This is a genomic window from Candidatus Jettenia sp. AMX1, assembly GCF_030263775.1.
Classification (GTDB): Bacteria; Planctomycetota; Brocadiia; order Brocadiales; family Brocadiaceae; genus Jettenia; species Jettenia caeni.
In genome coordinates, this window is record NZ_SZPP01000014.1 from 1 (window position 1) to 57,671 (window position 57,671).

Sequence of the window (57,671 nt, forward strand, 5' to 3'; positions counted from 1 at the left end):
CCAAGTATCTGAGCAACTTTTGTTTGATTACCGCTATATTTATTCAGGGCTTCAATAATGGCATTTTTTTCTTGCTCTGCAAGGGTTGTTACAATGAATGACTTTCTCTTTTCATTCTCCAGAGGGTTTATGGCAATACTATCGAATTCTTTTTGTGGCAGTAAAAGCTCATGGATATGTATTGTTTCATCTTTCGATAATGCAACTGCCCTTTCCAGCATATTCTGAAGTTCCCTGATATTACCAGGCCAATCATAATTCGCTAACGCATACATCGCCTCTTTCGATAACTCCCTTTTTCCCTTTTTCTGTTTTTCTAAAATTTTTTCTAAAAAATACTCCACCAGAAGCGGAATATCTTCCCTTCGTTCCCTCAGAGGTGGAAGATGAATGCGTATCACATTAATTCTATAAAACAGATCTTTTCTAAACCTTCCCGATTCGACAGCTTGCTCCAAATTCTCATTCGTGGCCGCAATGATCCGGGCATCCACATACATCGATTTATTTCCGCCAACAAGGCGAATCTCCCCGTCTTGAAGGAACCGCAAGAGCTTAACTTGGGTAGAAGGGGAAGTCTCGCCAACCTCATCCAGCAGAATCGTCCCTTTTTGGGCTTGCTGAAACAATCCTATTTTATCCCGAATAGCTCCGGTAAAAGCACCCTTCACGTGTCCAAATAACTCACTTTCCTGCAGATTCTCAGGTAATGCACCACAATTTATCACTACAAATGGACCTTCTTTTCGTGAACTATTATAATGAATTGCCTTTGCAATCAACTCTTTTCCCGTCCCGCTCTCGCCGGTCACCAGAACCGTACTCTCGGTACGGCATATATGTGAGGTTATTTTTAACACCTCCAGCATTGCAGGGGAATTACCTACAATACCCTCAAATTTATATTTCTCCCGAATTTCCCCTTCAAGGTACCTCACTCTGTCCTTCAGGCTTTTTTTCTCAATTGCCTTTTTTGCAACCCTGAGGATCTCCTGATGACGAAAAGGTTTCGTCACATAGTCGTATGCACCGTCCCGAATCGCTTGCACCGCAGTACTAATGGTGCCATAAGCAGTAATAAGCACTACTTCTGTGGAAGGATTTGCAGTCTTCACCGTCTTGAGCACTTCCAGGCCATCTACTTTTTTCATCTTCAGATCGGTGATAACAAGGTCATACACAGTATGGCCACATAATTTTTGAATAGCCTCTTCTCCGCTCGAAGCGCCTTCAACCTGATACCCCTCGTCTCTGAATGCTATTATAAGGGATTCTCTCATGGCATCCTGATCTTCAACTACAAGGATTTTACCATCTTCCATAATTTTTTTTCATCCCATTAAAAGATTGTTTTTAATTTTCTCTTTTCCGTTCCCCATAGGGCCAACAGGCAGCTTAATAGAAAAGGTCGTCCCCTTGCTTTCTTTGCTTTTCACATCTATCGTTCCGCCATGATCATCAATAATACGTTGAACGACAGAAAGACCCAACCCTGTTCCTTCCGATTTTGTAGTATAGAAAGGCTCAAATATTTTATCCAATTCATGAGATGGTATGCCTCCTCCCGTATCTGATATGATAATTTCCACTGCATCCCGCAAAAATAAGGTTGTTTTTCTCACCATTATCCTGATCTGCCCGCCTTGTGGCATAGCATCTAAGGAATTGATCAATAAATTCCAAAATACCTGATGAATCAGATCGGTATCAAGATAAACTTTCGGTAATACGCTCTCATAAATCTCCTTTATTTCTACCTGATCTGTATACCGGCTATCCTGCTCTAACAGAAAAATAGTATTCTTAATTACTTCCCGAATATTTTGCAGGGAAAAGGAAGGCTCCCGGGGATGGGCAAAGGTTAAAAAATCACTGATAATCCTGTCCAGCCTCTCTGATTGTTCCACAATCATCTCCAGGAGATCCTTATCCTGACCTGTCACTCTTAAGTGAGCATCCAAAATTCCTACAGAATTGCATATCGCACCCAGCGGATTCCGAATCTCATGCGCAATTGCCGCAGCCAGTTCGCCCATTGAGGCAAGTTTTTCTGACCGGCGCACCTGTTCCTCCATATTTTTCCTTTCGGTAATATCCCGTACAAACGCCCGTGTGCAAATATATTCTTTCGTCTTGTTATTATAAAGACCTGTCCCATTAATCTCGACGTTAATTTCTTTCCCTGTTTTCGTTAAAAACACCGTCTCCAATTCACCACTTCCGGTTTCAACCATCCGTTTCATATATCTTTTTATTTCTTCTTTCTGTTCATTTGGGACAATATCCTCAAGCGTCATCTGCATCATTTCCTGAAGGGAGTATCCTAATTTGTTTAATTCTGTTTTATTTACATTAATAAATTTCCCTTCGGGACCAATCTCATGGATCATTTCCGGCGCATTCTCCACAAGATCTCTGTATTTCTTCTCTGATTCCTTTATGAATATGAACAGCCTGGCATTTTCTATGGCAATAGCTAATTGTGGAGTAATTTGATGTAATAAACTCAAGTGTATTTCCGTAAAAGCGCCTTTCTTTCTGCTTCCCAACGTAATGGTTCCGATAGTAATTCCCTTTGATTTTAAAGGAACACATACGTAAGAGCGGATACCCTTTTGGGATAATTCCTGATCGATCAGATACGTACTCCCAATCGTATCCGGAACAAAAACAGGCATACCTGTCTTCACAGCAATACCTTGCGCCGTTGTATCGAACGGATATGGATTCCTGTTTAACCAGTCTACAGGAGATAGCACTCCATGAACAATATGAGAATCCTCCGTAACTTCTGCCCCATCGTTAGAACACGTCACCCCTAACCAGGTAAAATCAATGATACGTTTTAGCTCATGATAAACGTTTGTATAAATTCCTTTAATATGTAAACCAGAAGCAATCGTCTTATTGATGTTATTGATAATCTCCTTTTCCAGTGCCACCAGTTTTTCTTTCGTAATATCCTTCGATATTACGACAAATCCGATAGGATGCCCCATCTCATCACGCCGTAAGGTAAAAGTTACATGAACGGGAAAGACATCGCCATTCTTTCTCTTTCTCATCACTTCCCCCTCATATCTACCCGTTTTACGTGCTGCCTCTAAGATATAGTCTACTTTTCCCGATTTCACGTCCTCATCCGTATGAAGGATTCTTACATTGGCTATCCCAATCATTTCCTCCGGTTTATAGCCATAAATAAGACTCGCCCCTTCATTGAATGCAAGAATATTACCCTGTAAATCTTCAGCAATAATCGAATATTCCGTAGAGCCAGCCAGAATGCTATTCAAAAAGTTTGTTGTCTCCTGAAGTTCAAGGGTTCTCTCTTTTACGGTATTTTCAAGATCAGTTGTGTAATTCCTTAATTTTATCGTTTTTTCTTCAAGCGAGCCTGCCATCGCATTAAATGCCTTTGCCAGTTCATTAATCTCATCCTTTTTGCTGCTGACTTTTACCCGCTGTCCCAGATCGCCACTCGCAATCTTTTTCGTTACTTCTGTTATATTGAAAATAGGGGCTGAAATCCTTTTACCAAAGTAAAATGAAATCAGTATCAGGGGAAGCGCTAATACCAAAAGGGTTGAAAGAACAAATTTCTTTAAATTGTAAGCCGCTCCGTATCCTTCGTGAATATCAATTTGCGCAAGTAAGCCACAATCATATTCCGGAATCCAGCACCACGCGCCCAAAACCTTCTTACCATCGTAATTTATATAACCTTCTGCATCATATCCGTCGTTACAACTCAGGCATTTCTGAGCTCCATCGGTAAGCATCCCTGTATGGGGATTCGCTATTCTTAACTCCAATGAAGTTCTTCGCTGAATCAGATCTGTCTTTTTTAACTCGTCTGCAAATCTTGATTCTGTCAGCATGTATCCTTCTCTGTTGATAAGAAAAGTTTCCCCTGTTTTCCCCAATTCTGCACTTCTCATGATGTCACTGAGAGATGCTGTATCCATCCGGAGAATGACCGCTCCTATGGTAACGCTATTGGAATCTGCAAGCGGAGCAGAGATAAATATCGTTGGGACGCCACTATTACTATCCTTATTCTTACTTCCCGGCTGAGCAAAAAGCTGAATCCTGGATATAAAAACAGTTCCGTTCAGGGCTTCTCTGCAATAATCATACCTTACAATATTGGAACCAACCCATTCCTTTTCCGTAGCTGCGAGTATGATTCCGTCCCGCAAGGTAATAGATATGCCTTTGTATCCATACTCTGCTCTCAGCATCTCCATATAATCGTAGAGTTTCCGGAAATCATCCCCCTTATCGTTACTATTCTTTCCCAGCATGGCAGAAATGTTCCTGCTGATGATCTTTGCATCGTGTCTTCGCTCATGAAACCACATTTTTAAAATTTCTGCCTGCTTTTGTTTCACCCCTTCCAGGTTTCTTATTAAAGCCTCTTCCAAATCTTTCTGTGCCTTGGGAAATGCCATAAAACGCAGCAACAATAATGGCATAAACGAACACAATAAAAAGATCAGTATTAATTTGTACTTAATCGATTTTAACAAGAATATTTTCCTATGATAACAATTCGGCACAGTGGCTTATGAAATTACATGAGCCAGAAAATAGCCTTTTTATTTCAAACTTTTCCATCCTTGGTACACTATCAAGATGATTCATGATACTGAGGCTGCCTCAATTGTCCACGATTGAATCGGGACGTTGAGCATTTCTCCAGAAGCTATCCCAAAACCTATTTCTGTACGGGAACCTCTCTATCTTCAAATGATTCTAAATACTAACAATGAGGTTTCTAGATAACTCCCCAGACCGGGTGGCACGGACAAACTTCGTTTGTCCGTGCTTATTTACCTGCGTACATGGATATGGATTACAAAACACTGACAAACAAAGTTTGTCAGTGCCACCCCAGGAATCGGCTTACAGAGTATGAAAAATTCTCTCCTTATACCTACTATGTCTCACATGATTCCAGATACTAAATTGAGGTTTTGGGATAACCTCTCAGGTATTATCTTGTCATTGCGAGGGGTTTTTTCCCGAAGCAATCTCTTTTCTGAACTATTCAAGAGATTGTTTCGGACACTACCCTCGCAATGACAAGATACTATCTGAGAGAAATACTCAACGTCCCGATTCAATCGTGGAAGATTGAGCCAGCCGTAGTATCATAAATTATCTTGACACTGTACTAGATATGTCCCCGACTCAGTATATGATACCTTGAATCAATCAAATCCCTGCTTTATGGGTAAGATAGAGCAGCCCATCGGGTAAAGAATAGTTATAGGGAAATGGACATAACTTTTCGCTCAACTGACGTATCACATAATGGTACATTCTTTCGGCCTCTTCCGGAGACATCCCCTGATCTACTTCATAAAAATAGCCCAATCCCAAATCCTCACTCCCGGGAGCCATCAAGCTCCTCAGTCCATATTTCTCAGGATTATGAGTAACAGGAGAATCCTTCTCCATTCCAAAAAGAGATGGCAAGCAGGAAAAACCTGTTGAAGCCAGATATTCTTTGGTGAGCACAAAATCAAGCGTCTCTTGCGCCTCTTTCCCGGTTTCTGTCGGAAATCCGATGATAATATAGAGATGAAATGATATGCCCGCTTCTAAACAGGCATTCAATATGTTTTTCACCACATCGGTCTTAATCCCCTTTTTCATCAAATCCAGTACCCTCTGATTATACGATTCCAGACCAAACACCAGCTTTTGACATCCTGACTTCGCCATCTTCCCCAATAAATCACTATCGAGGGCATTCTCAAACCTTACCCCTGCCATCCACTTGATGTTCTGCCGGCTCTCCAGAAGATTTTGTGATATCTCCCGCAATTGATTCATAGGAACGGACTCATCCGTAAAGAAGAAATACGGCGTATGATACTTATGTGAAAGTGTACGGATATCTTCCATCAGCAATTCAGTCCGACGCAACCGGAAATTCCTGTGGTCCAGATGTAAATTGCAAAAGGCACATTTCCGGTAGTAACACCCCCTCGATGTTTGTACCGGTAAAACAGACTCAGGGGCATGATACAGTTTTAAGGGAAGACCATCAAAGTCAGGCGTAGGCAACGCATTCAAATCTTCTGCATAAAATGGCTCATTGATCCTCGTAATGTTGTTTTCCCGATACACCAGATTAGGCACTTTCCGGAAATCCCGCTTGCCGTCCACTTGTTCTACAAGCCTCAGCAAGGCATGCTCACCCTCAAAAACAATAAAGCTGTCTACAACCGAGAACATGCTATCTATCTTTTTCAGGTTTTCAATGAGCTTGGTAAAAACACTCCCCCCTATCGTAATGTAGATTTCTTTATTCCGATCCCTGAGTAATTTTGCAAGGGTTAATCCAGGTATGATCTGTGAAGTGCTGGTAATGGAAATACCCAGCAGATCGGGAGGAAAATCGATGATGGAAGAAAGAATGTGATCCTTATACAGATTGAGGAATATATTTTCCTCTTCATCACCCAGCGCCCGAAAAATTTCTTGTGAAGAATATACCGAATACCGCATATCATTGCTGAGCGCAGTCAGTGAAGAGGGATAGTACAAGGCAGACATGAGACTGAGGGATTCATTGATAATGTGAACACTTTCCATATACCGCTCAAGATTATAAAAACCTTCGGATCTCAACGTATTTTTCGCAGGCTCTATCTTATCAATTATCGCAGGAATAACTTCCGATGCATGAGCCAATGCCTGATATTTTTCTTGCCAATTCGCAGAGGCGCTCCGCCGGGGCGTCCCCCATGAATTATCCATACGCCGTAAGGCGCCGATAATCTTTTGATAAAATTCACTACAGGTTTTTTTGGTGAGGAGTATATCCAGCAACTCGATATTCAAATCCCGCTGGACAACATCGTGAACGCCCTGTTGCCTTAAAAAGGCAGTTAGTGACGGTAAACTCAGATACGGCTGAGAAGGATGCCAGGATGGGGGAAATAGTAACAACACTCTCATTATTTCACGTTTATTCGCCTCCGGACTTATGTATCGATTTCACCTTCGGCGGCATAATCGAATCCAGATGTAACGCCTCTCTGCCTGCAAGGATATCCATTTGCTTTTGTGCCTGTATCTTCACAGGCAACCCGTATATCTTGATAAATCCAAGAGATGCACTATGATCAAAGGTGTCTTCTTTCTGATAAGTAGCTAACTTTTCATTATACAGGGATAGCGGTGATTTACGCCCCACTACCGTGCAGGTCCCTTTTGATAACCTCATACGGATCGTCCCGTTCATCAGGCGTTGATTACTCAGCACATAAGCCACGAGATCCTGATGAAAGGCAGAAAACCACAACCCGTTATAAATTAAATCCGCGTACTGGGCAGATATTATATCCTTAAATCTCAGGGCATCTTTTGTCATAATCATACCTTCCAGCGCCTTATGTGCCGTATGCAATATCATAGCAGCAGGAGATTCGTAAATCTCTCTGGACTTGATGCCTACAAGCCGGTTCTCCAAATGATCAATGCGGCCAACGCCGTGCTTCCCTCCCCATGCATTTAACGTATTAATCAGGGCAACACCGTCCATCTCCTCATCGTTAATTGCTATGGGAATACCCCTTGCAAACTCAATCTCAATATACTCGGATTCGTCAGGAGCGTCTTTTGCATTCTTCGTCCATTTGTAAACCTCCTCTGGCGGTTCTACCCATGGATCTTCCAGGACACCACACTCGATACTTCTTCCCCAAAGATTCTCATCCGTACTATAGGGGCTTTTAATCTTTGCTTCCACGGGGATATTATGTTCCTCGGCATATCGGATCTCCTCATCACGGGTCATCTTCCACTCCCTTACCGGTGCAATAATCTGTAACCGGGGATTCAAGACCTGTAAAGATACATCTAATCGCACCTGGTCGTTTCCCTTCCCGGTGCAACCGTGAGCCACAGCATCTGCATTTTCTTCAAGTGCTACATCTGCCAATAATTTCGCAATAAGCGGCCTGCCGAGAGCCGTTGCCAGAGGATAAACCCCTTCATATAATGCCCCTGCCTGCAGAGCGGGAAATATGAAATATTTAACAAAGGTATCCTTTGCGTCAATCACAATCGCCTTTTTAGCCCCGATTTTTAGCGCCTTTTCCCGAATGGCATCCAGATCCTTTACCGCGCCCAGATCAATAGTTACCGTAATAACATCCATATGGTATTTTTCGGGAATCCATTTAATTGCCACAGAGGTATCAAGACCACCTGAATAGGCCAATACCACCTTTTTTCGTTGCTCAGACATGGGTATAAATCTCCAGAACGTTTATTAAGTATTCTTAGATTTGAAAACGACCATTTCAAAATGAAATTATATCAGACAGGAAGTAATAATCAAATGATTTTCATTATGAAATGATTCGCCACAAGACTCTTTTTCTTGATACATCTCTCAGATAGTTTTATCTTGTGCAATCCAGGATGTCTTTTGTAAACTCTCACCAGAGTAATCCCCCTTGATTCCCCTTTACAAAAATATAATTTCAATTGACAACACTATCGGATCAAGATATCATATATCGATATCTATGAACAATATTAATTCTGCCATGTTACGAGACATTCATCTCGCATTCATAAAAATGCATATCCTATACCATGCCTCAAAAGAAGATATCTTTGGTATTGGTTTGATCGAGGAATTGGGAAGACATGGATACAAGCTTAGTCCGGGTACGCTTTACCCAACATTGGCAAAAATGCAGCAGGCAGGTCTTTTGACTTGCGAGTGCAGGACTGTTCAGCACAAGCAGCGGAAATATTACAAGATTACCCGTAACGGGATAAGACTGCTTAACGAGGCGAAGGTCAAGTTGAGGGAATTATATAAAGAAGTTGTGGAAGGAACATGAGAAACAGTTTTGATTATCAAGGATTTAATATATTAAAAATACGGCCAATTCGGGCAATGATCTTATGGCCTGGATTTCCCTATATTTTTCAGTTCGTTATGCTTGCGGTATTTATATCCCTTGCAATTATTGGTTGGGGATGTTTTGCTCCGAAAGGGGTAAATGATAAACTCTACGCCAAGGCTCATATTACTAATCTGATGGTTTGGGGATTATGGTGGCCTTCTATGGTATGGGGAGCAGTGCTCTTTGGCCGTATCTGGTGCATGGTATGTCCGCCTGAGCTTGTTGCTCAGGGAACCGAACGACTTGCGCGAATACTCGGCGTAAGGCAATTTGTTCTGGGTAAATGGTTGAGATCAGGTGTGTTAATTCTGGGTATCTACGCCCTTATCCAGCTTTTTATTGCTGGTGTGCACTTGCATCGTGTCCCGGCTTATACATCGTTATTTTTGTGGAGCTTGCTGGTAATAGCTGGAATCGTTGGCTTCTTTTTCAAAGATCGCTCATTTTGCCGCGGCTTCTGTCCGATTGGGCTCTTATTGAGCACCTATGGGCGGGGTGGAATGCTGGCGGTACGTGCCGGGTCGGACCAGATTTGCACTGCCTGTACAGGTAAAGATTGCATCATGGCGTGCAACCGGAACAAATTTTATGGACGAAGCTGTCCAAGTCTGTTAAATCCACCGAAACTAAACAGCAACCGTGATTGTCTTGTCTGCGGTCAGTGTATAAAATCATGCAAGCCTGACAATATGCAGTTGGTTCTGCGTCGTCCATTTCATCCGGCTGACGCCCGTGAGCCGTTAGCATCATGGCCGGTCACTATTTTTATTATGATGATTTCCGGATTTGTAACGGGCGAGTTATGCAGTGAATGGAGTACTGCACAATCCGTTTTTCTCTGGCTTCCCAGACATTTTACAGAACACCTCAAGCTCTTCTCAATCGAAGGTTGGATAGAAGGGCTTTGGATGTTAGGTATCTATCCATTAGCATTATGGCTTGTCCTTGGTATACTAACTTTGCCGAATAGTAATACTGCATCTTTATCTATAATAAAATCCTGGCGCCTTTTAGCACTCCCGCTTATAGTCATTGTCTCAACGGGACATATGGCCAAAGGATTGGCAAAGTTTACATCATGGCTAGGGTTCCTTCCCTATGCATTAAAAGACCCCTTTGGCATCAAGACTGTTTCAGGAATAACCTCGAAAACCATTTCACAGCCTCTACCCATGCTATCCATGCCTTTTGTTTCCGTTATTGGGATAGTACTTATTATTACAGGAGTATATTTTAGCATACGCGAAGCGTACCTTGCTAATCCAGAAACATATCATCAGCGTCTCGTATCAAAATGTGCGTTAGCTAGCCTCTTTATTTTTCTTGTCACAGGATGGGGATTCTTTCAGTAGAAAGGGATATACATGGCCTATTTCATCATTTGCACGGTAGCACTTATCGTTTCTGCTTTAACACTTTTTTCTGGCTTTGGATTAGGTACCCTTCTGATGCCGGCCTTTGCGATTTTTTTCCCTATAGAAATTGCCATTGCAACAACTGCCATCGTTCATCTGGCGAATAATTTCTTCAAATTAGCACTCGTTGGTAACATGGCAGATTTTAAAACAGTGCTGAAGTTTGCTCTCCCCGCCTCAATTATGGCCATTATAGGGGCATTCCTGTTAAACTATTTTGCGAATATTCAACCCATTGCAGAATACAAGCTTGCGGGAAAAACCTTCACCATTACAGCCGTAAAACTGGTGATTGCCACTCTTTTGGCAATTTTTGCAATCTTAGAACTCAGTCCACATTTTGAAAAACTTGGATTTCATCCGAGGTATATTCCCCTCGGCGGGGCACTTTCCGGATTCTTTGGTGGACTGTCAGGCCAACAAGGTGCCCTGCGTTCCGCTTTTTTGATCAGAGCAGGATTGAAAAAAGAGTCTTTTATTGGAACATCAGTTGTTTCTGCTGTGATAGTGGATATAGCCCGTCTCATGGTCTATGGAGTTACCTTCTTCTCAAAAAATCTTGCTGTACTTCAGGACCAGATAGGGATTGGATTAGTTACGGCTGCTACCTTAACAGCATTTTTAGGATCGTTTATTGGCTCGCGCCTGATCAAAAAAATTACCATGCGTACCATCCAAATCATCGTTGGACTACTCTTGCTTCTCGTATCGTTAGCGATGGCAGTTGGATTGATATGATCTATGATTATTGATAGAACAAGAGCGAAAGGAGCGTTTCAGTGAAACAGACACGAACAGGAATTTGGACGAAAAAGAGTTACGGGAAGATTGTATCGCTTCATCACAGATTTCTTATTTGTATATGCACGCTATTCTGCTATATCCTTTTCGCCATTTTACTTTTTACTCTCCTCCAGGCTGAAGAATTTTCTGAGAAAAAACCGGATCTCACCCTTTCAAACTTCTTTTCCGAAGGTTGGAAATTTGGTCAATGGGAAGAACCCAAACAGGCGCCAGACCAGGCCCCTCGTTTCAGACTCCTTAAGATTCCTGCCACGGTCTTTGAGCGTGAGGTGCGTATGAACTACTCGTTCACGAATAACGGTGACAGAGGTAAGATTGATGAGCACGAATGGGAGTTTGAGTTTGAAATGCCAATCAGCCGAAGGCTTTTACTGGAAATTGAGCCAACCATAGTATCACTATCCCCCAACAACGGTAACGATCATAGTGGCATTGGCGATACCTCACTTATAACCAGAGTAATGCTTCTTGAGACACGGAACACGACATTTCTATCTATATTGGATGTAAAATTTCCGACCGGAGATGAGGATCTTGGATTAGGAAGTGGTATGACTACCATCAGTCCCGGTGTTGGTATGTGGAGAGATCTTGGCAGACGTTTTGCCTTTCATGGATTCTTCGGGCTTGATATTCCGGCAGGGGGGAAAACAGACGATGACCCGGATACCACAGTTGTCTATGGTACTGCCTTGACCAAAACCATTACACCAAAAGATGCGCCATTCTTTGGCAATCTTACCTTATTTGTCGAACTGAACGGAAGTTCGGATGTGGGAACTGACGATGATACTACGGTAGTAAGCATTCTTCCCGGTGTTCGATGGAACCTCGGGCACGAATTCTGGCTCATGCCAGGAATAGAATTTCCCGTAATTGGGCAGGATGAATTTGACAGCAGAATTTGGTTTAGCGTGTTAAAGGACTTCTGAGAAAAAGTATTTAAGGTAGTTACTCAAAATACTGTTGGATTATAAGGGTTATCCAAAAAGGGAACATCATATCATTACGAAGGAGGAGTGACTGAAGAATCGTAATCCCCCTTGATCCCCCTTTAGAAAAGGGGGAGGCATGCGAGTAGTTGAGAAAAGAGGGAAATATATGAGTGTTTTAGAAAAGGGAACTTGGGAAGTATTACCAAAGGGGAAGCAGGGGATTGTTCATCCCCTTTCCTCCTTCCTAAACAAAAAAAATACCCTCATTTTCCTCTTTTCTCAACACTTATACATTTTTCCCCCTTTTCTAAAGGGGAACTAAGGGGGATTACGTCTCTTTTCCTTTGCTTCGGGCTTCGGCTTGTTCTCAATGACCGTAAAAGATAATCTTTTCGGACAGCCTCCGGATCGGATTTGCATCTTATGGTGAGTAATTACGAAAATGGTTCTTAATCCCGATTATTTCTGAATACCAGGGAGAACTACAATAACCTTAGTAAATTCTCCTTCAATACTTTCAATCAAAATTTTACCACCATGATCTCTGATAATGCTGTGACTAATGCTTAAACCTAGCCCGGTTGCTTTGTGTCTGGGTTTTGTAGTAAAAAAGGGATCTAAAACTTTATGAATTATATTGGCAGGTATACCAGTACCGTGATCACAAAACGTAATTTTCACATAGGGGTGATTATCTATAAGTATCTCTTCACCCAGGATTTCAAGGATTTTATCATCGTGTGCTTCCGGATATTTTTCATTCAGGGCATATCGTGCATTGCTTATGATATTCAAAAAAACCTGTTGGATCTGCCGTAGATATGCAGATATTCTCGATAGGTTTGGGGATATATCCGATTTTACCTTGATACCCTCTTTTCGTAATTGTGCCTCTATCAAAATAAGGGTGTCTGATAGCACTTCTTGAATCCTGACAATACTTTTTTCCTCTTTTCCATCTCCGGAGCTATCAAGAGAAAGGAGACTATGGACTATGTTAACGACACGATCACCCTCTTTGATAATCCGATGAGCAATATCTCTTTCCTTGCTTCCCTCTTTACTTTTATTAAACAATATTTGGGCGCAATTAATAATACCCGTCATAGGGTTGTTAATTTCATGACCTACACCGGTTGCTAACACTCCCAATGCCACCAGGTGTCTATTGCGTATAGCCTCCATTTGTAAAGCTACTTTTTCCGTAACATCCCAGAAAATACCCAAGACACCGATGATCGTACCTTTTTCATCTCTGATAGGAGTTTTAACGATATGAATAATCATTTCCTGTCCATCTTTGATATATTCCTCTTCTCTATCCTTCGTTTGCCCTGATTCAATAACCCTCTTATCACTTGCCCGGTATTTTTCAGCAAGCTCTTTAGGGTAAAAGTCATAATCCGTCTTCCCGGTGATTTCATCTGGTTTGATACGTAAATCCCTGGCTAAATTTTCATTACAGGACATATATATTGAATTCTTATCTTTATAAAATATCCTTTGGGGAAGATTCTCAAGAAGCAATCGATATTTATGCTCACTCATCCGCAATGTCTCTTCTGCCTGTTTACGTTCTGTAATATCATGGACCGTCCCATTCATCTGAATTGCCCTGCCAGTATCATCAAAAATTACTTCTGCCTCTTCGTGTACGATACGCATAGAGCCGCCTGGTAAAATGATACGATGATCAATACGGTATGGCTTTTTCTGATATAAAGCCTCGTTAACAGATCTTTTTACCAATTCCCGGTCGTCGGGATGAACAGAATCCAAAAATGCTTCGTATGTCACACCGAATGTCTGTGGAATCAAACCGAAGATACGGTATATCTCGTCAGACCACCATAATTCGTTTTTCACGATATTCCATTCCCAATTTCCTAAATGGGCAATTCGTTGAGCGTTAGCAAGTCTGGCTTCGCTTTTCCGCAAAGAGCTTTCTGCTTGTTTACGTTCCAAAACTTCTAAGTGTAACTTATGACATGCTTTCTTTAGCCCTGCCGTTCGTTCGGCTACGCGTTGCTCCAGGGATCTGTTCAGTATCCTTAATTCTTCTTCCATCCGTTTCCGTTCGGTAATATCTTCCTTAACAGCAACGAAATGGGTAATGATACCTTTCGAGTTTTTAACGGGAGAAATGGATGCAAGTTCACAATAGAGTTCACCATTCTTTCCCTTGTTCATAAATTCTCCCCGCCATTCACCACCGGAGGTAATCGTGGTCCATAACCGTTTGTATTCTCCAGGAAGCGTTTTGCCGGATTTTAAAATACGTGGGTTCTTTCCCATGACTTCCTTAAGGGCATAACCTGTCATTTGAGTAAATTTAGGGTTTACATACTCGATGTTGCCCTTGTTATCGGTAATTACAATAAGACTTGCACTTTGTTCAACGGCATTTGATATCTTGCGAAGTTCTTCCTCTAACCGCTTGAGCTCTGTAATGTCTTGCGCTGTTCCATTTATTTGGATCGCTTTTCCCGTAGTATCAAAAATAACCTCGGCCTGTACATGAACAATACGCTCAGTATCACTTTCCAAAATGATACGGAAGTCAATATTGAAAGGCTTTTTCTCATGCAAAGCTTCATAAACAGTCTTTTCCACAAATTCTTTATCATCGGGATGAACAAAATTTATGAATGATTCATATGTTCCGGCAAATTCTTGTAGTGTCTGAGGTGTCAAGCCACAGATGCGATAGAATTCATCAGATCCAAACACTTTGTTTTTTACAACATCCCATTCAAAATTTCCCAGATGTGCAATTCTTTGTGCATTGGCAAGACTGGCATTGCTTTTCTGTAACATTTCCTCAGCCCGCTTATGCTCAGTAATTTCTCTTTGCAATTCTTCATTTACCTTTTTTAGCGCCGATGTCCTTTCTGCTACATGCTGTTCAAGAATCTTATTAAATTCCTTTAATTCATCCTCTATACGTTTGCGCTCAGTAATATCTCTAAAAATCCCTATGAGATATGCTTTTCCACCAAGGATTATATTAGCGGAACTAATGTCAGCATAAAAAACGCTGCCATCCTTTCTTTTTACGGGGATATCCTCGGCTAATACAATCTCCCCTTTTATTTGTTTTTCAAACTTTTCTATAACAGAAGGGAGGTCCTTCCCGGGATGGATGTCTATAACTTTTAAATCCCTGATCTCGTCATGACTGTAACCCAATATGTGACAAATCGCTTTATTACCAAGAAAGAATTGTCTTGTCTCAATATCTGCTAAAAGTATCCCATCTGTCGCATTATCAAAAATGGCCCTAAATTTTTGCTCTGACTCCTTCAGCGCTTCCTCTGCACTCTTATGCCCTGCAATTTCCCTTGCAAGCCCCTCAGCCATAATATTAAAGCTATTGGCTAACTCGCCAACTTCATCCTTGCCAATTACCTCTACCCGATAATCCAAATCACCTCTTGCAAATCTTTTTGTAACATAGATTAATTTATTGATAGGCTTTACTATTGAGACGACAAAGATAATGCCCATACTCGTTATTACACAAAAACTACTTATGCCTAATATTAATGCAATAGATCCTAATCCCCTTAATGGCCCAAAGATTTCAGCTTTATCTATCTCTGAGAAAAGTATCCAATCATAATCAGGTATACTCATTAAGGCACCAACAACAAACCTACCTCTATAATCTTTATACACACCAACCACTTCTTTACCATCCTCGATAATCCTGCGAACTGGCTCTGTATCCACTACCTGTTTCAATGGTGCATTATCGATAAATCTTGACTCTGTAAGCATAATTTTATCTTTGTTAATTAAATACACTTCGCCCGTCTTTCCCATTCCGGTACGGTCGGCTGTAATCTCATTGAGGGCTGAAAGAGAATAGACATTAATAATAACACCAAGTGAATGGGCGTCATGGATAGAAATAACTGAAGCAGAAACAGATATGCAATTCGCATTAAGATAAGGATAGTATCGTGGCTGGGAAACATATACCTCACCAAAATCCTTACCCGCTACTTTTAAATATATGCCATCATGAGAAATAGTATCTCCAACCAAATTTTCCTGAGTAGATGAGATAACCTTTCCATACGTATCAGTAATAATTATCGCTTTCAGATGTTGATATATTGGTATTTTATGTTTTAAAAGATAGCGGTTTAATCTTTTTATTTCTCCATCCTGTTGAGAATCTTCAATCCTGATAATTGTCTCACAAGTATTTCTTATAAACCCATCAGAACTGAAATCCACGGTACGTATCTTTAATTTCTCCATTAAAGATACTACATTGAGTCTTTTTGCCTCTGCAATCGTTCTCAATTCCTCTAAAGTTTTATATTTCAGGATATTTCTTGCATGAAGGTAATATAGGGTTGTGACTATGATAAAAGGTATGAGGGAAATACAGAGCACGAAGGTAAGGAATTTTCCTTTAATAGATTGGAATACACTCATTTTCAAAAATTCTCTGGCATTGAATCGTTTAGATTTTATGACTAAAGTTAAATATTTCAACAATCAATTCATAAATGACAATGAATCTAAAGTGTAACAAATTTATAGAGAAATATAAATAAGACAATTTCAAGCTAAGAGTATTATTCTCTAAGAAAAGAGGCTGTGTGTCCATTTTTCCTCTCTAATCCCCCTGTTTCCCCCTTTAGAAAAGGGGAATTTCTCTATTTTCCCCCTTTTCTAAAGGGGGACCAAGGGGGATTAAGGGATGTGTATGGTATTTCCTCCATCTCCACACCCCTTGATCCCTTCTTGTTAGAGAGGAAGTTTTGGTGTTTTACCTATATCAATGCTTAGCTTGATGCATATGGGATTGAGGGGTGGGTAAAAAGAAAAAGTCGTTGGGTTTTATCTTTTAAAACCCAACCTAATGTAACGTACATAGGGAAAGAATAACAATGGAACATTTCTCCTTAAGTTATCTATAGCTTCCGGTGGATGACAACATCACGTGTTAGCTACATCCCTTTTGTCCTCTTCCTTAATTGCTCTAACATCTCGTCTAAATATGGCCTGTCCCTGCTATTCATATAGGTTTCAGGGAAGAAGATAATATCTATAGTAACCGCCTTCTTCCCCTTTTCATCGACAGCAATCTTATGTAAAGTAATGGCAAACCGGGCATTATTAAAGAGTTTTGTATTATCAACAAATGGCATATCATAATCGCTCAAACTAAATTCAACATCAGCAATTTTTCCTATATGAGCGTTTTCTTGTACTATATCCGGTATATCCCACACATGAAGCTTTGCATAATCATTATTTTCGCTAATCTCGGTAACCTCGATACCCAGGCGATGACCTCTGTAAGCCGCCTCTGTTTCCGGAGGTACCATTATTCCGTATTCAGTACCTTCGTATAAAGTCTTCACAAAGAACATTCCCTCTTGTATCTGCGAGAGCATTGCTTCCTGCTTTTTCCCTATCTCTTTAGCAATACCTCTTAACCTCTCCCTTTCCTTATCACTAAGTTCAGATTCTAATCCTTCAAATAGCGGTTTAAGATTAAAAGACTCATGAAAATTTAAGGCCAAAAGATGGAGTAAGTTAATTTTTTCACCGTTTGATTTTTGATGTGAAGAGTTGCCAGAAAAAACAGTAATAAGGTTTTCGAACATTCTTGCCCTTAGCTCGCTATCGGCCACCTCTCTCTTGCTTACAATCTCTGCATAGAGTTGGTTACTCCTGTTCCTTTCCGCATTGATGTGAATTACCAGGGGAATAAAAACACCTGCTATAATGGCGCCAATACCAGGCAAGATTTTAGCTACAGCGTCTACCCAAGTGATTGATTTATTTTTCTTCTCCATTATGTCGTCTCTTTACCGTATTTTTATCAATCTGTTTCCTTTATGATCTATTCTCCAATTCTGCTCTGTTTCAGGGGAGAAAATTTTTATGCGCTCAGAAGAGAAGGACGTACCATGTATTTCCACGTTTAGCTCATATTCTCCGTCTGCCAGCCCAACTCTATAACCTCCAAATTCATTTGTTATGAGTTCTTTACTCTCGATCGTTACCTTGGTTTTGGCCAGAGGTTTTCCGTTCTCCTGGATTATCCTTCCATACAGAGCGCCTGCCGAGGCAACGTTACAAAATAAAAATACAACTATCCATCCTAAAATCAGCGCCTTCATTTCTCTATCCAATTTCTCAACACCTCCTTAAAATTCACTCTTGCTATTTGGTTTAACATACACCGTATCATCGTATAGGGCGTAAAGATCCATCCCACTCAGCCAGAAGGTAAATCTCAATTTACCATTTTTCGTTTCGGTAAAATCAAAATCTGGAGAAAACGATACGAGAAGCGGAAGCCCGGGTTCCCTGTATTCCGGCTTTGGATCGTTATGCACGTATCTTCCACTCGTCAGATCCTTTTCATCGGTAAAGAGGATTTGAACAGAGGTCTTGGGTATCGCCTCGGTGGGAGGCAGCGGCATATCTTCCGTATCGACATAGAATCGGATCTGACCAGCAAAACGGATTGGCTTGTTTTCAAAGAGCGGGGCTGCAAAGATGGGATTTGTATCCGATAAGTATTTCCGACGGCCCTTGCCCTCGTAGAAAAGACCCTTTACGGGCTCGCTGAAATACACTTCCGAGGACATATAAGCCAGACTCCACTTTTCTGTAAGCGGTGCCGGAGGTTCAGGAGATGGCGGCAAAGGCGGACCTTCAAAATTTTCAATCACCAGGAGCGCATACGATTCAGCGTTGGTGAGAGCCTGACTTAGACTCAGTTTTATAACTGCATCCCTGGCGATTACATTTTTCATTAACCCGATATGGTGGGCCGACTCATGAATGAGTGTACTTATCTGTTCAGTCAATGATTGATTGAAGAAAGTGGGGCATATTGAAATTATCGTGCCTGCCCCCGCATATGCGAATGCGTTCGGATCTTTATCGGCATTCTCTTCACCGCATTTTTTCCGTGAAACACATCGGAATAATTTCGGGTTGTCCAGCGCCTTTGCCATTTTCCTTAATCTATCAATGATCTTCTGAATCAGTTCGGGCTTATGCCGTCCACCTATAGCACCCTTAGCACCGGCAGGATGCTTAAAGAACCGATTGAGAGTACTTTCAGCTATGGTAATAGTTTCCTGAGGGCGGAGGAGATCTTCCAGATCACGGATCGTATGGTAAACCCACCGGGGAGCCCTGGATTGGGCAAGATCGAGATAAAAATTCTGCCCTGCCCAACAGCCCGGATACCTGCGCAATGCCAGGAACTCCAGGCTCGAATGATAGTTTGCCACCACAGTATCCCGTATACGCAGCCATTTCCCTATCAACGGGCTGTCAGCCGGATCTTCAGGATCCAGCTTACGGGTAATCCCCGTCTGTTCTGTGAAGATTCTGTTTGCCTCTTTATCTATTTCAGCGCGATCCGTCGGCGGAAGTTCCCGGTATCGTTCGGCCATTTTGCCCGGTGAATAGGATCTTGTTTCATCGATCTCAGGCTCTTTCGGATCCTTTTCCCTTTGTATTGCCGTTCCATTCCTCTGCTGCACCACAGGTACTAACTCATGAGCCAGGAGTCTTTTGTCTGATACGGCTGTATTGTCCGGCATCCGTATCGTCCGTTCAGCTATCCGGCTCACTTCCTGCTCATAGGTATCCCCTGGTTCATTAATCTTAAGCTTAGGCCGGACAGCGAGATTGTTCTTGCAGCGCGGACAACCTCCGCCGCAGGGACAACCCGGTTTGCGTTGTGTGACTGATGCAGGCAAAGTATTGAGAATAGATTGATGATGCTTCGAGGCGCCCCGTATAATACCATATTTTTGTTTACAAACATTATCCAGAGATGGCTTTTTGGCAAGGGTTAAAGACATACAACGCTTTTCTCCTTTCCATACCATTTTATACATTGGCAAAATATAACGAGCTACTCATGAACATGAGTTTACACGAAGAAAACAATCTCTTCAACACGTTTTTCATTCGTATTCATCTGTGTCATTGCGAGGGGTTTTTTCCCGAAGCAATCTTTTCTCAACTATTCAAGAGATTGCTTCGGACACTACCCTCGCAATGACAAGTTAAACCCTACACGGACAAACCATGTCCCTGTAGGGATCGTTTGTCCGTGCCACCCCGAAAACCGCTTACATACAATGAAAATTCCTCTGCAATCAAGCGAAGAATAGTGTTCCATAAAAAAGAGGTATCCCTTTGGGAAAAGAGCAATGTATGTCCATATTCCCCCCTAATCCCCCATATGCATCAAGCTAAGCTTTAGTAGCTTATTGGCTTGTTCCCAAACTCTGTTTGGGAACATACTTGTACGGGAAACTCTGTTTCCCGAACTCAGAAGTACCTGATCGTATGATTCCTCAGAAGGGACAGGGTTGAGACCTATTCTTACTCGAAACAGAGTTTCGAGGCAATTGCGTTCCCAAACACAGAGTTTGGGAACGAGTTACTCATGAAGCTCATGAACACAGAAATCCTTAGCTTGATGCATATGGGGTTTACCCTACCACACAATGTCATTACGATGCAATGGTGGATTCACGTGGAGTTAGAAAATGTGCTCACGGTTCCGGTCCGTACACTTTCTGGGATGGTGCACCTTGCGCGGGTTTCGATGTCTGACACTTGCGTTTGGTCAGAACCAAATCGCGATCAGGCCCCGGGCACTTGTAGTCGTACCAGCACAACGGCCTGTCGGGTGGCGGGTGCATGGTCTGAAGCGGATAAACACCAACGATGATCGCGTCTCTGCGCACGATGACCCTGATTGGAGTGCCATCGGTGAAATGCACTGTGCACGCAAACGCTCCGGTGTCGGGATTGAAGAGATCGCATTCTATTTTCTCAACAACACCACGATCCCCCTGCAACTCGGTTCTGACATAATATTCCGCCGCCCGCTTACTCGTACTTTCATGATCACTAAACCAACCCGCACACAGGTCTTCAGACTCTTTGGTCCCGGCGCCGGTTGCAGTGACTTCCCCGATTACTGCCCGCTGCACACACTTGGCGGCGTGCGCATTGTTGATCTCAAACGACTTCCCTCCTTGCTGCACGACGTGCGCCAGCTCATGGCCCAGCAGCTTCTTTCCGGCCTTGGTAGCCGGTGCATACTGTCCCATGCCAAAGACCACATCCTGCCCAACGGTATAGGCCAGCGCGTTCACCGCTCGCGCTGATTCAGAGGCCTGATTGTTAGTGTGGATACGGACATGACTGAAGTCATAGCCAAAGTGGTGTTCAAAAAAGGCGCGATTAATCGGGTCTAATGGCTGCCCCGAACCAGGATTCTGAAGAAAATTATCGGGAAAGGATGTACCCGTTATGTCAGAAGCCTGTGCGGTCTTGCGCTGAATCAGCGCTTTTTTCTCTTCCTCACACTCAGGGCATGGTGTACCCTTTGCACAGGCACACTTTCGCTGTAACAGGGGAGAGGTTTTGGATTCAACCACAGTCTCCGCTATTCGGTCCGCTTCCTGCTCGTATGTATCTCCAGGCTCGTTGATCTTGAGTTTAGCCTGGATCATGTGATTGTTCTTGCAACGCGGACACCCTCCACCGCAAGGACAGTTCGACTTGCATTGTATGGTTGAGACCTGAAGATTGCGGTGGCTGATAGGTAATCTGTTCAAATCACTATGCACACCATCATGCCTTTTTTTGTATACCGTACCCGGAGATAGTTTTTTGGCAATGGCTAAGGACATACGATCACTCCTTTTACTCATGAGATTTTATAAATCTATAGACAACTTACAGAGAAACACTCCTGATTATTGTTCCCTCATTTAGTCCTTCCTGATAGTATTTCTTTCCTTAGGGTTTATATCTTTCCGGAGTGACTAAAAAGGCTCCTCCTTAATTTGATCTGCATCGTTCATACATGGTTGTTATAATCATTTTCAGTTGTGCTCTTTTCGCTCCCATACGGTAAGCAATTACCTCTTAAATATCTTCCCAATAAACCATAAGCAACCAAGGATAGCCAAGGCTCCGGCTATATAGGTATCTATAAATAGATTCTTTCTGAAAGACTGGGCTTCGCCAGTCAATGAAGTAAATAATTCAGGTTCTGAGATGACAAGGAAACAAGCACGAACGAAAATGCCTATAATGATAGCGATGAGAATTACTAATACTATAGGATGAAAAAGGCTCGGGTAAGGTGGCAGATACCAGCAATCTGCCTGTCTCTGAAATAATTTTAAATCAACCTTGCTAGTATTCTTTTTATATTCCTCCCAAAGTACTGAATATAAACTCTTGCTCTTTTGAAGAGTAACCGTAACAGTCACAATCAAGCCTGCCATAAGAACAGGAAATAACTTGATGAGATCTGGAAGATCCGCAGGAATCCGGCCAAACGGCGATTCTAACAAACTAAGTCTTGAGTCTAGTTCTTTCTTGCTATCTTGCAATTTCGCCATATCGTTATTTATCTTATCCAATTCTTCTTTTTGCACTTTTACAGCTTCTTTTAGCCTTTCAACGAGGATATAAACCTTCTCCTCCAGCGATCCAAATGACTTTTTTACTTCATTTTGAAGCTCTTGCGCTACATCTAACTTACCCCTTGGCCCCGAATAACTCCGCCAAAAATTCGGGTTTTCTTTTTCGACTCTATCTATATACTTTTGAATATTTTCAATTCCTTGTTTGGTTATATCTTGCAGATCAATATTTCCAACCATATCTGATGTTATTTTTGCCTGCTTGATTGGTTCCTCGATTCCTTCCCTAATTTCATTGAGCAAATTATTAAACCATGTCTCAATATACCAATGTACACCATCATTAAATGTAGTAATATCAGACGGTAAGAAAAAATCCCCGATTTTTATAAAGCTGGACTGCTGAATTTGCATTGATTGCTGAACAGGAAAGGGCATATTCGAATCATTTTCCAGTTTTTCTCTTTCTTTGGCAGTTCCCTGGATATTAGTTGATTGTTGTACAGGCGCCAGAGGCTGGGTGTGTGTTGATCGGTTAGAGGTGTCAGGAGATGACTCAGAAAGAAAGACCTTCCAAATATCTGACAATATCCCTCTCAGATGTTGGGGAAAATTCTTTATCTTGTCTTTAATATTAGCCTGATTTGTCTTGATATCCTGGCTTAGTTTTGTAATGTGTTCAGACTGACCTGATAATTGATCAAATTTTATTTTCTTATTGTCTAATGATTTTTTTAATCTAGGCTCTTGCTTTTTATATTCAAAATAAGGCTCCACTACATAGAAATGGGCAATTAGAGCAAACAGGAGACCTGCTCCGAAAAGACGGTTCATCTTCGTTTTATTTGATCTCAGATCATCAAATAATATATCAGATAACTGCTGCATAGCTTATTCTCCTGACTGAGGCACTTCATGAGTTCCATTTAATGGATTCACCTACACGAAATCAACCATCCCAATTTCTTCCGCTAGGCAAGGAAAATTCAGTCAATTCTGAACTCCCAATAACCGGGTTTCCGCATGTTACTGTCAATTTTTCCATAAAGCAGAAGTTTCAAAATATTGTCCACGATGTCTTCAATTCTTTGTGATATAATAATTACCTCATATTTGATTTATACAAAACAAATACCTAACCCGAACGAGTCGGAATATGGAGCGTGGGTGGTTTATCCCCCACCAAAATGCCGATCACAAGGAATCGGCGCTACAATTTTTGCAAAAAATATCAAAATATTTTTTGCAAGATACTTTAACACCTTCATATATTTATTTTACAAGTAATCAGGGCGAATCAGCCAACACTTAAGGGACATGATAGCAAAAATATTCTAGATTGGAAATCGGAAATATAGAGAAAAATACGATTAATTGGCTGATAGACTGAAGATTCAAGGTGCGATATAAAACCCTTTTAGCTTGGCCAAAAGCCAACCATATATAATCACAAATCAAGGTTTGACCCCTTTTCACCCTTTTCACGTAGAGTATTTGTCATTGCGAGGGGTTTTTTCCCGAAGCAATCTTTTCTCAACTATTCAAGAGATTGCTTCGGACACTACCCTCGCAATGACAAACACAACGCGGACAAACCATGTCCCCGTACGCCTTGAACGGGGGCATGTCCCTGTAAGGATCATTTGTCTGTGCCACCCTGAAAACCGCTTACATACAATGAAAATTCCTCTACAATCAAGCTAAATATTGTATCATGACTACGTATAATGGGGCCTGATCTCTTATTGTTACACTGGTTTATGGAAACGGGATTGCTTTCCCACCAACGATTTTCAACGGACCCCGGTCTGTCAGGAAAAGGATCTCATTCCATTTCGGAGATAACTTAGGAAATATAGATACTTCTGCTAAACTAACAGGCTGTCCTCTAATATCAAACACGATCCAATTCTTCGTGCCGGGCGGCATGGCATGAATACGCTGCTCCAACTGCCTCGTGATCGCATTCCAGTCTACAGAATCCAACCTCGCGATAAAATCCTTTCTCTTAACTTCTACAGCTGCATTCAACGCTTTGCTGTACCATTCTGGCTCACTTGAACCGAGTGGGTTCTTCCCTCCGGTTTTTTTGGCTGGTTGCCCTTGGAGATAGAGAGGATGATATTCCCAGTCAGGTGATGGGAACTTGTTTTTCACAACCATACCCGCATCGTGCTCACTGAGTTTAGCTGGCGGTAAATCACGTTTCGTCACCATACGTTTCCATTCCTTAAACCCAAGCTTGCCACCTTCCCTCCGATAAAGTACAAAGTGAAGATCGTTACCCGTCTGCGTGCCTTTGGCATACCCAGGCTTGCCTAGAAGTTTCTTCAGATCATCGAGTGGCATCTCTTCCCCCTTGCGGATTTGATCCAAACGATTCCCCAGCTTCGTCGCCGATTCCGCTGCTGCCTTCCCTTTCAATTTCTTGAGTTTGGTCATTTCATCGGTGAGATGCGGGTGACTCTTGATCAGCTCCCCGAAAGCCTCCTCGACCGATGAGGGTGTGCACCACCTCGAACAACGAAGGATACGTCCATCCTTGAGAATTGGCCAAGCATGTCCGCCATGCTCAAGGGTGTAAGCGGCCAGCTTGCCCGTCTTGATCGCCGCCTCCTCCATTCCTTGAGCCGCCTTGGACGTTCCCTCAAGCTGACGATGCCACACCAGCTTCTTGCCAAGGTCGTATTCGACTTTAGCCGTTTTTTCTGCGATATCGCGAAGTTTAGTGATGTGAACGATGGCCTGCTTACTGGTGAGGTTAACCTCTTGCACCTCGCCTTCGAGAAGTTTCCAATAATCCCTGGCGGTTTTCGCTCCGGCTTTAACGTCAGCCACCACCATGCTGACCTGGTCGCCAGGGGAAATCGGGCCCGTGTCTTGGCCGGCCAGGGTAAGCGCTATATCGGTTACCATGAGGCTGGCCGTATTGATTCGGATCGCATTGCTGAGGTAGTAAGTGTAGGCTGTTTTGCCCAAATGGCTGGCTGCGGCCCACGAATACCCATAGGCGTTCACAGTAGCCGATACTTGCCTTGCCGCAGCCGTAGTGAGAGCGCTCCCCGTCCTCACTGTGCCCGTGATGAGTGTGTATCCGGTCCCCACCGCACCCGAAGCAAGTGGAACTCCAAGCTGCCTAAGCCCGAGTCCGCCAGCGTGAAGCGAGGCAAGCTTAAGGTTTGCCACCGAAAGCTTTTGCATCCCAAATTCGGGTGAAAAGACTTGAATAATGACTGGAGTCAGTACCGGATCAAATCGTGGCAAGCCCAGCAGAGCCAACTCCTCTTCTGACAGCACATCTAAGTCTATGCCGAGGGTGTTTTCATAGATAACGAATGGAATTAAACGTTGCGTTTTCTTGTGGCGCCGGGTAAAGATTCTTAATACTTTTGTCGGATCGAGCGGTTTGTTGTAAAAGAACAAGCCCCTGTTCAGGGGAATATGCAAGACCTTACCGCCGGAGTATTTAACTATAACGTTTTCAGCATCATGGTCCAGGCCGACGATATCGACATCAACCGATTGCGGCTGCCCCTGATAAGGAGCGTAGTCGTGTATACCGGGTTCAAAATCCTCCAGCGGGTTCATCGGCCGGGTCGCCGCCAGCTTTTTGATCTGCCTGGTCCGTGCCGCTCTGGGTATTCCTTCGCGATATCGAGCGAGCTCGGACGCCTCAGCCTCCTTTGCGGACGTTTCCAGATAGTCTTCTTCTGCCAGAACCGCATACTGCAGCAGTTCAGTGTCGTCAGCAGATGGATTCTCGAAAGATTCCGGACGGACCTTGATGGATTCACGATAGTAATAATAAATAAAGACCCAACGCTGCTGGTCAGATTTCCAGTGCAGACCGTGGCGTAATGCTTTTGGGAGTGAAATCCGATGAGCGACGAGAGACTTTGCCTGGTTTAGCAACTCTGCGTCTGCATATCTCCGGCGCTCTTCCCACGCTTTCTGGATCGCTGTATAGAGCCGACGTCTATTCTGTACCCGCTCCTGTTCACGTTGCTTTTGCCCGAGCACAGGTTTGGTTTCTGCTGCAAGGTCTTCCGCGGCGCGTGCCGCCTTTCGCCGCTTCTCAAGCTCACTCCTGTCTTTTTTTAGCTGTGCCTGATCATATTCTTCCAGCACCTTCTCCCGGTTCGCTTCCATTGCTTTGTAAAAATCGCTGACTATCGCAGCGATTTCGCCAGCGTTAGCAGGGGGTTTGCGGTTGTGCCTGGCCCAAAAGACAAGTCTTGGACCGTCGCCGGGGCGGGCGAAGGACACCAATGCAGCCTCGACGGAACTCCAGTCGTCTTCATCCGGGCTCCGTTGAACAACTTCTTTGGTGGTCTGCCCGATTGATTGCTGCCGTACATGAGTCAATTCGTGCGCAATCAATCGCCGCCCCTCGTGTGTCCCCGAAGCAAACCGACCCGCACCGAACACTATGCTGTTTCCCACGGTGTAGGCATGCGCGTTCACGTCCCGTGCTGACTGCTCAGCCACCGCACCGGTGTGCACCCGCACTCTGGAAAAGTCAGAGCCGAAGCGCTGCTCCATGTCCTGCCGCAGCATCGGCTCCAGCGGCCTGCCAGGGCTGGCAAGGGCTTGGTTTACACTGGCGGGCGCTGCGTCTGTCTGCCCAGTCGATTGCCTCACGAAGCGCTGGATGCGCGATGATGCCCCGCTAACGACGGTTTGCGCCGTCGTTGCCATTACCAGATCGGCAATCCGATTTTGAATATGTTTATCCTCTTTCCTAACTCCTGACAACTGACCGCTGGCACTTGTATTTGCAGGCATACGCATCACTTGCTCGGCCACTCTGTCCGCTTCCTGCTCATGCGTGTCCCCTGGTTCATTGATCTTGAGTTTAGGTTGAATGGTGAGAGTGTTCTTGCAACGAGGGCACCCCCCACCGCAGGGACAGCTTGGTTTGCGTTGAATGACTGATACCGGAAAAGTATGGTAAATGGCCTGAGAATGCTTTGAGGCGCCGTGCATAATGTCACGCTCTTGTTTGCGTATGTTATCCGGAGATCGCTTTTGGCCAAGGGCTAAAGACATAAAATACTTTTCTCCCTCATATACAATTTCATTATCCCTGATCAGATTTCCTGGATCATTTTCCAGGTTTTTCAGTTGTGCCTTGATCTTCTTTCTGAGATGAAGGCTTCGTAGTGGGTTTTTCTGTTCCTGGTTTTGGCCGCATCGTACCCTCAGGGGGTTTACACGCATCTACCTCATTACCAAGGAGTATCTCGCGATAATCAACCCGCCCTGGCTCAGGAGTCAAGGACTGTTTATCAGTATAGAGAAGCATCCCTTTCTGATCAGAAATACGGATAAATACCTGGGGACATTGTCTCGCTTTACCAGTAAGCGCTGTGAACCACGGCTTTTCTCTATCATCCCTCATATTGCTGTAGCTCAGCTTGAAATAACCTGTTTTATTAGTACATGCATAACCTAACTGCCCGACCCATTTACCCTGTTGATCATAGAGTGCAACGGTAAGATTCGGTATACCCTTGAAGTTCTTATCACGCACAAAACCATGCAAAATCCAGGTATTTTCGTCTACCCCCGGAATTTCTGTCCCGGCATGGTCACGTTGCACTTCCAGGTCCCGGATAAGACCACGGTTTACTTCTATGGTATTTGTAAGCTCCATTACGCGCGGGTGATTGGCTCCCAATTTCTTGCTCAGGCGCAATTTTTCCCTCTCAAGGCGGGTTGCTTTGGCGCCCCGTACTCTCATGAGTCCTTCAATCCCTATCTTGCGTTCGGCGTCAGTTCCCGAAATACCTTTTTCCAGCGTCTCAGAAATAGTGTTTAATGGAATGCTTCTCTCTTTTCTTGATGATACCACTGTTCCCTCCTGAATAAAAATGTACTTATTATTATGTAACAATCATCGGCTGTCCAAAGGAATTGACTGAATCCCTTATCAGTGCAAATGGATTACAGTAATCATCCTTTCCAAAGATTTGCAGAAAGACTTTGTTGCCAGTATCTACTTTAAGATTCGACAGGCCTGAAACGATTATGCAATGAGTTGTCTGGTTGTTCGTGGTGGCATTCATGTACCCAAAGGTTGTGGCCGAATACAGCGTATTGAAAATACCCTCTTTCAGCCGGTTGTCGCTCATGCGCACCGACAGACCAAAAAGGAAGACCTGAGATAACACAAGGTCATCGAGTAAGCTGCAGTCGCACTGGTTATTGTGAAATCCAATGTCATCAAGGCTTACTATTACTATAGAAGACAATGACAAGCTTTGGCCTGTCTCCAACAGATCCAGTACGCACTGATTATTATTAAACAACACATTACCATTAGCCAGGTATTGACCGAAGCGGAGATCATCAAGGCCTGGCTGCGGAATAAATACCGTATTGCCGCTAACAGTAGCGCTGGCGCCAGGTTTCACATGGCCCGCGCGCAATGCGTTAAACGCCAGGAGTTGCCAGTGAAGCTCATTTGAAACCCCCAGATTCATAATCGCTATCGTAGAAGCGAAGGACGTCGGCGATGGTTGATTGCGTTGCGAAATCATGCCACGGCTGGTGAACTGATTCCCTATAACAGACACTGGTCCCAAAGCGGTCAGGGAAAGCGCCTGACCCAATGGCACGCTGACAATATTGTCATGCACCTTAACGGCCGGCATACCATCCTGGACCGGATATGGTTGTTCACGAATAGTAACCTGCACAACGGGAGCCACGCCAAAGGCGATATTGATTCCCCCGCGCCGTCCAACCTTAGCTGAATTTGCCGGTTGGTTTGTTTTAATACCATTATTCAAAATGCGATTGCGGGAAATGTCAATCCCCTCGCCGTGCAATATAAATATGCCACAAACAGGCTCCAGGTGATTTGGACCGTTATCCTCAATAACGTTATCATGAATCACAAGATACTCCGCATCTGCAAGCGAGATGCCGCCGTAGCCCATGCTGTTAATCATTGCTGGTGGAATGTCCGCCAGAGGGCGCTGCAGACAATGACGTATTTCATTGCCAATAATGGTAAGCCGTTCCACAGTAATGAACTCATCGGCTGCATCGAGATTGAAGAAACCAGCTACGCCGATGCCGTTGAGACCCATGTCTAGGATTCGATTGCGCTCAACAGATATCTCATACAAATCACCCGCCGAAACCTGTCTGGTACCATCTTCATCTTCAGTCCCACGTGGTGGTATAAAAACATCACCGGGCTTACACGGGCTGCAAGGGTCGTCTGCATTTACCACCCAGCCGATAAATCCGCCAACATCACTGCCAGCTTTATCAATTATCTGAACGCTGCCCAGGGTAATACCGTTTCCGATACCTCCCTGAATCAGGTTATTGATAATACGTATGCGTTCAGAAGTACCGCCTAGCTGCAAACCGCCAAGTCCTGCGGAAGCCTGTATTCCCTTCATCGCAATGCCTGACACCTCTTCACGGGCAGGTTTAACGCGAATCGTGTTATTCTCAATCAAGCCATCCTCGCCCACGAAAAAAATTCCTGGCCAGACGCCTGCACTATCACTCATCCCGATATGGCATTCCCGGATTGTAATAAACTGCCCGATGTGCGCCTCAATGGCGCTTCGGGTTGCAGCACTGATATGTAAATCGGCCAGCGTTATTTCGCGCAGCAGCAATGGTCCATCAATGGTAGTATTGCCAATCACAATCCATGGAGGAGGACTGCCTTCAAGCAGGATACCAACACCCGTATTATGAGCAACAACGGCAAGGGACTCAATACAGATATCTTGTGAATCCCTGATGTGGATCACCGGATTGGCCATACCAAATTCCTCGTCTGGAATCCCGGAGACGATTTTGCTGCGCTCACCGCAACCACGGATCGTGATATGTGCCCTATTGTTGATCAAGACATTCTCAGTGTATTCTCCGGGCAGCACACAGATCTCCCCCCCCGTGGACGGAAGCTGATCAATCGCTTCCCGGATGGAGTTGAAATCTCCATGACTGTGTTTACCATCGCCAACCTTATACGTGCAGCAGGTAGCAAGCTTCGTCAACGGCTGGAAGATGTGTCGGCAATCTTCGATCTGATCAGGCGCCGTGATGTCCCGGTTGGCATTCCAATGTAATATTGCCAGCGGTGCGCGATGGTAGTGAATACCCTCTGGCGGTTCTCCGGTAATTATTCCGCCACTATCTTTGCCAAGTAATATCTCATTATTCTTTCTATCGCCAGCACGAACTGAAAAGGTCCAGTAGTCGCCAGGCGCATAGTTGGCTCCAGCGACTGATTCAAATTCCAAACGGATCCCATCCCTCAATTCATTTGGTGCTGCCGGCGTTGTAACTTTTGGGAAATCCGTAATGGGCCTGATGTCGTTCCAAAGACGAAAGAATACAGAGCCGGAAGAAGCAGGAATGGAACCAAACATCGGCGTATTGGGCAGATCAAGTTGATTGTCACTATTGAGTGTGACCCTTGCCCCATAGGTAACCTTCCAATGCCCCAAACCGGGCGTCACCGGAGAGATCGGGTCGTGCTCTACGGCTTCGAGGTAGAATTCAGTCAACCCGGACGTTATAATCGCCTGGAGATTGGCCGTTATGGTGACTTTATTAGTAACGGCATCAAATTTTCCCCGTCCGGCAAGGCCCCCGTTGAACTGAGACCATTTGAACATAACGGGGAAGCCGCTATTTACCTCAGCAATTTCTATCCGATACAGGTTGTGTTCAAATCCAGTGTATCCTCCGCCCTCAACGGCTGGACAGTCTCCCGGAGTTATACTTGTTGGTTGCAGCGAAACCGTTAGCTTTCCTTTTTGTGAAAAATCATCTTTGAGTTTATCACCGATGTTATCGCAGGTTTCTCCATCAGCCAGTCTCAGTAACCTGAATGCCATTGCTAAGTGTGCTCTCTCTGTGGTATCCGGACCACCAAGGGCAGGTTCGATTAACATCTCAGGCATTTGAAAACCATTCACTGCTTCCTCCCAGACTTCCAGAATGACTGCATCACGGACACCTGCGCCTATTGTTGATTCGTCGAATGATGGATCCTGAATGGGTGGTTGAAGATAGGGAGCGACACGAAAAATCTCCGTTTCTCCCTTGAGATAAACTAATAATCCATCTGCCCACACCCTCCCTGGCATTACGGTAATTTTTATTGTATTATCAGCATCGACCTCAGCCGCAGTAACGTTAAATCCATCCGGTTCATCCGCCGGCACCGCCGCGATATCTGCGCCTATAATGTCCTTACCTGTTGTAGCTTGCCAATTATTCGTTATGCGGGTCTGTGCATTCCAGTCACTGTCGAGCAGTACTCTGCCCTGCTGATGAAGGACGCCGTTAAAATTTTGTTCCGGATCAAACTGCCATTTTGAAAAATCACCCTTCATGGTATACTCCTTTTAATTTGGACACAGATTTTCACTGATAAGCACAGATATTGCATATTGAGGAATCGCTGGAATATTTTCCCTTTTAAATTCTAACATCATTGCATCCTCATAAACCTTTTCCGGAAAGCTACAACCAGGTTTGTTATAAACTTTATAGAAGATTTTCATAATTCGCTCTGTTAGTTCTCCGTGTTTAATATCCTGATAATCTGTGTTCGTCTGTATCCGAATAATATTCTCTGTTAAAAGTATTTCAAGTTACCGGTATTAATAACGGTCTTACCCCCACGGGCATGAATTCACGGTAGCGGATTCGGATATTACGCCACTTGTGCGCTTCCATGAGAAAACCGAAAGCACCCATCGCATCGTCATTCGGTCCTCTCTCCCGGATACGAAAGTCGGTAGTATGGTCAAGCTGCCCGTAAGCCGGATTCCCGAATACTTCACTGACAAACCTCAGATGTGCCTCCGTTCCCTTCACACATCCATGGTTCTGTGGCAAACGATCTCCATTTCCTGAAAAGTAGCTGAATTTCATGCATCCCTTCTGATTATCCAACACCTCCAGGGTATGAACCCATATTCCGCCTCTGCCATGAATGCCTTCCACTCTCATACGACCAAAGACCGTGATTCCGCTCACTTGTGATGGTGGCCCCCATGAGGCCGATGGATCACCGGCACCCGAAATAGCAAACACTGCGGTTGCTGGATCGTCATTAACTCCGCTTCCCGCATCTATGATCGAATCGGTAAGGAAAAGGCGATAACCAGTATCAATAAACAGCGGCCCGGTAATGGTACGATGGAGTATGATTTCAGGAATTTGGTTGAAAGCTTCCTCCTCTGCTGAGTTAGCAAACCCATACGGTTCCCTGATCCTCATTGAAGGATGGATAGGCGCGCGCTTCCCTTCAGGCGTGCCATCGAGTTCTCTGGAACCTCCTGGATCAAGTGTGCAATCGAAAATCTCCAGATGATGAAGAGCTGCCCTCACAATCAGAGGTGTTCCCGGAGGATTCGTAGCTGCCCAATTTTCGCTTCTGGTAATATATAATCCCTCCAGACGGACCGTAAGGTTCGCCATTATGGCGTCGAATTGCTTTTGCTCATCAGGGTTTGTTCCTTTAACATGTGTCGGGCGGAAACGTAATGGTTGTGTCAGCCTGATGATCGGCCGATGATCATCTGCGGCGCGAATAATGAGAGATCTGTTTAATTGCAGATTAAAGCCGCCGTCCTCATGAAGCATTCCAATAAGAGCAGGGTCGCTTACATCCAGTTCATGTATCATGCTATCCTTGATTTCGATAACGATGGGAGATGTTGAATCCTGAATGTTGCTGAGAGAATCCCTTAACCCATGGGGATTTTGATGGAAATTAACCTCCCTGAACAAGACCGGCTCTCCATTCCACTCCATTGCCGCAGAAGGGCGTGATATCGGATGAGCGCCAACCGGCCCTACAGCACCGTAGGTATATATCAGTAACAGATGATCAACGAGCGCAGCCGCCTCGGCATCGGTATCAATACCGATAACGATTCTGCCAATGACGGGATCGATGGCAATTTCACGATTTTTAAGAGTGGGTTGCAAACCCGTCTCCCACGCACACAAGTTTGCCCCTCTCAATGTCCAGGTATTTCCGGCAAATGCAGGTTCAGGCAGGTATAATTGAAAACCGGCATCGGATATATTCAGGGGCCCAGTAGTGCCGTAGATATCGATGGATACATATTTATCAGGAGCGCCTGCCGCCGAATCCTCAGTTAAACGAACTGTGGGAATAGGGCCTGGCGTCTCATCTATTTGACTCAAAACGGGCGGTCTTATATCCGGATTAAACCGGTACGTATTAAAAAGTCTGACCGGTTCTCCCAGAGGATGAATGTAAAATTGGGTAATAAACTTTGCCTCCGTGCCGGTTGCCACCAGGCTGTTATCAACAATGCCATTTGTTAACGGATTTGGTAATGGCTTCGATATACCAATCCGATAAGCGTTCAAACGCCAGAGAAAGATGGCAAGATTCGGCAGATTGTACCTGATGTTGCCGAACACCTGTGGCTTCAGATCAGCGGTATGGGCAAACGGATCAAATGGTGTGTTGAGCAGACTCAGCATCGCAGGATCACGAAGCATCACGGTACCGCCTCTGATGACCGTGTGCCTGGTAACGGAAGGAAGGCCGTACGGCGGTTTACCACCTTCATCTTGCCGCTGGTGATTGAGATGCTGGTTCCAGACCAAATTTTCCCTCAACTCAACGCAGTGCATGCCCCACTGAGTCAGGTTATAGGTAAGGAGTTCTATAGCGCCCAGCGTACCTTTTCGTCTGCGAAGGGCAATCGTATCCGCGACATCGGCTCTTAATGTCCAGGGATCGCCTGATAAATGGCTTGTGCCCAGCAGATCGCCGATGTAGGGAATGACCCAGTCAGATGATGTCTCAATAAAGAGATCGTGATAGAGGGACTCGATGTTTTCATGAATAGCCCCAAAGGTCTTTTCAACCAGGGCTAAATAGCTTTTGAGCTGAAACGGAGGTTGCTGCTCCTGGTCTTTAATTCTGTAAATTTCAGGTAATCTTTCATACAGAGAGACATGTTTTTCTTTCATTTCGATAAACCTCGTAATACATTGAGCCTTCGGCAACTTACCTACAAATTTTTCCCTCCCGTGATGGGAGGGACTAAGGGATGGGTTCTCTTATGATTTATCAACCCCTAAAAACATTCAAATTCCTCAACTTCACTGTTGTTTTACTTGCCTTCATCTGTGCAATTCGAGACTCAACAGTCAGCATTCCTTCATAGATTCTGCTGCCGCAACGCTGAGCTGAAGGTGTCCTGTGTATAAACTCAGGACGTGAAGGTTGTCACAAGAAACAACCGGGTTAAACTGTTTTGACTCAGAAGGAAGGTCAAGTTCTGATGGATCATCCGCTTCGCCGAGAGAACCAAACACGAGAACCTTCGCCCATACCACACCTTCTACATTTTGAACCGTCCCTGCTATTCTGGTGGCGTACTCATTCTGTCCAAACCGACGTTGATGAATCCCGAAAAGTCCCTTCGGGTTATCAATACTAGTATCTTCCCCACCGTTAACGCCCAGCGCCTCTTTTATCGCTTTTTTCACAAGCTCCTCCCGAAAGGCCGGATGAAGACCAAACACAACGCCAACATAGACGTAGTGCAGTTTACCGTGATCAACTTTAACCGGAAACCGCTGTGGACCACGGCATGTATTGTAATTGTTTACAATACGTTCGACCTCGTCTTTCTCTTTATCCCGTCCCGTTTCCATTAAAACAGTCAGCACAACGGCCGGGATATTGTCCACCAGTTGCCATGCGGCAGATACTTTTGAAACACCCGAGATCGCCAGGGTCTCGCTTTCAAAATCCCTAAGACTAACAAGCCGTCCGAGACTCTGCACCTTTCCTGGCGCGGCTTCCCTGGCATTATTGCCGGTTTCCGGCCCGGAGCCTCCGGAGACAACACCGGGTAGTTGAATCTTATCAAGCCGGTTTAATTTGTCTCCTGCCTGTACCGTAGTCTCCTCCTTCAGGGCGCCATACGCCCCCGTGCCAGTTCGATAAACGGCTTTCACATTATTCATACCTGAGGGCAACCGCATACCGGTACTCCCATCGCCAAACTGCACCCAACTATTGCCATCTGCATCTTCACGAACAATATAGATTTCCTCCTTTGGCTCCCTGCCGAAAAAAGACGGCACTCTCTTCCAGAGGCGATCGTTGACATAAACCTGTAATTCAGGCGCTTCGGGGGGCGTCTCACCAGCAGAATTGAGATAGGTTAAAGGCGACTTCGGAAGTTTAAACGTTTGAAACGGCTGACGGCTATCGCCATTGCCCAGCACAGTTTCTTTCTCAGTTTTTCCCTGGGTTGCCACGCCCAGGTTGCCGTAGACGGTAACGCGAGGATTACTCAAGGGAAAATCCCCGGCAGTAAAGAGTTGTAGGCGTGGATTTAATGTGAGCGGCCGCAAAGTTATCTGGTTGTCTAAACTGACGCTGGCACTCTTACTATTCACCAGCACCTGCTCCATTTGGTTATTTTGAACAAACTGGACGGACCGTCCATCTAGTTTTTGATATGAATCAGAATCGCCATAATAGTAAAGACTTGAGCCATCTGCCGGCTCAACAGGAGTGCGGGTAGCCTTCAGGGTAAATTTTTCTCCAACAATCTCGTGAAATTCTACGGTTCGAATATCGGTATAGAGAAAAGACGGTGTTAATGGAGTTAGGACAATCTCGTTATCCAATTCAACCACTGTTGTGCCTCCGGTTAATGCCCCTCTGGTTACAGAGGCTGAGGTTACCTTTGTTATTTTTCTCTCAAAGAAGTATGTCGGGCCAGTTCCTGAGGGATCGGCGCTGAGCTGAAGACTGATCAGTATTGTTGAGCCTGCAGAGATATCCTTCACTTCGCTGTCCAGCGGGAATGAAGTCAAGTTTGGTAATGGATCGTACGCTCCGGCCTTTGCGTATAATCGCAATCCTCCCACCTGAGCGCTGAAAGACACGTTATTTTGAACGGCTATCCCGTTCTGCACAACCGTTACGGTTAGCGGTGCATTATATCCGAAGTATCTGAATGAACTGCCAAGCTTGTACGCTGTAATCTCATCTCCGGCTAAACCTCCTTGCCAGCCACCCTCAACAGTTATCTCGGTACGCTCAAAGCGCTCCTGTATATCGCCCACCACCACGGTTTGTCGTACAGTTTGAGGATTCACAGGAGAAACCACAAGCATAAGGCGATCCTTTTTGTTCAATTTGATGCCTGCTTTACTCAGAACGGAGGTTTCAACTGAAAATTTGGCGGTTCCTGTCGTAATATCCGGATAATAAAATGGCCGGTACAGATAAAATTTACTTAGCGCCGGTACAGCGATAAACTCCTTGATAATTTCAAACTCCGACGGCTGTTCCAGCCCTTCCAACTGTGCCTTCATGGGAAACCCTTTAGGAATGATTACCGGTTTATCACCGCTTACCTCAAAGATGAAGGTAGCGCTGCCGCCTAAACCCGGCGAAAGCCGGTAGCCCAGCAATCGTACGAGATCGGCAATACTCTCCCTCCACCGGGCGGTCCTTACATAGGCTTCATTGGCATAGAGTTCCTGATAAAAGGTTAGAATATCGCCCAGAATCGACGCTCCTTCCAGCAAGGCGATGCCAGGATCATCCGGCCCCCGATGGGTCCAGGGAAAGAGAACCGGGTCTTTGTTTAAATTTCGCAGAATCGCTTCCCGGAAATCGGAATAGGTGCCGATGCGGTAATCGATGTGGGACAAACCAGGTCTGTTGTTTGGCCTTTTCGGAAAGAGCAGTGGCTCTTTGCAGTCATTGCGGCAATCTGGCGTCATTGACGGCCTCCTTTTACCGTAAAATCAATAAACCCTTTCTCCCTGTGATCAGGGTCATTCCTGACCTGAATGATCTCATTGGATCGTACTTCGATGACCCCTGGCGTACCTGGAGTTGCTTCGTTCCAGCGCTTCACGGCCACGGCAATCACATGGTCAACACCTTCGATCATCTGCGCCCGTCCGATGATTTGACTTTCCCTGAGTTCCTGTCCAAACGTCCACAGGTCCGGATGGAAGAATGCCATGCGTCCATCCGGTGTAAATAATCGGGACGGATGCAGAGTAAAACGTGTATTTCCAGGGGAACAAATCGAGGCGGACGGATCTCCAGGTCTTCTCCGATAAGCCTGACAGCGTTCAGATAGACTTGGATCTCTTTTCGCAACTCATCGTCCAATACGGTCGTGCCAGCCGGATCAATCGTAATCCGAACGGTTCTCCAGCTTCCGGTCCACAGGTACCTGGCTGAGGCGTTCGAGACTTTTGGGAGTTCTTTAGCGCGGTCTACATAATCTTTGAGGGTTACTGCACGGAGCTGACGGAATCGATATGCCTCCGGAATACGGCGAACGACTTCTACCACAGGTTCAGGAGATCTTCCATTTATTACATCAAAGGGGTTCCAGCATTCCACTATTTCAGGAAAAGTCGCCCTATCAAAATTGATCACTTTATCCGCACCGATATTACCGTCAAGGCCCTGACCGATCTGGTAAGAGCAGTAAACAACAGCTTTATCCGGTAGCTCTTTGCCATTGGCGCCGTTTCCAAAACGGATCAGGCTTTTTCCCTCTTCATCGGTTTCTACAATAAAGTGATCGTCGTTTTCATCGCTATGAACCAAACTAATGACTTCGTTCCACGTGTCAATACCGCCTCCCTGTGTTTCTACAGCCACTTCAAGGGTTGATTCCGGCGGTATCTCACCGTATGGCGCCTTACCATCCGGAGAGTTATTTTTATAAGCAAGAGGTCCTTCCGGCAGCTTACAGACGGCGCCCCACCTATTATTTTTCTTACCGGTCTTCTCATCCGCATCGCCAGTCCTTTCATAATAAAATTCATTTGAACCGGCAAGAGTAGCTCCATGTTCCTTAAAAATAGTTTCCTCAGGCCAACCGTGATAAACTACTACTAAGTTTCCATGGAAAAGGGAAATGTCTTCGATCTTGCCTTTTGGTGCAGGACAATCCACCGTAAAACAGTAGTTACTTTTCAACCTGTCCCTTTCCTCCCACCGAACCCGTACGAACCATTCTCCGGTCAAAGGATCTTGCATTGCCGCAGCTCCTTTGTCTCCGGAAAGCAATTTTAGCAGTTGCCTTTTTATCGGATCCCTGCCCGGCTTCTCACCAGTTGCCGGATTCTTCCATTCCTGAATTAAAAGATACCGGACCAATCCTGAACGGATCAAATTCTGGACAATTACTGCAGGTGGTTGTCCGGTTACGGCAAGCTTTAGATCAGCGATAGTACTTCCGGTTGCAAGGGACGGAATTGAATTGCTCCATGTGTACAGGCCCATCTGATTAAGCAAATAGTGCAGATGCTGTTGTGTGCGGGTTACAAAGACGACAGAAGAAGGAACGTTTATATCATCGTCTCCCGCCCAAACTCTAAGATTTATCGGTTTAGCCGCAGGATTTGGATTTGGTTTGGGTAAGTCGAGTTCTTGCCCGTTGTCCAATTTCAAGGTCAGCCACGTACTTGCCTGGTTACCCTGGTGGATGTGATAATCCATCAATCGGGCATGCCGCGCCAGGGAGACTCTTTTGCGCACCGTAGCGAGATACGCCTCATTCATAACCCTATCCTGGTAGTCGCTTAACTCGTCTGCCGCAGCGCTGAACAGTTCCAATAGCACTTGATCCAGATCGGCCTCACTCGTAGGCTCCCAGCCTGGCACTCGCTCCATCATTGCAGCGATCATGGTATGCCGGAATGAATCATAATCTTTTGCCAAATAATCGATGGGAGGGTCTACCTTCGGTTCAGGGGCAGGTTCCCGGTCTGGCGCACAATGCTGAAAGCATCCGGGGCGAAATTTAAAATCGATTTCAGCAAAAACAGGATCGATATTCTGATAATTTGTGCTTACGGTATAGGTTGAATAGTCGCCTATCGGTGCCACTGTCAGCGTTAAAAATGTACCGGCAGGATTTCCGGTAATTGCAACAACTTTGACCTGATCAGAGGCTGGACCAGCAAGAATCCGATGGCCTCCGGAAATGGGAAAGATCTGTTTTGCCGCCGTTGGATTCGCTGCAAAATCATTTAAAATGTTTGCAATCTCATTATTATTATGGAAATGAACCTCCAGGTGCGCCTCAGTCGGGTTTGGATCCGGGTGTAACGTTACCAATACAAGTTTGAAACCGTTAAGATGGTGAGCTTCCAGATTATTCGCCCGCTCATGTAAGGCCTCCTGGTTTTTAATAGCCATTTTTATCCCCCTTTTCGCTCAAATTTCATCACCCTGGTATCTTCAGTCCCTGCAATCCGGTATTTAATCTCCACTCCGATCTTTTCATGTTCCACAATAACGATAAGATCCTCTAATGCTATCCGGTGACCAAGCCATTGTGAAATCGCCTGAGTAAGTATGGCCTTCGTCATCGCGCCCAGGGTCTCATCGGCATTTTCAAAAACAAGGCGGCGCACACCTCCGCCAAAATCTGGCAGAAAAAGCCGCTCACCAAGATTGGTCAGGATTAATTGGATCAACTCGTCCCGTACATGTTCCTCAAGGGATGATACCTGAGCTGTCCGGCCATCTTTTCCTATCCGGAAAGGAAATGAGAGGTGTTTCCCATATTCTTGTGTCATTGAGCCGATGCCTTTCTTTGAGTATTTATAATAGTTGCAACCCCTTGAAGAGTGCCATCAGGGTTAAAACATTTTCCTATACTTGATTTGACGAGTACTGGTATTTCATGAACAGCCACTTTGTTTGCTCCTGCAGACCATTCGATTCGTACACAGGGTGAGTAGGTATCTCCCCTATAAAAAGGGCAACCTATTACAGAATGAACGTCGGTTTCCAGCAGGACAAACGCATTATTGGCAAAGACCTTTCTGTTGGAAGTAATAAGCATCGCCCGGCCTCCATGAGGACACATGACAGTACTTGTCATTGTCAAGATGTTTCCCGGCATGTTAACTCCCAATATAAATTAGGTTGGGTTTTAAAAGACAAAACCTAACGATTTTTCTTTTTCACTCACCCCTTTTACCCATATGCATCAAGCTAAAATAGGTAATAGGTAAACGGTGAAGAATAACAAACCACCCATAATCCCCCTTAGTCCCCCTTTAAAAAGGGGGAAATGCATAATCTCCCTTAGTCTCCCTTGAGAAAATGGGGAAAAGTTTGCTATGTTTGATCAGACAAACTTTTCTCAAGAGGAAATCCTTCCTCCTTTTCTAAACTAATCATCCTTTCCTCCCTTTTTTAAACTTATCCTTCTTTCCCCCCTTTTCTAAATTATCCTTCTTTTCCCCCTTTTTTAAAGGGAGGTTAGGGGGGATTAGAGGGGAACAGGGACATACATTGCTCTTTCTCCAGGGGGATACCTCCTTTTTCATGGAACACTATTCTTAGCTTAATGCATATGCCGATTTACCCACCCCTAAATCCACTCCCGGGAGGGGATTTTTTTATTCCCCTCTTGGGAGGGGTTGGGGGGTGGGTTCATTCCCCTGTAGAGACGCAAGATTTTGCGTCTCTACAATTAGGGATAGGGATGTGTTAACAGCATCATGAAAAACTTTGAATTTTTTACACATAAAACCAGGCTGCCTAACGTAGGATAAGGCTTTCGTCTTGCCCGCCCCCGTGTGAATGTGTACGGGACTAGCAACCCTAAAGGGTTGCCCTGCAGCATGAAAATTCCTCTCCATGAAAATAGAATTACTCTTATCTCACCTCAAACGCCCCATTATTGATATTTACTCCATGCGCAGAAAGGATAATCTGAGTGGCGCCAATCTTTAGCATAATTTCATTCTCTGTCATGGTTATCTCTGAACCTCCGGAATGGAGAAGCCTCAACTCTTTTTTATCATCATCCAGTATGACCTTATGCCCCCCCGATGTTGCCAAAACCCTTGTTTTTGTTCCACCCGGCTCAGGCATTTCTTCACATCCCCACCAACAGCCAGTCCAAACAGGGCGGGATGGGTCACCTGCCTCAAACTCTATCCAAACTCCATCACCCACTTCCGGAAGCACAACCAGGCCATGATTTTTACCTGCAAAGGGAACGACAGGCAACGCCCACGGAGAGTTTTCATCTCCATACACCTCGGGAACCCGGGCAATGATGCGACCCATATTTTCCGAGTCATTTACATCCTTGACAAGACCACGGTATTTTCCAAAATAGCGGGATCGTGTAAATTCCGTCAGCTCAACAACAAGTTTTTCCATATCAGGATCCATCATCAGAAAATACTCCTCACAAGATTGATAGCCATACCTTCGGCAAGCTTAAGAAAACTGCTGTCAAAACGCTCAGACTGTGCATTTCTCCTCACGGTAAAGGACTGAGAATACACAGACCGTGTTAACGTATGGGTAACCTTACTAATCAGATAATTTCCGCTCATCCTGCTATTTCCCCCCAAAACACTAACCACCCTGTAGGGCTGCAATACACCCGGATAGAAATGATCTAATATGCTCCCTGTCGCCTCGAAGGCATAGCTCAAATTTGCAGCTTCGGCAGTTACGGTATGATCAAGGTCCACCGATTCTCCCTGATAAGGAGGAAGTATCTGAATGGCTTTATCTGCTTCATTCTCCAGCCACGGCGCCGCTTCACCAAGGAGATCGATCTTGTTAAAATGAGTAGTTGCCTTCATTACCTCCTTATCGCAGATGCTAATTGTAGCAGCCCTTACGGTAGCCGGCCTTTATCCTTTCCCAATAAGATAAGAGGAGGTAATCCATCTGTTTGAGCAGGAAAGTCCTTAAAACAACCGATACTCAGTCCAGGCTCACTCCCCGGCAAAACATAGGCATGTTTCCCCTGTCGCCTCGCCAGGAACCTGAGTAGCTGCATCTCTGTGCTGCGTTGAACTACGACAGGTGAAAGAGTTCCTGGCGGTTTGGAAACAGCTTCAATATCAAACGATGCTACCTGTTCAATACTGCGAAATATTTGCATTGCAATTTCATGATCCGACATATTCTCAAAACGCACTACGCTCTCTCTCCGATTCAAATATACACTGTCATCCTGAACAATCATGATGATCATACTCTCACCCGGTTTTGAACTCTTTTGATTGTCATATGTAACAACCGGTCCGTCAATAAGAGGCGTAAAAGGCAATGTATCAACCTGGATCTCCACCCTCAGGCGAGAAAAAGACCTCATGAAACGCTCATCCTCTCCCACCCAATTCCCGTTATCATCAAGATAGACGGGAATCTGGATACGCGCCTCCCATGCCATATCCACTTCCTGCTCCACCGTGATCTCTTCTACTCTTTCTAGCTGCTCGCGGGTAGCGGGATTATTATCAAAAAATATTCTGAATCTGATATCTGGCATTAGTGCTCCGGTATCTTTATCATGCGTCCTGTCTCTTTAACAAGATCATTGGCCTGTACCTCGGTATTTGCATCTGCAATATGCCAAAACATCGCAGGGTTGTTATACGTGCGCCGGGCAATGATGTCGAGACGATCATTTCCTTTTATCATGGTATGTTTACCCTGCATGAATGGTAGTTTTCTTAACGTTACAGCCTTTACAACCCTTCCATCTTTCAGGATAACGTCTACGGTTTTTATTTTATTATATCTCGACGATTCTAAAAACATCGTACATCTCCTAGAATGGGATAATATCAATTCCTTGTTTTGCCGTGTTAACAAGATTCTCTATCGCTTTATCTTTTGCAAGGTTCGACCATGTAAGGGCGCCCCGGGCAACTGTATCATCTATATAAGAATTAATCGTTATTACATTCAAACCGAGTGAAACCTCGGCCTGGATTGGATTGAGAGATTGATCATACTGCTGCTCGGTAATATTCATAGACTCTATAATTACCGGCAATACCCGCATCTGTCCCCACATAAAAAGGGTGCGGGGATAATTCTCCCTGGGAATAGGAAGAGTTACGGTAACACCCGCAACATTACTTAATAGTTTTCCAATTTCATCAACGGCCTTTGCCATGAAACCATTTACTGTCTCTTTTGGATGGACCATTTTTTCTAAAGCAGCCAACTGATGACCAATACCGTAGGCCCTTGCCGCCTTGTCACCTTTATCCAACTGATCTGCAGCGCTAAAATGTGCGGTAAAGGTAATTTTTTCAACAGGAACTTCACCTGTCTGACCTACCTCCCGGCTTGCAACCCCCGTTGGACGGGTAGGTATTTGGATAGCCCGGGAAAGACTTTCAGGATTAAATTGAAAAGTCACGGCATTTAAAAGAGGTCCCAGAAAGTCGTTTCCATATTCTACGAGCGCCCCTCTTACTAAATATGGCATACTATCTCCTCTTGTGAATATCAAAAAATCATATTGAAGATCACCCCTTAATCCCACATGCATCAAGCCGCTACCCGACTTGTTCCCAAACTCTGTTTGGGAACATGCATGTCCGAGAAACTCTGTTTCCCGAATCGAGAAGTATCTGATCGTATGATTTCTCAGAACTATGGACTCTCGAAACAGAGTTTCCAGGCAATTGTGTTCCCAAACAGAGTTTGGGAACAAGCTACTCCAAGCTACTACAAGCCACAAGAACCATCACAGGCCCAAAGGGCTGGAAGTTTCTAGCCAGGGATGAGGGCTCCCTGGATACAAAAATCCTTAGCTTGATGCATATGGGGATTCAGGGGGAGGCAACACGTTTGAAATTCCTAAACATTCAATTAGACCTTCAGCACCCTTTATCTCTTCTTACAATGTAGGGCAAGGCTTTAGCCTTGCTCCCCCACGTGAACGTGCATGGGGATGGCAACCCTAAACAGGTTGTCCGAGAATGTAATTAAGAATTTTAAGGATACCATTTATTGTTCATATCATATTTACAAACACAATATATCGTATGCTAATTTTAAAAATCTTAATTCCCGGACAACCTGTAAAGAGTTGCCCTACAGATCTATTCTTCTTTCCTGTTTATCCCAGATGATTTTTGATACAACTGGCAGTTCTGTCAATGATTAAGCCCCTTACGTTTGCTGAATTTCCATCCTGTCCTGCTTTGAGGATACCCATATTCATGGTATCGATATGAACCAGTTGCTTTTCCCTCAAAAGATAAGACTGTTTTGCAAGCTGACCAAGCAATCCATTCCCCAGACCATTTACTAAGGAATGAGCAGTCTGAGGAGAAATGCCTTTCAGCCGGATGTGGAATCGATCAATGTGAATGTTTGTCCTATTCATGTTCCATCCTTTCTATAATTTTTGCGTATTGACCAAACTGCTCAAGGCTTATAGCACGATTCAACTTTTCGTACTCCCTCTTTACAGCGATTATAATCTTTTCCATCGTCAAGTGGCCTTTAAAGCCATCTTTGTAAACATCCAAACCGTTCGTACTTTGCAAACAAGCGTTGAAAACAATTGAGCGGATGTGTCCGCCAGCAAGCTGAAATTGCTTTGCCAGAAAGCGGAAATCGATCTTCGAGCTATCGATTGTTTTGGGAATAACCTGGAGCCATATCTTTTCCCTGTGTTCAACATCCGGAAGGGGGAAATCAAGGATATAGCGCAACCTCCTTAAAAATGCCTCATCAATGTCTTTTTTACGATTGGTAGCCAGGATTGCCAATCCCTTAAACCGTTCCATCCGTTCCAGCAAATAGCTGATCTCAAGGTTGGCATAGCGGTCGTGCGCATCTTTGACCTCTGTCCTGCGTCCAAAGAGGGCATCGGCTTCATCAAAGAAAAGAATCGTATCAGAAACATCCGCAGCATCGAACAATCTTTTCAGATTCTTCTCCGTCTCTCCTATATATTTGTTAACCACCTGAGACAAATCGATACGGTACATTGGCAGGTCAAGTTTGTTCGCTAAAATCTCTGCCGCCATCGTTTTACCGGTACCCGGAGGACCTGCAAAAAGCAGAGAAATACCACTCTCGTTCCACACCTTACTCATTCCCCAGTCATAATGCACCTGAGTAAGAGACTTCATCGCCCTGATAATCTCCTGAAATTGCAGGCGCTGGTTATGAGGCAGGATCAATTCCTCGTCTTCAAAACGGGGAATAACCTTTTGAGCCAGTTCACCAACATCCCACTCCAGCTCTGCCCTGCACGCCCCAATAAAATCCTTTTCTGAAATTGGCCCGAAAAACCCTTTGAGTCCATCACTGATAGCGTTAATAGTTCCTTTTTCGTAACGGAAACGTCTGGAGCATTCCATAATAATACCATCTAAACCCTCTGCTTTCGCTCCCAGCATTTTTTTCCAGTAATCAATACGCTCATAATAGGGAAATTGGGGAATTTCAACTATGGGTAATAAAAGATCGCCCGGTATATGGGTTAGCTGGTCTCTTCCGGTAATACCCAGGAAGACGGTTATAGGCATCGATAAGCAGGAAAGCACGTGGGTATCAAATCCTTGTTTATTGTCGCTTAAAGCCGAAAGTACGTGTTGGTTCAGAAATAAATCCATATTCTTTAACCAGCAAAGGGCTGCAAGTGAGTTCATATAATGGATATTTTTCAGAAGTCCGGGATCTCCTTTAAATTCTCCGACATCTCTTTTTGTTATTTCCGTTATTGCATGGACTATTTCAACAGGAGCAGAACCTTTTGGCCCACAAATCGGGACTATACGGAGTTTATCATTCGTTTCAGAACACAACCTGTGTGCAACCAGATAAGCAGTATCGGTAAGGACAGGTTTGTTGTTCTCATCAACAGTAACAGGCATTAAAGCCTGAGGAAGCGCAGATCCAGGGAAAAGCAATTGATGCGCCACCACGGAAGGTACAGTAATTGGAGTATCCCAATCCATTCCTCCATGGCTTTGAGGGGTTTGATTACCGTACTGAAGTAATCCATAACGAAATAGTGTATGTGCCGGATCAGCCAGCACAAAGACACATTCAGGATGATCCCAAAGCTTTTGAACAAGGGCTAAATTTGGATGAACACATGCCGGACTATTAAGGCAGGCAGAAATGATACTTCCCACTGCATTGTCAAAAATAGTCGATAATCCAAGCGCCAGGGCGAATGATGAAATGCCATCTAATTTCAATCTATCAACAACCCATCGGAATGAACCCTGGATAGAGTCCTGATTCTCAGAAGGTGGGTTTATGGTAAGCTGCTCGGTCAGATATCTCGCTGTCGGGTCGGTTTGAAAAAATGTATTTTTTTCTTCCCAAAAGCGGCTCATATCGAGAATCGCAGAGACCTTATCACTAAATGGTGGCAGGGTTGCAGGACTTGCATCGGGAAGTACACCGCGCTCATACCAGCGCCAGCAAATCTCTCGCCGTAGCCTGATAGTAACCTGTCGCATCCAATAATTTGCATACGCATCATCTGCATGGAGATGAGGGGTAAAGGTAACAGGGGGTTTTTCGATAGCTAAAGGGGTCATGAGAGATTTACCTCCGGACTATTCCTTGCTTGCTGGCCGTTTACACGAAAAACAACCCGATAGGTTCCCTGCGGAACAGCGTCAGGCTCTTTCATTTTTAACCTTATTCTGGTATGCAGTGATGGAGGTGGTGGTTGTGGTACGGTAAAATCAAATGCAGAATCCAATACCCTCACTGTTTTTCCCTCACGGTAAAGCGCCACGAGAATATCATCATGTTCGGCTGCTAAAAGGTAACCCGTTAGATCTATTTCACCATAAACTCCGGGAGATTCAGGCAACGAAGAATTAAGAACAGTGCCGGGCACTATATCCGCGCTTTCTAAGGATGGTAAGAGATTGCCAACCAAAATATTACTCGACCTTCTCCGTCCCGTTGGCAGGATTTGAACAACCGATATGGGATAATTACCGGCAGAAATTACATTACCCGCAGCAATATTTCCATTAACCATGCACTGAAGTCTATTTGGCTGCCGGGATATCACGGCTAATTCAGTTAAGCCTAGCATAACAGATAAACCAGACGCGTTTAAATCATTTCCGAGAATCGTTATGGTGGAGTTGACCTCAAAGCGTGCGGGCGAGATATGAGTTATTGCTGGCCCAAGCGAAGGAAGCGCTGAAATAATAATCCCGTCTTCACCGATCATATCGGGAGGACTGCTGGTATAATCAACACCTACGAGAAGGGGGTACGAAGACGGCTGTCTGGATGCTATCATTACAGGTCTGACTTGAAATGCAATTGAAAAGCGGTATTTCTCATCAGGTCCTTGCATTAATTTCGAGAGAAGATCGGCATTGATTTCATCAAATGTAATCTTCAAAACTTCCGGATTGTCCTTAAGGGCGTCAAAATTTGAACTACTCAAAGGAAGAAAGCTTAACTCTTTCAGCGCCTGCATTCCTTTCCCTAAGTATTCATGAGCAATGTCACTGTCACTCTCTCCATTGTGAAAAGCGGTCATAATATATTTCAGTACCAACCATAAAGGTGGTTGCCGACCTTCATCGATTGATGTGTTTTTAAGGCTTGCGTCAAATTGCGCCTCGTAAAGAAAAAGATTGAGTTTTACGCCTGTACTATTGATCTGTTTTTCAGGTTTTCCTATTTCTACGATAACAGGGGTAAGAGACAAAGCATTCAATTTTTCTTGTAATCGGGTGTGTAATAATCTCGATACCGCCCCTATTGCATTTCCTGTGTCAATGAGTGCCATAGTAGTTTTCTTTTTTAAATTAGTCCTTCGGCGACTTTTTCCCCTCCCTTGATGGGAGGGGCCAGGGGAGGGTGGTTGTCCTTTTCCTTCACCCCCACCTAACCTCCCCCATCAAGGGGGAGGAACTCTTTGTTTGAACTTCCTATGCATTAAATTAGGTCTTTGGCGACTTTTATTTTGCGGTCAGACGTAGGGGCGAAGCATTTGCCGTTCAGCGTATACATAGTATTTTAGGCCAATAACGGCAAATGCTTCGCCCCTACAATACCTATTGAAATTCCTATACGTTAAATTAGGTCTTCGGCACTTTTATCTCTTCATAAGATGTAGGGCAAGGCTTCTGTCTTGCCTCCCCGCCGGAATATATGCGCCGGGATAGTAACCCTAAAGGGTTGCCCTACAGATTTACCCACCCCTAAATCCCTTCCCGAGAGGGGACTTTCCCCGATCTGAGTCGAAGACAAGTTTATTCCCCTCTTGGGAGGGGTTAGGGGTGGGTTCATTCCTCCGGAGAGACGCAAAATCTTGCATTTCTGCAATTGGGTTAGGAATGCTAACAGCATAATAAAAGACTTTGAATTTTCTATACACAAATTTGGCATTTTATACCACTATATCCTTATGTAATGACGGCTTAATCTTGAAGAGGTACTTTCCTGCCCTGACCTCATCCTACCTTTCACCTGAGGTACTTCTTTGTTTTGAATTTCTTTCTGAGGCGCTTCAATCGTCACACTAATATTTCCGATAGAAAGATGAAAATCATGAATTTCAGATTTTTCTCTTTGATACGGTTCAACCTGTTTTGGAGAAAAGGCGGCTGTAAGTATCTCTTTTTTACCTGAAGATACAGGTATTTGATTCTCCGCATCCTGTATTTCATCGCCAACGCTGCCTCTCACAGGTGTTCCGGCAATCCAATTTTTAACATCTTCTAAACCTGGCCGGATACTCATGGAAGTTCCCGCAGCCTCCCTGCTTTCCGGCAATTCTCCTTTACGAACCTCCTGATGAGACGGAACCCTTCCTGATGAAGCAGGAACGTTACTCTTGAGAACTACAGATTCTTGCTCTAATAATTCGTTCCTTTCCGGCTTCTGCGTCAGACTGTGCTCAGGAATATCTTTAATCGTATGTTGTATAACATTATTTTTTGAAATATGAGATAGGTTTTCAGAATCTTTTGCAGCATACGCGGGGATGCTTTCATCGGCCTGATCTTGTTGAGGTTCGGTTGGCTTTTCTTTATTGAGATGAATTGAGGTCTCTCCCTTATATCCTTCATGCATTGTGAGAGGTTGCTCCGAATTACCGTATCCTGCATTGCCAGGAGATGGGAATGATATACCTGTCTGCTTTATAACCTGAGAAAAATATCCGTTCATCGATCCTCCTCTTTTTCCAGTAAACTTATATAATAGGAACGTCGCCAGGGAGGAACAGAGAAAATTTGATACTCGCTCCAGTGGTAATGCTTAGCCAGACGATGGACGGTCTCTAAAAGTTGTAGCTGTACCTTACGCAATCTACGGAGCAAGATTTCTTCTAAATCAACCTCGTGTTGATCTTCTTTCCCACAGTATGGGCATTGAACTGAAAGTATAAAATTAACCAAAGGATCAAATTCCTTCATTGCCTCGTCAATAATCTTAACCCATTCATCCGGTATATTTCTTTCCTGATTAACCAGGGTTTTTTCTTCATTTCGTATCAATGTCCTGATCATTGTCTTTACTGCTTTATCTTTATCGGTAAAATCATACCTGAGCCATTCAAGCTGATCGCCTCCGGTTGGCCTGCGAATGGAAAGTGTTTCACAGCCAAGTCTGATGTCACAATAATCCTTATCTTCTTTCTGTTGTACATGGGTAAATTCTTCCATGGAAACCCCGGTCTCCATCATCTGCTGACATGCCTTATTGAGACATCGGAGATATATGGGCATATCTGATGAATTCCCTGAGCTGGCAATGTTTAACAAACATTCGATCCTTTTACTCATTGTCAGATCCAGGAAGAAGCCCTGATCCGGCGATTTTCCATCTTTATCTATAGTACAGCATTCCAGTATCTGCGTTATTAATTGGGGACGAACTTTTTGAGCAAAATCAACATCAAGATCCTTTTCACACAGACCGAAAGGCCGAAGGAATAGACTAGTATTTAAACTTTTTGTTTTGGTCCTACCGGAGATTGGTGGAAATGGTATCAGACCACATTTTTCTGGAATATACATTTTTTGTTATCTTACAATCATCTTTAAGAAACAGGTTCTTCAAAAGTTGACTCAGTTGGTTCACCTACCTCGTAATCACGCTCCCAGCCCTCATTTTCTAATTTTATCTGCTGTATAGCTACTGCATTGGCATTTGCATCCAAATCCGGTAATGCCTGAAATTCAGAGACCCAACAACGAAAGATCTTGTAAGCAATAGCCAATTGGCCGGCTTCGTTATACACCTCAATAATAATATTTTTTCGAAAATCCTTAAGCGATACCTCAGCCCCCAGTCCTGAATCGTAATTCCAGACCTTATTAGCCCATCTTTCAAATTCCGTATCATGAGTAATACCCCGTTCAAGAGTGATAGCTTCATATTTGGTACGGCCTGGCGACCTTCTGGTTGTGCTCGGATCGCCGCCTTCGCGGTGTTCAACTACTTCAGTCGTGCGTTTTAATGCACTAACTTTACTTACACCCGCAACATAACGACCATCCCATTTAACACGGAACTTAAAATTTTTATACGGATCAAAACGGTGTGCATTTTTTGGAAACGGCGCCATAGAGATTTATCTCCTTCTACGTTTGAATTTGACCAGCCATTTGCTGAATCCTGATAATTACGAACTCAGCAGGTTTAAGAGGAGCAAAACCAACAAGGATATTCACTATGCCTAAATTAATATCTGTTTGGGTTGTGGTTTCGCTATCACATTTGACAAAGTATGCTTCTCTGGGTGTCTTACCCTGGAATGCCCCTTGCCGAAAGAGGTTATTCATAAATGCGCCAACATTGAGACGAATCTGCGCCCAAAGCGGCTCATCATTAGGTTCGAAGACAACCCATTTTAGCCCGCGATAGAGGCTTTCTTCAAGAAACAGTGCGGTACGGCGAACCGGGACGTATTTCCATTCCGATGCAAGATGGTCAGCGCCCTCAAGCGTACGCGCACCCCATACAACACGACCAATTCCCGGAAAGTCGCGTAAACAATTAACTCCCAGCGGATTCAGCAGGCCATTTTCACCATCAGTTAACTTCATGGTCAACTCGGCAACACCGGTTAATGTTGTGTCAATACCTGCCGGAGCTTTCCATACACCGCGCTGGGCATCGGTACGCGCAAAAATCCCTGCAACAGCGCCACAGGGAACAAATTCTTCCAAACGGTTTTCCTGTAAAGGATCGGGCATCTTCAACCGGGGGAAAAAAATGGCAGCATTTTCATCACGAAGGTTTAGCTTGTCAACGCCTATAGTACTATCGAAAACTTTTGAAACATCGTTCCATACAGATGGAGGATCAACGATGAGCATAGCACGTTGATCCTTGCAATATTTTAGCGCTGCACTTAAGGTGCTGGTGCCAACATCGTTTTCACGGGTAAGCGGTGGAATACAGAGCACATTAAAAAGGTCAGCTTTTTTAAGCGCCCAGATACCCTCTTTTTTAACCTCTAAACTAGGACTTGATATATGAATATCTGTCAGATCCGAACCGTCTCCACCATCATTGTTCGAGGTTTGAGCTATGGGTTTATTGGTAACAGCATCGATTAAACTAGCATCTGGCCGGGTTGAGGGTACTGTTCCTTTCACACGAACAAGTGTTGACTCCTGCTCAAGTACTTTCGTTACGAATCGTGCATCGCTTCCATTTACTGAAATATTCCGGAATACTTCGGCTTGCTGGATTTCTTTTGTTGTTGGGTTCACTTTCTGGATAGTCAGGTTAAAGAGATTACTATCAGGGGAAGGACTGTCTTTATCTTTCGTGTTATAATCAATTATAGCCTGAAGGTTATTACCCCATTCTCCCTCATTCGTAGCCTCTAACGCTAACGTATTACTACCGGCCTGAAGACTCAAACTTGCCTTTGTTGCTCCGTTATGGACACGCACAACGATAGCATCTGCACCGCCATTAAGGAAATACTGGTATACAGCATAACTCAGAGTACTCTTAACCCAGAGTCCGCCAAACCTTCGCTCAAAATCAGGAAAGCCCTGAATTCTCACGGGCTCATTTACTGGCCCCATGAGGGCTCTTCCAAGAAAGGCTGTAATTGATGTCGCAACTCCAGCTATGGTTCGTACACCACTGGGTATTTCCTCAACATAAACACCCGGATAGGTAGGACTAATAGGCATAGTAATTATCTCCTCTCGTTAAAATTCATTCGTGACTACTCAAAATAAGGTGCAAAATTAAGACGGGCTACCTTTTGGCAGTAACTCATGAGAAACCGGTGTAACGCGCAGGGCAAGGCTTTAGCCTTTTTAGCCTTGCTCCCCCGCGTGAACGTGCACACGAGGACAGCAACCCGAAAGGGTTGCCCTACGGAATTGAAATTCCTCTCTATCAAGGCAGGGGAGAATCTTGTGTCCGCGCACCCTTTATGCAAATCATAAAACCTTTGGACTTTCCCACAAGCGGGGCGAGCATAAGGTTCTCCCATCCTATATGACCTAACAGTATACAGTATTTTGAGCACCTGCATTCATTCTAAGGCATTGCATCACGCCCTACAAGTATTTCAATGAAAGCCTTTTTATCTTGCTCAGTATGAGTATTCTTAAATTTTAATATTTTCGGCGCAACGGTAAGTAAACTGACCGACCCTGAGCCTAAAAAAACCTGAGGGTCGTCCAGCGTAATCGATACAGAGTCATTTGTTCCATCGCTGGCCTTGTAAGTTATATTCGGCCCATACAGGTTTGATTTTATCAAAAGAAGATTAACTTGATCAGCGCTGCCTGGCTGGATCTCAACTGATTTCTCAGTACTATCCGGGTTTATAACAACTTCAATCTTATCGTAAGCTTCTACAGGCTTCGATCCGGAAACCGGAATCTGCATCCCCCCTATAACCTGAAGATTTAATGACCAGTTTATCGTTGTCACACAATACCCCTTTCATTAAAGTTTGGTTAAGTATTAAAAATTATAGTAGTCAACGCCAAAAACGGAGTGACCGACGTGGGGCAAGGCTTTTGCCTTGCCAAGAACAATCCTGAAGGGTTGCCCTACAAAAAAATGCCAAGGTATTTAAGTCATTTACTATTTATAGAGTAATCAAGCCTGTTCCCATCGAATCATCTATAATTAATTATTTTCAAATTCAAGTAATAGTAAAAATCAAAATATACTTTTTCACACCTCTCCCGGCACTTACTTTACCTATACCTGTATGTCAAAATATAACGAATATACCTTATTGTCAAGACATTATTTTGATAAAAGTAAAGCATGCTTTATTTTACCTACATAGTATTAACTTGTCCTCAATGAATTTAAAACAGATGCAAGATATGGTACTTTTTCTTTTATTTTTTCAATAAAAAAAATGAAAATTCCTATACAATGCACTTATTCCCTCAGCCAGTCCCCCATAACGGGATCAGTAAGCCGATACTTATCTTCTGTGTCTTTTCCGATTAAGTCCTTTGAGAGCAAGGCATGTATTGCCTTTTGAACACCCCCTATCGTGAGTCCATACCTTTCAAGATACTCTTTCGCAAAAGGAGATGCGGTAGGCTCTTTGGCAAGTGCTTTTAGTACTGCTTTCTGTATTAATGTTAGACCACTCCAGATACCTTCAAAGCCAGGTGTTTCCATCTTAAGGAGGAGCTTATATGCAACATCAATCAGATCATTATTACAGGCTTTTTGTGTAATATCCCACGTTAGTAAGGCAAGCTTCTGGACATAGTATGGATATCCCCTGACTGTATCGTATATCTTCTCTGCCGTATCAGATGGACATTTTTTGCTGCTCTCCTTAAATCTTTTCTCAATATGGGGGATAAAATCCTCTTTCGGTATCTCTTTGAGGGTATAAAGAAATGCACTTTTATAAAATGGACGGCTTTTATCCGTAAAAATATCTTTTAATATCCGTCTGCGACTGCCAATATAAAAATAAGCTATTTCTTTTTGTAATTGGATATGAGACCGCAGAATACCCTCTATCTTTTTCGATTCAGCAAGCTCTGTAACCTCCTGGAATTCATCCAATGCAATACAAGCCCTGAGTTGTTTCTTCTTTATATAGTTGTATACACCCTCCATAAGATCATCAAGGAGAAGCTCTAATTTCGTACTACGATCAAATTTAACAGAAAAGCCTAAACCTTCCGGTGTTACCTCAAATACAGGGATTAACCTGCCAAACAGATTTTTTACCTTATCTCCAAGCGATCGGGGATCGGCCCCGCTGCCGATTCTTTTCAAAATACCCGTTGCAAGGGTAGAAATAAAATCCTGTTCCGATGAGATGGAAAATAAATCTACATAAACGGTCAAAAAGTTTACCTTCTCCAGTTCTTTTAACACCTGCCTTACCAGAGAAGATTTCCCGTACCGCCGTGGTGAATAGAGAACGACCTTTTGTCCGTTCTTTGCGTAGTTTACTAAATCTGCCAGTTCCTGCCGCCTGTTACAAAAATCTTCATTTTTTGCAATACCTATAGTAAATGGATTCTGCATGGTATTACCCCGTATTATTCTTTTAGAATTATTCGATTTGAATTATTCTAAAAGAATAAAATAAAGGGGGTTCATTGTCAATCCCAAACCTAATGATAGGCTATAATGTACTCCAAAAACTGGACAGATACATAAGATAAAATATCCTGTGTGAGAATAAAGGGTATGAATTCAGACAAAGGGGATATTTTAGAGATGGAAAGAAAGAGATACCGTGGTGATCCACGTTTTCACGAGGATAAGATGTAAGGGGAAGGTAGCGATAGAGCTGACATTCGAGAGGTTTTTTTCTTAAGCGGAAGAAAGAGTTTTTAACGGTTGATAGATTTCAACATCAAAGGAGAAATACCTGAGAATATCCGTATGCAGTTGCGTGAAATTGGTAATCTGCTTCAGGTCTTGATAGCCATTAGACCTTTACCAACCCATCCAATTCAGTTCCAGTAAATTCAGAATTAATCTTTCTTATCTCTCGCTGTATCTCCGGATCGGATGCCATTGCAGTAAGTTGTGCTTCCATAGTTTTTTGTCTATTTAACATCTCGCCTTTAACTTGATGCGCAAGTCGTTCGAATAAACATAATTGCTCGTCTCGGGATAATTGCTTAAATTTTTTTTCAATGTCTTCAATAATCGATGTTGCCATGACTGTCCCTTCCCTTCTTTAAACAAGTATAGTTTATATCAAGATTTTTTAAAAAACTGAACTGATATATAACTTCATGTTATAACTGTATAATAAAACTATGTATTCTATCAACAAGCATCCAATATTAGTCGTTTTTTATTCACTCAATTGCCTCATCCTCTGCCCCACGCATGACAAACACAGACTCTATGATTTTAAATTCACAATATTCTCAAATTCCTCTCTTGTTAATAGCATTACAGATAGTCTTGGTTGTTTGATGAGTCCAATGTTTTGTAAGTACGGCTCTGCCTTGATTTGCTCTAAAGAGATTGGTCGTTCAAAGGTCTTTACAGGCTCAAAATCTATGGCGAGCCAGTTTGTATCCTTTGTTGTGGGGTCTTGATAGGGTGGTTTTGAGACCTGCATGATGCCAAATACATTTTTGCCCGAACGACTGCGATAAAATAAGGCTACATCGCCTCGCTGAATCCTGTAATCGAAATATGAAGGTGTAAACGCTACTTTCTCCTTCACAAACTATTCTGAGATAGACCAAAAGGTTATACAAGAGAACGAAAATTTAAAAGATTGCCAAGCTAGTATATAGTAGTATAATAATGTAGAAAGTTAAAACTTATAAGAAATATCAATAGAAAAAAGATAAAATATGCTTATTAACCATAACAGAGAAAAATTATTAAACGCTATAATTTACTTCTCCAAGAATACTAAATATTGTGGCATAACAAAATTATGCAAACTCCTGTATTATTTTGATTTCATGCACTTTAGAGAAACAGGGCGCTCTGTTACAGGGTTAGATTACTTTGCATGGGATTTTGGTCCTGTTCCACAAGAACTATATTTTGAATTGAAAAATCCTTCACAAGAATTAAAAGATTATATCAGAAAGGCTGCGGATTCGGAAGGCAGTTTTGAAAAGCTTATACCTCAAAAAAAGTTTGATGACAAACATTTCTCTAAGAAGGAACTAAAAATATTACAAGAAGTAGTTTATATATTTAAAGACGCAAAGACGAAAGAGATGACAGAAGCGTCCCATTTACCGAATCATCCCTGGGATAAAACAATAAAAGGAAAAGGGGAAAAGAAAAGAATAGACTATTTACTTGCCATTGATAATACTGAAAAATCTTTAAATATCGAAGAGGCAAAGGAAAGGATGAAAGAGAGAGAGGAAATCATAAAAGCCTTTAATGGATAAAGGCACGATTATCTTTTATAAGAAATTCCGATTCAGTGACGGAAAAAGTGGTGAAAAATTATTAATCATTTTAAATACCTTTAAAGACCTATCGATACCATACCTTTGTTGTAAAACCACATCAAAACAAAAATATAACCTGATAAGTCCTGGCTGTTATAGCGATAGAAATATTTACATCCTCAATGAGAATCAAGACTTTTTTCGTTTAAAAACATGGGTGCAATTTGAAGAAATTTATGAGTTAAAAGCCCAAGATTTGTTAGATGCGCATTACAAAGGATTGGTTGAAGTTAAGGGACAGTTAAAAGAAAATACTATAAATTCAATAATTAAGTGTTTAAAAAAATCCCAAGATATAACGAATTATCAATTGTCCTTATTGTCCTGAAAATCCCGTCAAACCAGGGGTTTCCTCTTTATGACAACTGTTTCCTACAGCACCCTGAATGAACTTTGAAAGCCCTGTAGTTATTCAGTGTTGTTCCAGTTATCCACCGCATGACTTATTGTTTGCCTTCAATAATTCTGATTTCCTTAATGGTATCCATCTTAAACATTGCCACGCTTATCGGGTGTTTGGGGTCCGAGAGTTCTTTATATACTTTCTTGATGACCGCAAGTTTCTTTTCATTGCTCCAGTCGTTTTTGAATTCCGGCAGTTTGGCAATGTGCTTTAGCATTTCACCATTGGCGGTTTTGATTTCTTCGGGGAAATAGAGTTCGTACACCATTCCGTCTATGACCGATTCAAAGAGGCCGGACTCCTGTTCTAAATTCCGTTCTTTGCAGAACAGGATACAATCGACCAGGATTTCGAAGGGAAGTTGGGATTCAGGAGAAAGTTTGGGAACGGGGAGCAGTTCGACAAAAACCTTCTTATACCGGAATGTGTTCCCGCGAAGATCGCCGCCCGCATAAAATGTTCTGAAAGCGTAGGTAAGG

43 protein-coding genes (1 of these 43 running past the window's edge) are annotated in these 57,671 nt (G+C 43.8%); 6 read left to right on the top strand and 37 right to left on the bottom strand.

Annotated features, from left to right (window positions below; translation table 11 throughout):
* The 4 genes from FBQ94_RS04995 to FBQ94_RS05010 all read right to left on the bottom strand — a co-directional run.
* Window positions 1-1,322, bottom strand: a 1,322-nt coding sequence (locus FBQ94_RS04995; protein ID WP_285442017.1) for a sigma-54-dependent transcriptional regulator, incomplete at its 3' end; no start/stop codon positions are given.
* A gap of 9 nt (window positions 1,323-1,331) precedes the next feature.
* Window positions 1,332-4,478: a PAS domain S-box protein gene (locus FBQ94_RS05000; RefSeq protein ID WP_285442018.1), complete on the bottom strand. Its 3,147-nt coding sequence runs from the start codon at window positions 4,476-4,478 to the stop codon at window positions 1,332-1,334.
* A gap of 742 nt (window positions 4,479-5,220) precedes the next feature.
* Entirely contained in the window at window positions 5,221-6,975 is a 1,755-nt protein-coding gene (locus FBQ94_RS05005) for a B12-binding domain-containing radical SAM protein (protein WP_040543583.1), read from the bottom strand.
* A 10-nt stretch (window positions 6,976-6,985) separates the two neighbouring features.
* Window positions 6,986-8,269, bottom strand: coding sequence for an argininosuccinate synthase (locus tag FBQ94_RS05010; protein ID WP_007221001.1), 1,284 nt, complete (start codon window positions 8,267-8,269; stop codon window positions 6,986-6,988).
* 283 nt (window positions 8,270-8,552) lie between these two features.
* On the opposite strand from FBQ94_RS05010, the gene FBQ94_RS05015 reads away from it, so the two are divergent.
* From FBQ94_RS05015 to FBQ94_RS05030, 4 genes are read left to right on the top strand one after another with little or no spacing between them, the layout of a single operon-like run.
* Window positions 8,553-8,876, top strand: coding sequence for a PadR family transcriptional regulator (locus FBQ94_RS05015; protein WP_285442019.1), 324 nt, complete (start codon window positions 8,553-8,555; stop codon window positions 8,874-8,876).
* The gene (locus tag FBQ94_RS05020) at window positions 8,873-10,294 is read left to right on the top strand and encodes a 4Fe-4S binding protein (protein WP_007220999.1); all 1,422 of its coding nucleotides are present in this window, start codon (window positions 8,873-8,875) and stop codon (window positions 10,292-10,294) included. The genes FBQ94_RS05015 and FBQ94_RS05020 overlap by 4 nt, the downstream gene beginning before the upstream one ends.
* Before the next feature lie 12 nt (window positions 10,295-10,306).
* Window positions 10,307-11,095 carry a sulfite exporter TauE/SafE family protein gene (locus FBQ94_RS05025; protein ID WP_040543581.1) on the top strand — a complete coding sequence of 263 codons (789 nt, stop codon included), beginning with the start codon at window positions 10,307-10,309 and terminating at the stop codon, window positions 11,093-11,095.
* A 41-nt stretch (window positions 11,096-11,136) separates the two neighbouring features.
* The gene (locus FBQ94_RS05030; RefSeq protein ID WP_007220997.1) at window positions 11,137-12,093 is read left to right on the top strand and encodes a transporter; all 957 of its coding nucleotides are present in this window, start codon (window positions 11,137-11,139) and stop codon (window positions 12,091-12,093) included.
* Window positions 12,094-12,555: 462 nt separating this feature from the next.
* Here FBQ94_RS05030 and FBQ94_RS05035 read toward each other — a convergent pair whose 3' ends face one another.
* From FBQ94_RS05035 to FBQ94_RS05190, 32 genes are all read right to left on the bottom strand, one after another.
* The gene (locus FBQ94_RS05035) at window positions 12,556-16,545 is read right to left on the bottom strand and encodes a PAS domain S-box protein (protein ID WP_051006157.1); all 3,990 of its coding nucleotides are present in this window, start codon (window positions 16,543-16,545) and stop codon (window positions 12,556-12,558) included.
* 518 nt (window positions 16,546-17,063) lie between these two features.
* The gene (locus tag FBQ94_RS05040) at window positions 17,064-17,918 is read right to left on the bottom strand and encodes a hypothetical protein (RefSeq protein WP_007220993.1); all 855 of its coding nucleotides are present in this window, start codon (window positions 17,916-17,918) and stop codon (window positions 17,064-17,066) included.
* A gap of 12 nt (window positions 17,919-17,930) precedes the next feature.
* A complete protein-coding gene (locus tag FBQ94_RS05045) occupies window positions 17,931-18,257 on the bottom strand; it encodes a peptidase associated/transthyretin-like domain-containing protein (RefSeq protein ID WP_007220992.1) in 327 nt (108 codons plus the stop codon).
* Between the two features lie 15 nt (window positions 18,258-18,272).
* Window positions 18,273-19,952: a M35 family metallo-endopeptidase gene (locus FBQ94_RS05050; RefSeq protein ID WP_007220991.1), complete on the bottom strand. Its 1,680-nt coding sequence runs from the start codon at window positions 19,950-19,952 to the stop codon at window positions 18,273-18,275.
* 702 nt (window positions 19,953-20,654) lie between these two features.
* On the bottom strand, window positions 20,655-21,803 hold the full coding sequence (locus tag FBQ94_RS05055; protein WP_007220990.1) for an eCIS core domain-containing protein: 1,149 nt from the start codon (window positions 21,801-21,803) through the stop codon (window positions 20,655-20,657).
* A gap of 231 nt (window positions 21,804-22,034) precedes the next feature.
* Entirely contained in the window at window positions 22,035-23,435 is a 1,401-nt protein-coding gene (locus FBQ94_RS05060; RefSeq protein ID WP_007220989.1) for a hypothetical protein, read from the bottom strand.
* Between the two features lie 870 nt (window positions 23,436-24,305).
* Window positions 24,306-27,353 carry an eCIS core domain-containing protein gene (locus FBQ94_RS05065; protein ID WP_285442020.1) on the bottom strand — a complete coding sequence of 1,016 codons (3,048 nt, stop codon included), beginning with the start codon at window positions 27,351-27,353 and terminating at the stop codon, window positions 24,306-24,308.
* Window positions 27,354-27,651: 298 nt separating this feature from the next.
* Window positions 27,652-28,401, bottom strand: a complete 750-nt coding sequence (locus FBQ94_RS05070; protein ID WP_007220987.1) for a hypothetical protein — start codon at window positions 28,399-28,401, stop codon at window positions 27,652-27,654.
* Between the two features lie 31 nt (window positions 28,402-28,432).
* Window positions 28,433-31,924, bottom strand: coding sequence for a DUF6519 domain-containing protein (locus FBQ94_RS05075; protein WP_007220986.1), 3,492 nt, complete (start codon window positions 31,922-31,924; stop codon window positions 28,433-28,435).
* Window positions 31,925-31,936: 12 nt separating this feature from the next.
* Window positions 31,937-32,179, bottom strand: a complete 243-nt coding sequence (locus FBQ94_RS05080; protein WP_352246353.1) for a GxxExxY protein — start codon at window positions 32,177-32,179, stop codon at window positions 31,937-31,939.
* A gap of 1 nt (window position 32,180) precedes the next feature.
* On the bottom strand, window positions 32,181-34,553 hold the full coding sequence (locus tag FBQ94_RS05085; RefSeq protein WP_007220984.1) for a hypothetical protein: 2,373 nt from the start codon (window positions 34,551-34,553) through the stop codon (window positions 32,181-32,183).
* A 180-nt stretch (window positions 34,554-34,733) separates the two neighbouring features.
* On the bottom strand, window positions 34,734-37,337 hold the full coding sequence (locus FBQ94_RS05090) for a baseplate J/gp47 family protein (protein ID WP_007220983.1): 2,604 nt from the start codon (window positions 37,335-37,337) through the stop codon (window positions 34,734-34,736).
* Window positions 37,334-37,510 carry a hypothetical protein gene (locus FBQ94_RS05095; protein ID WP_285442021.1) on the bottom strand — a complete coding sequence of 59 codons (177 nt, stop codon included), beginning with the start codon at window positions 37,508-37,510 and terminating at the stop codon, window positions 37,334-37,336. The genes FBQ94_RS05090 and FBQ94_RS05095 overlap by 4 nt, the downstream gene beginning before the upstream one ends.
* Entirely contained in the window at window positions 37,507-39,783 is a 2,277-nt protein-coding gene (locus tag FBQ94_RS05100; RefSeq protein WP_285442022.1) for a baseplate J/gp47 family protein, read from the bottom strand. The genes FBQ94_RS05095 and FBQ94_RS05100 overlap by 4 nt, the downstream gene beginning before the upstream one ends.
* 2 nt (window positions 39,784-39,785) lie before the next feature.
* On the bottom strand, window positions 39,786-40,166 hold the full coding sequence (locus tag FBQ94_RS05105; RefSeq protein ID WP_007220981.1) for a GPW/gp25 family protein: 381 nt from the start codon (window positions 40,164-40,166) through the stop codon (window positions 39,786-39,788).
* Window positions 40,163-40,495, bottom strand: coding sequence for a hypothetical protein (locus tag FBQ94_RS05110; RefSeq protein ID WP_285442023.1), 333 nt, complete (start codon window positions 40,493-40,495; stop codon window positions 40,163-40,165). Before FBQ94_RS05110 ends, FBQ94_RS05105 begins: the two co-directional genes overlap by 4 nt.
* Before the next feature lie 761 nt (window positions 40,496-41,256).
* Window positions 41,257-41,784 carry a phage baseplate assembly protein V gene (locus tag FBQ94_RS05115; protein WP_007220979.1) on the bottom strand — a complete coding sequence of 176 codons (528 nt, stop codon included), beginning with the start codon at window positions 41,782-41,784 and terminating at the stop codon, window positions 41,257-41,259.
* Window positions 41,784-42,203, bottom strand: coding sequence for a hypothetical protein (locus FBQ94_RS05120; RefSeq protein ID WP_285442024.1), 420 nt, complete (start codon window positions 42,201-42,203; stop codon window positions 41,784-41,786). Before FBQ94_RS05120 ends, FBQ94_RS05115 begins: the two co-directional genes overlap by 1 nt.
* 35 nt (window positions 42,204-42,238) lie before the next feature.
* The gene (locus FBQ94_RS05125) at window positions 42,239-42,898 is read right to left on the bottom strand and encodes a hypothetical protein (RefSeq protein WP_285442025.1); all 660 of its coding nucleotides are present in this window, start codon (window positions 42,896-42,898) and stop codon (window positions 42,239-42,241) included.
* Window positions 42,898-43,170, bottom strand: a complete 273-nt coding sequence (locus FBQ94_RS05130; protein WP_007220977.1) for a LysM peptidoglycan-binding domain-containing protein — start codon at window positions 43,168-43,170, stop codon at window positions 42,898-42,900. Before FBQ94_RS05130 ends, FBQ94_RS05125 begins: the two co-directional genes overlap by 1 nt.
* 10 nt (window positions 43,171-43,180) lie before the next feature.
* Window positions 43,181-43,849: a hypothetical protein gene (locus FBQ94_RS05135; RefSeq protein ID WP_007220976.1), complete on the bottom strand. Its 669-nt coding sequence runs from the start codon at window positions 43,847-43,849 to the stop codon at window positions 43,181-43,183.
* Window positions 43,850-44,485: 636 nt separating this feature from the next.
* The gene (locus FBQ94_RS05140; RefSeq protein ID WP_007220974.1) at window positions 44,486-44,755 is read right to left on the bottom strand and encodes a hypothetical protein; all 270 of its coding nucleotides are present in this window, start codon (window positions 44,753-44,755) and stop codon (window positions 44,486-44,488) included.
* Entirely contained in the window at window positions 44,748-46,934 is a 2,187-nt protein-coding gene (locus FBQ94_RS05145; RefSeq protein WP_007220973.1) for an ATP-binding protein, read from the bottom strand. The genes FBQ94_RS05140 and FBQ94_RS05145 overlap by 8 nt, the downstream gene beginning before the upstream one ends.
* Window positions 46,931-48,157 carry a Pvc16 family protein gene (locus FBQ94_RS05150; RefSeq protein WP_007220972.1) on the bottom strand — a complete coding sequence of 409 codons (1,227 nt, stop codon included), beginning with the start codon at window positions 48,155-48,157 and terminating at the stop codon, window positions 46,931-46,933. The genes FBQ94_RS05145 and FBQ94_RS05150 overlap by 4 nt, the downstream gene beginning before the upstream one ends.
* A gap of 611 nt (window positions 48,158-48,768) precedes the next feature.
* Window positions 48,769-49,542, bottom strand: a complete 774-nt coding sequence (locus tag FBQ94_RS05155) for a hypothetical protein (RefSeq protein ID WP_007220971.1) — start codon at window positions 49,540-49,542, stop codon at window positions 48,769-48,771.
* Entirely contained in the window at window positions 49,539-50,393 is an 855-nt protein-coding gene (locus FBQ94_RS05160) for a T4 family baseplate hub assembly chaperone (protein ID WP_007220970.1), read from the bottom strand. Before FBQ94_RS05160 ends, FBQ94_RS05155 begins: the two co-directional genes overlap by 4 nt.
* Before the next feature lie 23 nt (window positions 50,394-50,416).
* A complete protein-coding gene (locus tag FBQ94_RS05165) occupies window positions 50,417-50,944 on the bottom strand; it encodes a phage tail protein (protein WP_007220969.1) in 528 nt (175 codons plus the stop codon).
* Between the two features lie 16 nt (window positions 50,945-50,960).
* Window positions 50,961-52,532, bottom strand: a complete 1,572-nt coding sequence (locus tag FBQ94_RS05170; RefSeq protein WP_007220968.1) for a phage tail sheath family protein — start codon at window positions 52,530-52,532, stop codon at window positions 50,961-50,963.
* A 355-nt stretch (window positions 52,533-52,887) separates the two neighbouring features.
* On the bottom strand, window positions 52,888-53,286 hold the full coding sequence (locus FBQ94_RS05175) for a hypothetical protein (protein ID WP_007220967.1): 399 nt from the start codon (window positions 53,284-53,286) through the stop codon (window positions 52,888-52,890).
* 465 nt (window positions 53,287-53,751) lie between these two features.
* Window positions 53,752-54,870 (bottom strand): AAA family ATPase, encoded by a 1,119-nt coding sequence (locus FBQ94_RS05180; protein ID WP_007220966.1) that lies wholly within the window; start codon window positions 54,868-54,870, stop codon window positions 53,752-53,754.
* Window positions 54,871-55,279: 409 nt separating this feature from the next.
* The gene (locus tag FBQ94_RS05185) at window positions 55,280-55,516 is read right to left on the bottom strand and encodes a hypothetical protein (RefSeq protein WP_007220965.1); all 237 of its coding nucleotides are present in this window, start codon (window positions 55,514-55,516) and stop codon (window positions 55,280-55,282) included.
* A gap of 189 nt (window positions 55,517-55,705) precedes the next feature.
* Window positions 55,706-56,035 carry an EVE domain-containing protein gene (locus FBQ94_RS05190; RefSeq protein ID WP_285442026.1) on the bottom strand — a complete coding sequence of 110 codons (330 nt, stop codon included), beginning with the start codon at window positions 56,033-56,035 and terminating at the stop codon, window positions 55,706-55,708.
* Window positions 56,036-56,168: 133 nt separating this feature from the next.
* On the opposite strand from FBQ94_RS05190, the gene FBQ94_RS05195 reads away from it, so the two are divergent.
* Both FBQ94_RS05195 and FBQ94_RS05200 read left to right on the top strand, forming a co-directional pair.
* Entirely contained in the window at window positions 56,169-56,726 is a 558-nt protein-coding gene (locus FBQ94_RS05195) for a Panacea domain-containing protein (RefSeq protein ID WP_007220963.1), read from the top strand.
* On the top strand, window positions 56,719-57,117 hold the full coding sequence (locus FBQ94_RS05200) for a hypothetical protein (RefSeq protein WP_007220962.1): 399 nt from the start codon (window positions 56,719-56,721) through the stop codon (window positions 57,115-57,117). The genes FBQ94_RS05195 and FBQ94_RS05200 overlap by 8 nt, the downstream gene beginning before the upstream one ends.
* A 115-nt stretch (window positions 57,118-57,232) precedes the next feature.
* On the opposite strand, the gene FBQ94_RS05205 is transcribed toward FBQ94_RS05200, so the two are convergent.
* Window positions 57,233-57,671, bottom strand: partial view of an Eco57I restriction-modification methylase domain-containing protein gene (locus FBQ94_RS05205; RefSeq protein ID WP_007220961.1) — the final stretch only. 4,148 nt of this gene lie beyond the right edge of the window; 439 of the gene's 4,587 nt are visible here — the last part of the coding sequence; its start codon lies beyond the right edge, outside the window — the gene reads right to left on this strand; the stop codon is at window positions 57,233-57,235.

Bases quoted from the DNA above. Each gene is read 5' to 3' on its own strand.
- FBQ94_RS05160 (WP_007220970.1), bottom strand. From the start codon at position 50,393: ATGTATATTCCAGAAAAATGTGGTCTGATACCATTTCCACCAATCTCC.
- FBQ94_RS05125 (WP_285442025.1), bottom strand. From the start codon at position 42,898: ATGCCAGATATCAGATTCAGAATATTTTTTGATAATAATCCCGCTACC.
- FBQ94_RS05185 (WP_007220965.1), bottom strand. From the start codon at position 55,516: ATGGCAACATCGATTATTGAAGACATTGAAAAAAAATTTAAGCAATTA.
- FBQ94_RS05075 (WP_007220986.1), bottom strand. From the start codon at position 31,924: ATGAAGGGTGATTTTTCAAAATGGCAGTTTGATCCGGAACAAAATTTT.
- FBQ94_RS05155 (WP_007220971.1), bottom strand. From the start codon at position 49,542: ATGAACGGATATTTTTCTCAGGTTATAAAGCAGACAGGTATATCATTC.
- FBQ94_RS05200 (WP_007220962.1), top strand. From the start codon at position 56,719: ATGGATAAAGGCACGATTATCTTTTATAAGAAATTCCGATTCAGTGAC.
- FBQ94_RS05025 (WP_040543581.1), top strand. From the start codon at position 10,307: ATGGCCTATTTCATCATTTGCACGGTAGCACTTATCGTTTCTGCTTTA.
- FBQ94_RS05095 (WP_285442021.1), bottom strand. From the start codon at position 37,510: ATGATCGAAGGTGTTGACCATGTGATTGCCGTGGCCGTGAAGCGCTGG.
- FBQ94_RS05150 (WP_007220972.1), bottom strand. From the start codon at position 48,157: ATGGCACTCATTGACACAGGAAATGCAATAGGGGCGGTATCGAGATTA.
- FBQ94_RS05115 (WP_007220979.1), bottom strand. From the start codon at position 41,784: ATGATGGATCCTGATATGGAAAAACTTGTTGTTGAGCTGACGGAATTT.
- FBQ94_RS05035 (WP_051006157.1), bottom strand. From the start codon at position 16,545: ATGAGTGTATTCCAATCTATTAAAGGAAAATTCCTTACCTTCGTGCTC.
- FBQ94_RS05020 (WP_007220999.1), top strand. From the start codon at position 8,873: ATGAGAAACAGTTTTGATTATCAAGGATTTAATATATTAAAAATACGG.
- FBQ94_RS05060 (WP_007220989.1), bottom strand. From the start codon at position 23,435: ATGCAGCAGTTATCTGATATATTATTTGATGATCTGAGATCAAATAAA.
- FBQ94_RS05165 (WP_007220969.1), bottom strand. From the start codon at position 50,944: ATGGCGCCGTTTCCAAAAAATGCACACCGTTTTGATCCGTATAAAAAT.
- FBQ94_RS05000 (WP_285442018.1), bottom strand. From the start codon at position 4,478: ATGCCATTATTGTTGCTGCGTTTTATGGCATTTCCCAAGGCACAGAAA.
- FBQ94_RS05135 (WP_007220976.1), bottom strand. From the start codon at position 43,849: ATGCCATATTTAGTAAGAGGGGCGCTCGTAGAATATGGAAACGACTTT.
- FBQ94_RS05130 (WP_007220977.1), bottom strand. From the start codon at position 43,170: ATGTTTTTAGAATCGTCGAGATATAATAAAATAAAAACCGTAGACGTT.
- FBQ94_RS05005 (WP_040543583.1), bottom strand. From the start codon at position 6,975: ATGAGAGTGTTGTTACTATTTCCCCCATCCTGGCATCCTTCTCAGCCG.
- FBQ94_RS05040 (WP_007220993.1), bottom strand. From the start codon at position 17,918: ATGGAGAAGAAAAATAAATCAATCACTTGGGTAGACGCTGTAGCTAAA.
- FBQ94_RS05145 (WP_007220973.1), bottom strand. From the start codon at position 46,934: ATGACCCCTTTAGCTATCGAAAAACCCCCTGTTACCTTTACCCCTCAT.
- FBQ94_RS05105 (WP_007220981.1), bottom strand. From the start codon at position 40,166: ATGACACAAGAATATGGGAAACACCTCTCATTTCCTTTCCGGATAGGA.
- FBQ94_RS05170 (WP_007220968.1), bottom strand. From the start codon at position 52,532: ATGCCTATTAGTCCTACCTATCCGGGTGTTTATGTTGAGGAAATACCC.
- FBQ94_RS05110 (WP_285442023.1), bottom strand. From the start codon at position 40,495: ATGCCGGGAAACATCTTGACAATGACAAGTACTGTCATGTGTCCTCAT.
- FBQ94_RS05010 (WP_007221001.1), bottom strand. From the start codon at position 8,269: ATGTCTGAGCAACGAAAAAAGGTGGTATTGGCCTATTCAGGTGGTCTT.
- FBQ94_RS05090 (WP_007220983.1), bottom strand. From the start codon at position 37,337: ATGACGCCAGATTGCCGCAATGACTGCAAAGAGCCACTGCTCTTTCCG.
- FBQ94_RS05120 (WP_285442024.1), bottom strand. From the start codon at position 42,203: ATGAAGGCAACTACTCATTTTAACAAGATCGATCTCCTTGGTGAAGCG.
- FBQ94_RS05050 (WP_007220991.1), bottom strand. From the start codon at position 19,952: ATGTCTTTAACCCTTGCCAAAAAGCCATCTCTGGATAATGTTTGTAAA.
- FBQ94_RS05055 (WP_007220990.1), bottom strand. From the start codon at position 21,803: ATGTCCTTAGCCATTGCCAAAAAACTATCTCCGGGTACGGTATACAAA.
- FBQ94_RS05140 (WP_007220974.1), bottom strand. From the start codon at position 44,755: ATGAATAGGACAAACATTCACATTGATCGATTCCACATCCGGCTGAAA.
- FBQ94_RS05180 (WP_007220966.1), bottom strand. From the start codon at position 54,870: ATGCAGAATCCATTTACTATAGGTATTGCAAAAAATGAAGATTTTTGT.
- FBQ94_RS05085 (WP_007220984.1), bottom strand. From the start codon at position 34,553: ATGAAAGAAAAACATGTCTCTCTGTATGAAAGATTACCTGAAATTTAC.
- FBQ94_RS05195 (WP_007220963.1), top strand. From the start codon at position 56,169: ATGCTTATTAACCATAACAGAGAAAAATTATTAAACGCTATAATTTAC.
- FBQ94_RS05015 (WP_285442019.1), top strand. From the start codon at position 8,553: ATGAACAATATTAATTCTGCCATGTTACGAGACATTCATCTCGCATTC.
- FBQ94_RS05100 (WP_285442022.1), bottom strand. From the start codon at position 39,783: ATGGCTATTAAAAACCAGGAGGCCTTACATGAGCGGGCGAATAATCTG.